Source organism: Klebsiella quasivariicola (genome assembly GCF_002269255.1).
GTDB lineage: Bacteria > Pseudomonadota > Gammaproteobacteria > Enterobacterales > Enterobacteriaceae > Klebsiella > Klebsiella quasivariicola.
Map to the genome: position 1 here is coordinate 4156527 of NZ_CP022823.1, position 55586 is coordinate 4212112.

Genomic DNA, 55586 nt, shown 5'->3' on the forward strand with positions numbered 1-55586 from the left:
ACCGTAATCATGATCCGGCGCGTACCAGAGGATCTCCCCCTCTTTTAGCGCCCTGACCATCCCTTTCAGATTTTTTCGATCCAGCATGGTCTTGTTAGAGCGCAAGCGTCCCCAGGTCTGCAGCCAGTCAATCAGCGGGTTATCGTTGGGCCGGTAAACGCCTATCCCGGGGGTAAACATGCCATACATCCGGGCCCCCATTTCGAGAGTCAAGAAATGGATGCCGATCAGCAAGATGCCCTGCTTTTCCTCCAGAAGCTCCACCACCTCGTTAACGCCGCTGGTCTCGGTCCAGCGCGCCACCCGGTGCGTCGGCCAGAACCAGGCCATGCCGGTCTCCATCAGCCCCATGCCCAGCGATTCAAAGTTTTTCACCAGCAGCGCCTCGCGGTCGGCGGCGCTCATCTCGGGAAAGCAGAGTTCGAGATTACGTCTGGCAATCCGCGCGCGGCTTTTCATCACCCGCATCGCCAGCCGCCCGAGCCGAGTCCCCAGGCGATAGATCACCGGATACGGTAATTGCACCAGCAGCCACAAAAAGCCAATTCCCAGCCACAACAGCCAGTAACGCGGGTGCAACAGCGCGCGGGAAAATTTGGGTAAATTTGACATAATAATCCTGTTAATTCACTCAATAATAGCTGAGCAAAAACCGCGAAATAAAGTAGCGGATCCTGCATGTAGTATTTTTCCAATTCGTGCGGTAATACTCAGTCACAAAGCGCGTTATTATAAGCCGATTCCAGGATAAATTCAGCCCTTACGCTGGGGACTACTCTATTATTAGACGCAACGCGTAAAATTTCCTGTTTAATGCATAAATAAATAAACCGGACCTCTACAACGCGGCCGATTGTCGATAAAATCGCCAGTTCATTTTCCGCCTTCCTTCATTCCTCTCCCTTTTGTTCACGCTTTTTTATGGCGACAGCGAACGCAAACAGGGCGTTCAGCCCGGTCTGACAGGGCCAGCATGCGGTTATTTGTGACTGGGGCAAAGGTTAAGCATCGACATTGCGGATCCTTTTTCCAGATATGCTACGTTTACAGCGCTCATTCGACGCAAGTGCCTTTGCCGACGTCGTCGCTTTCAGAAGCCATAGTGAGAAGGAACTATGACAATGAATTATCAATTAGTGAAGCAAGTCAGAGAAAATAACACATTAAGAAAAAGCTTCATTGACCTTGCCGTTAAGACTTTTGATCTGTCTTTTGAGGAGTGGTATCAGCAAGGTTACTGGACCGACGCCTATATCCCCTACGCCTTTGTCGAACGCAATAAAGTTATCGCTAACGCCTCGGCCAACATTATCGACCTGCGCTGGCAGGGCCAGCCCCGGCGTTATATTCAGATTGGCACGGTGATGACCGAACCGGACCACCGTAATAAGGGATTAGCCGGCCAGCTTATCCACCACATTCTGCAGGACTGGCAACAGGAGGCGGACGCCTTCTTTTTATTCGCCAACCCCACCACAGTGGATTTTTATCCCAAATTTGGCTTCACCCGCAGCGAAGAGCATCAATATATTATGCCGGTCTCCCCGCGCGCCGGTGATTTTCGCAAACTGGATATGGACAGCGCAGACGATGTCGCCCTGCTCCGGCATTACTATGAAAAATCCAACCCGTTCTCACCGCTGCGGGTGGAGCATAACTTTGGCCTGCTGATGTTTTACTGCTCAGCCTTTATGAAGCATTTCGTCTATTACTCAGCGAAAAATGAGGCGGTAGTTATCGCCATGCAAAACGGCCCGGTGCTGATCTGCTTTGACCTGTTCTGCGAGGGAGGCAAAAGTCTGTCGGTGCTGGTCAACGAGCTGGCCGATGACCATGTCCACCAGGCCATACTCGGTTTTACTCCCACTGAAGACCGGCTCGGCGAGTATGAGAAGATTGAGGGAGAAGATATCCTCTTCATCTATGACCAGAAGGAAAACCTGTTTAAAGACAGGAAGTTGATGTTTCCTTTACTGGCTCATGCCTGACGGCGCAGTGCCGTCAGGCAGATCAGTTATAGGTCACCACGAAGGTCGCGCTGGCGTTCGCTTCGCCCGCCTTCACCGTCGGCTGCGTCTGGATATAGCGGGCCTGATAGGCAAAACGGTAGTCCGTCTGGCTGCCCTTACTGCCGGACCAGAGCTGGCTCACCTGGTTTAGCGGCACCAACGCGCCGCCGGCGGTGAGGATCTGCACCCCCAGCCCGCTTGCCCCCTCGGGCTGGTCATCAATCTTAATCACCTCGTTGGCGGCCATGGCGCTATCTGCCGTCGCGTTAAACTGCATAAACACGCTGCCCACATTTTCACAATTCGTCAGGTTGATGTTAAAGGGCACCGGCGCGGTCGTGCTGTTAAGCCCGGTAAACGCGGTTTTGTTATGCCGCCCGAGGAAGACGTTAATATTTTTACTGTCGTCAGTAACCTTACAGGTGGGTGATTTGACCTGAATACAGAGCCCGCTGACGCTGAAACGCATCGCCTGCACTCCCCCAAGGAAAATATCGCCGAGGTAATCATTAAGGCAATACTCACCCGGCGGCGGTAAACCGCCGTTGTCGGCAATCCGCCAGAAATAAATAGTCGGTTTTTTATTTTCCGCCTGAAATGCGCGCTGGCCGGAAAATACCGGTGCCGAAGGCCAGGCAGTGAACAGGGGATCGAAATTAATGCCATCCTGCTCACCCATCTGGAAGCTGTAGCCAATACCCGGCAGGCGGTCGATGCTGTAGATATCCCCAGGCTTGCCGTTTCCCGCCGGGCCGACCCGGGAGCCGCCAATACTCCGAAAGCCGCCGGGCTCACTGCCGCTGCAGGCAATCTCCCAGCGCTCATTATTGGTGATAATCATCCCACCATAGGTATACAGCAGAGAGCCGACGGGGCGATTGCTGACGTCCAGGTTGATACTGGCCTGGCTGACGTTCACTGAATACTCGATAGTTTTGCCGCTGACCATCTGGCATGCCGCTGAAAGCGAGGCGCAGTAGCCGCCGGCCAACAGCAACGACACGCCCGACGCGATGATGATTTTCATGTTACTCCTCCTTTAATCCCGGCCGGCAGACCTGATGCGGCATGCCACTGCTATCCTGCTGCGCCGCATCGCCGTGGATGGCATACTCCATCCGGCAGCGTTGCCAGGCGCGCGCCCCCCAGACCAGCAAGACGCTGCCGCGGGTCTGCGGCACGCGGGCATACAACAGCCCGCCCTGACCGACGGCGCCAACCGCCCGTTCGCTGTCGTCAAATACCTCCGCGCCCAGCGGGGGCGCCTCACCATTCGGTAGCGTGATACGGGCAAACCAGGGATAGCCGGTGCGCGTGGCAAATTTCACTTTCACCGCCGCACCCGAATCGGGCACCACCGTCGTGCTGCTGGAGATTATCTCCACACGATCGTTCAGCCCCTGCGGATCGAGATCCAGCCAGTTAGCGGTAAAGGGATCGAGGTAAGGGATGATCGTAAAACCCTGGCGATTAATCGGCTGTCCGAGGCGGTTCGCCACCCTGGCCCCCACCGCACCGGGCGCTTCCACAATGGCGAAGGTTTCCCCCAGCTCAGGAGTGGCGGTCATTCCGCCCTGATGCGCCACCAGGGCGCCCGATGCCCCCAGCGAGTACTGCTGCTGGTGTCGGCCGGCGCTGGCGCTGGCGTTCAGGTACGCATAATCCGTCCGCAGGCTACCGTTGGCCGCAACGCTGGCTTCATTTGGGTTCTCCCGCGGCATGTCGTAGCTGGCGGTCAAACCGTAGCTGAAGGCGTTTTTCTCGCCAGCGCTGCCGGTATAGCTGGACTGCAGCTGGCTGCCGTAGTTTTTATCGTGGTTAAAGCGGGTGGTCAGGCTGCCCGCCTGCCCGAACGGCAGCGAAAAGGAGACGCCCACCACCTGATTATTGCGGTGATGGATATCCTGGCTCTGCTGGGCATACAGATAATAATTGAGCTGACCATAGCGGTTGGCATAGCCCAGCTGATATGAGCGCCAGCGGTGATGGCGGACGTCCTCACTCCAGATTCCGTTAAAGGACAGACTGCCGCTGCCGGCCTGCTGAGACAACGTCGCGCTGTAGCGGGTCATCTCCCGCCAGTCGTTGGGGTGCCGGTCGTGCTCCCAGGCGGCATCGCGAATGGAGCGATAATTGCCGTCGTTGCTGTGACTCATCGAGAGCAGCATTCGCGTATCGGATGTAAACGATTTTGATGCGGACACCCGCCAGCGATAGCCCTCCTGCCAGCCGCGCTCCCTGCCCTTCGCCGCAGAACGGGAAAGATCGACCGCCAGCGCGCCCCAGTAGGTATTGAAGGCGCTGCCGATCAGCGTCGAGTAATAATCTGTCGTCGCGTTAGCGCCGGTATAGCCGCTGACATAGTCATTGAAGCCGTACTGCAGCGTGGCTTCGCCAAATCCCGGCCGCCCGGCGATCCCGTCCTCATCCAGGTAACCCAGCGACAGGTCATAATAGACCGCGCCTGCCCGCACCAGGCCAGGCAGCGTGGCGTACGGCACGGTAAAGGTGTCCTGACTGCCATCCGCCTCGTGGATCGTCACCTGTAAATCGCCGCCGGCGTTGGTGGGATAGAGATCGTCGAAGGTGAATTTGCCCGGCGGAACCGTTGCCTCGTACAACAGGGCGCCGTTCTGGGTGACCGTTACGCGGGCGTTGGTGCGCGCCACGCCGCTGACCGACGGCGCAAAACCGCGGCGAGAGCCCGGCAGCATGCGTACATCGGTAGCCAGCCTGCCGCCGATAAAACTGACGCTGTCAAAGAAGGTTCCGTCGGTCCATCCCTGACCAAGCCGTAACGTGGACGCCCAGTTCACTACGCTTCTCTCAGCCCAGGTGGCAATGCTATCCCAGTGGGTATTCCCCTCCTGGGCCTGGTAGCTGGACTGGTGATGTAACCGCCAGCCAAAGGCGCGCAGGCTGGCATCCAGCCCGAGGTAATGATGGCTGCTGGTGTCCCCGTCGACGACGCTCTGATAGCTATTGGCCTGGTAGCGCAGCACCGCGGCTGGCACGCCGCTATCCACCTTTTTCAGGTTCACCGCCCCCCGATAATGGGGTTGCAGCAGCGCCTGGGGCATATTTACCCGCAGCACGTTTTCTCCGCTGTCATACTCCCAGCCGATCGCCTTATCGATCTGCGAAAAACGCAGGCAGGTGGCCGCGGTTGGCCATTGGGCGTCCTTCAGCTGCAGGGCGTCGAACAGTGAGGGCGAGATGCAGGGCTCAAGCTGGCCATCGTGTTCCTGGATGACAAACGTTTCTTCCCCCAGGTCCCGGCCATTCACCGAAAGGGTACTGCGATATTGTCCCGGGTGCAGCGGATTGCCGTATTGATATTTCTGGAGATCAACCTGCGCGGCGCCGTGTAAATGGGCGCGGTTAAAACTAAACGCCTCTGCCGCCCATGCCTCCTGCCAGGGAAGGAGCAGCATCAACCCAACCTTGATCTCCCTGAGTTTCATAATAATGTCCTTACTGAGGATAATTATGATTCACTACCGCGCCGTAATCATTGATGGTGGTGAAGCTAAATTTGGCTGGCAGCGTGCGCAGCGCGGCGCCTTTAGGTGCGATCTCCAGCGAGGAAAAAGGAGCGACCATGCCGGCAGCGTGTTTTTGTCCGTTAAGGGTGATGCTGTCGATGGTGATATAGCGCGATGAGGCATTGCTCACGCGCAGCCCGTTACCCGCGGGGGCCAGCGCCCAGCTCAGGGCTTTTTCCGCGGCCATTTTTTCCGCCGCCACGCCTGCCGGACGGTAAAACAGCTTGATGCGCGACCGTATCGCGAGCTGCAGGTAATTGTCTGACTTGTCGTTTTTCGGCTCTGGCGGAATATCGAGTAAATTGAACCAGAACAGCGACTCCCGATCCTGCGGCAGACGGCTGCCGTTGAACATCAGACGCCAGCTCTGCCCCTTTCCAGGTTCGATACGCACAATCGGCGGCAGCACAATAAACGGTGCCGAATCCTTTTCCGGTTGATTTTGCACGCGGCCATCGTCGACCCAGACCTGGGTCAGCGACGGCGCCTCCCCCACATTGGTCGCCCTGACCACGACCTCTTTTTTATCGCCGGGAAAAATAATCCGTGTGCCATCAATAACCATGCTGGCGTCCGCCGAGGGTAAATAGCTGGACAGCAGCAGTGCCAGAACCATACGCCGCATATTCACCTCCTCCTTGTCGGGGGGATAAACGGCCCCTGAGCGGGGCCGTGGACAGGGGTTACGGATAGACCACCGTAAAGTTGACGTAGGCTGCGACTTTTCCAGCCTTGGCGGCATCAGTCGCATAGTAGCGGGCATAGAAAGGCAGCGAGGCGGAACCATCCTTCTCAGCCACCGCCACCGGGATCGCTTCCAGGCGAGCAACTTTGCCGTCTGCAACGACCGCCGGGGTCTCCGCGAGGTTAATCGGCGTAAACCGGGTGTTCAGCAGCTCCACATCCACGTTTTCTGCTTCCGTGCCGTCAGACAGAGTGTTTTTTAGTCGACCCTCCGTGGAAACGTTTTGATCCTTCTCGAAGTACACCGAGACATTGGTCCCCGGGGAACAGCTCGTCAGATCGATAGTGAAGGGAACCACGCCCGCCGTCTCGCCCGAGCTGCTGAGCGCCGAGCGCTGGACCGTCGGCAGGGTTACCGTCGTGTCTTTATTCTTTACCGTACAGGTATTGTCGATGACTTCACCATTAAAGGTGACTTTGCCATCAGCAGCCTGCGCCGCTACCGGAGAAAGCATCATCATCACCACGAAAGATGCCATTCCTTTGCTGTATTTTTTCATTTTCACTCCTCATCACCACGCTTATGGAGAATCGTTCAGGAAATACCCCTGGCGTACTTTATACGTACAATTTATTAATACTCAGTCCATTGCATTAGCCTGTTACCTTTAAACTCACTTCCTGCACTCACATCCTACTTATTTCATTATTCATTATTCAAATTTACTGCCAGGACAGTTTCTTATTTTTTTAGAATCATCTTAAAGAAACAAAACAAGGAAAATAGAAAAACCAAAAACAAAAACACAACAACATGATAAATAAGGATATTTTTTAATATTACTTTTCCAAAAAACATTCATAAAATGCGATCCATATATCTCACCTTTATTATTACCCTCCTCCCCCTGCGCTCTCCACCCTGGATTCAACCAGCAGGGAGTATGTTATTTCAGGCGGGTATTCTCTACAGTAAATTGTCGAATCAGGCAGGACAGCATGCACAACGTATTTATGCCAGGAGGTCATTATGTTGATCTGCATTGCGGATTCAGAATATTTTAATATTGCCCTGAAGGCGTATATTAATGAACCACACAGCCAACCTCTGGATATTAAAGAAATAGTCTGTTACCCGTTTAGCGGGCAGAGTGAGATGTTCTATACTTTTTTTGCCACCGATGCCGGAGCCCGGTTAAGCACCATTCTTATTGATTACAGCAGCGCCAACATCGAAGTCTTGCAGGTCGCGCTCAGTTTAAAATCGTTTAATCCCCTGATCCGGATCTTTATTTTTACCAAATCAGGCTACCCGCTGAACGAGCTCGAAAGCAGCCTCGCCATTGTGCTCGGCGCTGAGTTCATCTCCAGTTTTGCCGGGCTCAGTGCGGCGCTTGTCCGTGGTCCGCGCTGGACGCCGCCTCCCGCCGACAAGCTCTATATCGCCATACCTGACAGCTATAACCTGACCCGTAAGGAAACTTTTTTAATCAGCCTGTTGATGGGGGGAATGCCGTTGTGTCACGTGGCCAGCACCATGCAGCTCACGATCAAACGGGTCTACTACTACCGTTCACGCGTCCTTAGCAAGCTGGCGGTGAAAAATAACGTGGAACTGATGAACAAAGTTCAGGGGATGGTGTTGCGCCACTACCGACAGGAGACAGGCCATGAAATCGTATCTCTACGCTAAAAATCGCCTCATGTTGATTATCCTGAGCTGGCTAAGCGCAGACGAGGCGTTGCCATCTCGTCACGATTTCCAGCAGACTGAAGCCATCCTCAGCACCCTGCATATACCGTATGTGCTGAAGTCTGACCTTGATCAACTGAGAGCTACGCTACAGCCATTACTCGCCACGCCCGGACCGCAAGCCTGTGAGGTAGGCGCTTTTCTCAGCGCCCTGTTGGCGCTGTATACCCGGTTAACCGAATATACCGCCGTCGAACACTATCTGCTCTCCCGGCATCTCTGAGTAGCAACCCGCCTGGGCAGGAAGGCGCCGCGCGCCGCCTGCCCGTAAGGCATTATCGTGGGCCGGCAGGCTGCTCGCCGCGTCGGGAGAAGTAATCCCGATAGCCCTCGCCAACGTAAATCTGCCGTGGCCGGTAGATGGTCAGCGGCGCCTGGTGCATCTCGTTCCAGTGCGCCACCCAACCGACCGTCCGACCGACCGCGGTGACCACCGCAAACATCGACGAAGGCAGATTCATCGCCTTGAGGATCACCGCGGTATAGAAATCCACGCTTGGCGACAGGCCATTGTCCACAAAATAGGGATCGGTCAGCGCCACATCCTCAAGGGCCATCGCCACCTGCAGCAGACGGTCGGACATTCCGACCTCCGCCAGAACCCGATGGCTGGTTTCACGCAGGATCCCGGCACGCGGATCGCGATAACGGTAGCGTGAGTTGCCGAAGCCGAGCCGGCGAAATGCCTGCGGATCGCGCTTCGCCTGACGCAAAAACGCCGGAACCTGATCGACGCTCTCGATCTCCTCCAGCATGCGCATGCTCGACTCATTGGCACCGCCATGCATCGGCCCCCACAGCGACGCCAGCCCGGCGGCGACGCAGGCGAATAAATTCGCCCCGGAGGAGCCCGCCGCGCGCACCGTGGTGGTCGAGGCGCACTGCCCGTGATCGGCATGCAGCACCAGGATCTGGTTCATTGCCTGCTCGATGACCGGATTCAGAACATATTTCTCCGCCGGGATAGCAAACAGCATCTGCAGGAAATTACCGGCATAAGAGAGATCGTTACGCGGATATGCGGCGGGTTGCTCAATCGTATACTTGTAGCTCATGGCGGCGATGGTGGGCATTTTCGACAGCAGCCGGGTGGCGGCCAGCGCGCGGTGTTCCGGATTTTCCACATCCAGCACATCATGATAAAACGCCGCCAGCGCCCCCACCAGGGCGCACATCAGCGCCATCGGGTGCGAGTCGCGACGAAAGCCGCTGCACATGCGCGCAATCTGCTCATGCACCAGAGTATGGCGGGTGATGGTCTCGCGAAAGGTTTGATAACTGGCCTCATCCGGCGCGTCGCCGTTCAGCATGATGTAGGCCACTTCGAGAAAATCACACTGGCGGGCCAGCTGATCAACCGGATAGCCCCGGTGCAATAGCACGCTGTTTTCCGTATCGATCCAGGAGATCGCCGACTGGCATCCGGCGGTGTTGGCGAAGCCGGGGTCATAGCTGCAGAATCCGGACTGATTCAGCTCGCGCATGTCGACCCCTACCGGGCCCCGGGTTCCCGGTACCTGCGGCAGGGTGATGGGCGTTTGTTGCCCGGCAATAGAAAGCGTTAACGGTGTGGTGCTCATCCTGTCAGTTCCCCCAGCAAGCTCATCAGCAACCTGAAGTCATTCTTCAGGCGGAAAGACCAACATAACCAATGTGATGCCGCTTATTCATTGATGTCATCACTATAACCCTGACAAAGAGGATATTTTACTGGCCTTCACGGGGAAACAGGCCGTCTTTCCCCAGCCCACCGCCGGATAGCGGCACAAATCGCCAAGGATAAAGGCGATCATCGCTGTCAAAATTTACGCTGAGTAAAGAAAGGATGAAGAAGAGCTACCATGAATTTTGTGCTGTCGATGACCCTCATCTGCATTACCATCGCCTGGCTGATGATGAGCCTGCTGCCGGTGTAGATGCACCGCTAACCGCCACGCCAGTGGTCTGGATAACCCCTCCTTCAATTGATTTCCGCCGAGGTCTTCGCCTCTGAGGTTTCACAAGAGCCATATAAGAAGTACTGGTTGCATATCAGGCTGTTGCGTTTTCCCGCCGAGGGGTAGGCTAAAAGCCCACTGTTAAGGAGGTGATATGTCTGGACTGATCAATCCACATGCGGCCCCGGAAGAAGCAGCCTATGCGCTGCTGATTGAGCTCGTTCGCGCCCAGCGCGTGCCGCAATATGAAGGCGAAATTTCCGGCCTGCTGGCGATGTACGACGAAGCTGTTAAACACTTTAAAGAGAAAGAGACCGAGCGTTAGGCGTGGACATCGTGGTGTGAGGAAAACGTGACGCCTGCGGGAGACGCGCAGGCGTTGGCTGGATAGCGGCTTGCGTCATCAGCTGCCGCGGTAGGTAGAGTATCCGTACTGACTGAGCAGCAGCGGGATATGCAGTTTTTGATTTTGCTTTGTGACATTGAAAATAACCGGGACCACCGGGAAGAACGTATTCATGTTTTGGCTTTTAAAATAGTCACCGGTTTTAAACGTCACTTTATAAACCCCCGGCTCCATATTCTCCGCCTGCGGATAGAGCGATTTAATCCGCCCATCGGCATCCGTTTTACCGGTGGCGATATGCTGCCAGCTCTCCCCCTGCTGTTTATCCAGCTCAATCTGCACCCCCGGTGAAGGGAGCCCGGTTTGCTGATTAAGAATGTGTACGCTGAGCGTCCCCTCTGGCGCCGCCAGCGCGCTGAAGCTGAGCAGAGAAATTACGGAGGCGATAACTAATTTCATAATCGTGACCTTATTGGGCAAGTGAAAGTGCCCTAACTATAGTCAGCGCGGCGGGGAAAAAAATTAAACTTTTTGTTATCAGATTGAGTTGATGGGTACTGTCTCCACACACAACACGCTGAACCGGTTTTGTCGTGAGAAGAGGGAGTGTCTTATGTGTGAGTAACCCCGTGCTCTTCGTAACAGGATACGTGGCACTTAATCAGTCAGAGAGGGGAAAAAGATTAGCTGGGGTCAAATATCACAAGGTTAAATAATATATGCCGTGGCCTCTGCCGCCTCTAACAGAACAGTGCTTACTGCAAATGGCCTGCCGTATTCGAAATAATCATTTAATATTATTTAACCTACTATTCCAGTGTAAGTAATCACCTGGTTCAGATAATGATTATTATCATTGATTCTCTTGTCGCCATGCCTTTACCATCTCCTTTGTTACCTCTTTCTTGTAGCAAATAGGTGAGTACCCACCAGCTTTGCTCCAGGCACTGCGGCCACCGCACGAGCTGCCGTTCCGGGCGGTATTGAAGGGACAGGCACAGGTACCGGGATAGGATGCGACAGAGTCATCAATAATTCTTTGCCTGACCTGATCATCGCTTAAGGAATTCGATTTGGCGATGGAAATATCTGATGCAAAGACACACACAACAGCGAATACGGAGATGGCGACGAATTTGATGTTCATTTGGATCTTTCCAGGTAGTGGATGAACATCGAGGGTATGCTTTCAAAAAGTGTTCAATATTGATCTTTAACAACTGTACTTTACGCCAGCTTAAAATGCGATACTTAACCCAGTCAGACATAACCTAAAGCTATAATGACTATTCGCCTGTTACCGGCAACATATTTTCACATTCCTGCAGAGCGCTTATTCTGCACTCAGCTATAACCAGCATTAACCATTCTGTTCGATATTACAGAGCCGTAATGCTGTACTCTCACTGGCCATCGTCCGACAGATACTGCAAGACATTAGAATCATCGAAATGGTCCGTCGATATGCTCACCTGGCGCCGAACCACCTGACTGAACACGCACGGAAAATTGACGCCATTTTTGGCACTAGCGACACAAATACGACACAAGGAGGAAATCAGACTGGACTAAAACGTCCGTAAGTGCTTGATTATTAATGGCACGCCCTACAGGATTCGAACCTGTGACCTACGGCTTAGAAGGCCGTTGCTCTATCCAGCTGAGCTAAGGGCGCCCTGAGAAGCGGGAGCTTCGCGGAGTGAAACGCGTGGAATTATACGGTCCACGCCCGTTGAGTCAATCCATTTTGCCAGGAAACTGTGGAGCTTATACGCCGCTGGTGAAATATCCCTCATCAACTGTACAAGAAGCATACCGCCAGGGTTTCCTGGCGAGTCATTCATCTTAGTGGGCAGGCGTCACGCGCCAATAACCATGCAGAACAAAGGGGCAAAACAGGCTAAATTCACCGCAGACAGGATAAAACAGCAAACGAGGACTGACAGCGAGGCCGGCTTCTGACAAAATATCCCTATCCCCCTTTCGTAAAGATACAGATGGAATCCTCTCTCTGATGGCAGCAAAAATTATTGACGGTAAAACGATTGCGCAGCAGGTACGCTCTGAGGTTGCGGAAAAAGTGAAGGCTCGCGTTGCGGCCGGAAAACGCGCCCCTGGGCTGGCCGTCGTGCTGGTCGGCAGCAACCCGGCCTCGCAGATTTATGTCGGCAGCAAGCGCAAGGCATGTGAAGAAGTGGGCTTCGTCTCCCGCTCTTACGATCTCCCGGAAACCACCAGCGAAGCCGAGCTGCTGGAGCTTATCGACACCCTGAATGCCGATAAGACCATCGACGGTATTCTGGTTCAGCTGCCCCTCCCCGCAGGGATCGACAACGTCAAAGTGCTCGAGCGCATCGCGCCGGATAAAGACGTCGACGGCTTCCATCCCTACAACGTTGGCCGCCTGTGCCAGCGCGCGCCGCGCCTGCGTCCGTGCACCCCGCGCGGTATCGTAACCTTGCTGGAACGCTACAATATCGACACCTACGGTCTGAATGCGGTGGTCATTGGCGCGTCCAATATCGTTGGTCGCCCGATGAGCATGGAGCTGCTGCTGGCCGGCTGCACCACCACCGTCACCCACCGTTTTACCAAAAATCTGCGCCATCACGTCGAAAATGCCGATCTGCTGATCGTCGCGGTAGGTAAGCCGGGCTTTATTCCTGGCGAGTGGATTAAAGAAGGGGCGATTGTGGTCGATGTCGGCATTAACCGTCTGGAAAGCGGCAAAGTAGTCGGCGACGTGGTGTATGAAGATGCCGCCGAACGTGCGTCCTACATCACCCCGGTTCCCGGCGGTGTTGGCCCAATGACCGTCGCCACGCTGATTCAGAACACGCTGCAGGCGTGCGAAGAGTATCACGACGTTGAGGAGGCCTGAGATGGCAACATTTTCTTTAGGTAAACACCCGCACGTAGAGCTGTGCGATCTGCTGAAGCTGGAAGGCTGGAGCGAAAGCGGCGCCCAGGCGAAAATCGCTATCGCCGACGGGCTGGTGAAGGTTGACGGCGCGGTGGAAACCCGCAAACGTTGCAAGATCGTCGCCGGTCAGACGGTGAGCTTTGAAGGCCAGAGCGTGACCGTCACGGCCTGACAGCGAAAAGAAAAACGCCCGCTAAAGCGGTAATGCCAGTCAGTTAAGCAACTGACTGGCCCTTTCTCAGGGCGGTGGTGTATTTCTGAGGCCTCTCTTTCACCACCCTTGGGAAGACCCTTTCCCTCCTTATCGGTAACTTGACTAACTGCCCCATACTTTCAAGATCACGCATCAACTCCGGGATACGACCCGGTGAAGCGCCCTGCAACGTCATTAGCATCCGCATCACCATCCCGCAGGACTCTGAGAAGCTCAGCTGATTTGGCCAGTATCCTTTCAGTTGCCCTGCCATTTTAATCATCTGATATCTCACCAGATTATAAGCCAGCAACACGCCCCACAACTCCTGCTCCACAAGCTCCGGCTTTTTACTTCTCAGTGTCAACCTGCTCAGTTGCATCGTCTGCTTTATCTCCCGGTAACCCAGCTCAATTTCCCAGCGATAGCTATACAGATCCGCCATTTCCCCGCCGGGGTAGCGCATGGCGTCCGTCATCGACGTCAGCAGATGGCAGACTTTTCCTTTGCGCGTGATGGTCAGCAGGCGGGCTGTCATCTCATTTCCCAGACCCGGCCACTTTTTTCGTGCCTGCGGGCTGGTTTTCAGCTTCACCAGGTGGTCGCCTTTACCCAGTTTTCTGACCTCTTCGTACTGCGCGCCTTTTTTCAGAGGGATCAGCCAGTGCCGGTGTTCTCCCGCCTGGTTCCATGCGTTCAGCAGACCCAGTGAGTAATAGCCTTTATCCATTAGCGTCAGGGTGTTATCGCCGGTTTGCTCTATAAGTTTCTCCGCGAGCGCATTTTCGCTGTCTTTCATCGTGCCGAAGGCTGCTGCCGTCAGCAGATGGCTGGTCAGCTCCATCTGGCAGACCATTTTAACCTGTGGGTAGAGTGCCGGGTTTCCGCCATGCGTCTGGCGGGGGAAGGCGATATCGTTCTCTGGTGTGTCCGGTGTGCGCCAGAACACACCATCAATGGCCAGCAGGGTCAGGCCGCACCAGTGTGGATGCGGCGTGGCGTTATGCCAGAGCTGTGCTGTCTGCGAGAATACGCGGCGGACGGCTTCGCTTCCCAGACGCTGACGGGCCTGGATCACCGCGCTGGGGGCGACGAAGGGACGACTGCCCGGCAGCATGATGTCCAGACGGTTGACGATCTGATGAAGGGGTTCTTTACGTTCAAGCGCCATGCCGACAATGCACCAGACCATCATTTCCAGCGGCAGGCGACGCTTGCGCAGGGTGACGGTACCGGCTTCGGCCAGACAGCGGGAAATGAGTTCCGGGTCCAGATAGTCGCCCAGAGAAGTCAGTGGGTTACGCAGAGAATCGTAACGGGATACCAGATCAAGAGCCTGTCCAATGTGCATAAAAAAATCCGGAAACGGGTGAGCATTTCCGGATTCTTACACAGCCACTGGATCGATCAACTGATCCTTAACTGATCGGCATTACCGCTAAAGCGGGCGTTTTTTATGGCTTACTTCCGGCGCCAGGTGGTGCCCTGCGGGCCATCCTCCAGCACAATGCCCATCTCGTTAAGACGGTCGCGCGCCGCATCCGCCGCCGCCCAGTCTTTCGCTTTACGCGCGTCCAGGCGCTGCTGGATAAGCGATTCGATCTCCGCCACTTCCGCGTCGTCAACCTGCGCGCCGCTCTGCAGGAAGGCGTCCGGCTCCTGCTCCAGCAGGCCCAGCACCGCAGCAAGCTTACGCAGGTGAGCCGCCATGGCATTTGCCGCCGCAGCGTCCTCGGTTTTCAGGCGGTTTACTTCACGCGCCATATCGAACAGCACCGAGTAGGCTTCCGGGGTGTTGAAGTCGTCGTCCATCGCCTCGATAAAGCGTGCTTCGAAGACTTCGCCCCCCGCCGCGTCGACGGATTTGTCCGTTCCGCGCAGCGCGGTGTACAGACGCTCCAGCGCCGAACGCGCCTGCTTGAGGTTCTCTTCGCTGTAGTTCAGCTGGCTGCGATAGTGGCCGGACATCAGGAAGTAGCGAATCGTCTCCGCATCGTAATACTTCAGCACGTCGCGGACGGTAAAGAAGTTGCCCAGCGATTTCGACATCTTCTCGCGATCGACCATCACCATCCCGGAGTGCATCCAGTAGTTGACGTACTCGCCGTCGTGGGCGCAGGTGGACTGGGCGATTTCGTTTTCATGGTGCGGGAACATCAGATCCGAACCGCCGCCGTGAATATCGAAGTGGTTGCCGAGCTGCTTGCAGTTCATCGCCGAGCACTCGATATGCCAGCCCGGACGGCCCGCGCCCCACGGCGACGGCCAGCTCGGCTCGCCCTCTTTCGACATCTTCCACAGGACGAAGTCCATCGGGTTACGCTTGACGTCAACCACGTCGACGCGCGCCCCCGCCTGCAGCTGGTCGAGATCCTGGCGCGACAGCAGTCCGTAGTTCGGGTCCGTCGGCACGTCGAACATCACGTCGCCGTTATCTGCCACGTAGGCATGACCTTTGGCGATCAGTTGTTCGGTGATCTCGATGATCTCCGCAATATGATGCGTCGCGCGCGGCTCGCTGTCAGGGCGCAGAATATTCAGAGCGTCAAAATCTTTGTGCATTTCGGCAATCATGCGATCGACCAGCTCGACGAAGCTTTCGCCGTTTTCATTAGCGCGCTTAATGATTTTATCGTCAATATCGGTGATATTGCGCACGTACTTCAGCTTATAGCCGAGAAAACGCAGATAGCGCGCCACAACGTCAAAGGAGACGAAGGTCCGGCCATGGCCGATGTGACAGAGATCGTAAACGGTAATACCACACACGTACATGCCGACTTCCCCGGCATGGATAGGTTTAAATTCCTCTTTCTGGCGCGTCAGTGTATTAAAAATTTTTAACATCGAAGATTCCGTGTAGACGTGTGTGGGTAATGAAGTCTCTATAATACCCATAATTCAGACCGGACGCAGCACACATTGCAAGGTGCATCGACCCCCGCGGTTATGCTATAACACCCCCCTATATCTCACCCGACATCGGGTGCTGGCACCACACTCATCGGAACAGGATGCAAAAATGGTTACTTTCCACACCAATCATGGCGATATCGTAATCAAAACGTTTGACGACAAAGCGCCGGAAACAGTTAAAAACTTCCTGGACTACTGCCGCGAAGGTTTCTACGACAACACCATTTTCCACCGTGTTATCAACGGCTTCATGATTCAGGGCGGCGGTTTTGAACCGGGCATGAAACAAAAAGCCACCAAATCTCCGATTCAAAACGAAGCGAACAACGGCCTGAAAAACACCCGCGGTACGCTGGCAATGGCTCGTACTCAGGCGCCGCACTCTGCCACCGCGCAGTTCTTCATCAACGTGGTTGACAACGACTTCCTGAACTTTTCCGGCGAAAGCCTGCAGGGCTGGGGCTACTGCGTGTTCGCGGAAGTGGTTGAAGGCATGGACGTGGTAGACAAAATCAAAGCGGTTGCCACCGGCCGCAGCGGCATGCACCAGGATGTGCCGAAAGACGATGTGATCATCAAAAGCGTCACCGTCAGCGAGTAATTCGTGGCGACACTTTTTATTGCAGATTTGCACCTGCAAACAGAAGAACCGGCGATCACCGCCGGTTTTCTGCGTTTTTTACAGGGCGAAGCCCGCCAGGCGGACGCCCTGTATATCCTTGGCGATCTGTTTGAGGCATGGATCGGCGATGACGATCCCAACCCGCTGCACCAGCAAATTGCCGCGGCAATCAAAGCCGTCGTCGACGCCGGGGTACCCTGCTACTTCATCCACGGCAACCGCGATTTTCTCGTCGGCCAGCGCTTTGCCCGCCAGAGCGGGATGATCCTGCTCGCCGAAGAAGAGCGACTGGACCTCTATGGCCGTGAAGTGTTGATTATGCATGGCGACACGCTGTGCACCGATGACCCAGGCTATCTGGCGTTTCGCGCCAAAGTCCACACCCCGTGGATCCAGCGTCTGTTCCTGGCCCTGCCGCTGTTTATCCGCCGCCGCATCGCCGCCCGCATGCGCGCCGACAGCAAAGCCGCCAACAGCAGTAAATCAATGGACATTATGGATGTAAATCCACAGGCGGTAGTTGACGCGATGGAGCGGCATCACGTGCAGTGGCTGATCCATGGCCATACCCATCGCCCGGCGGTTCATGAACTGCAGGCCAACGGCCAGCCCGCATGGCGCGTGGTACTCGGCGCCTGGCACAGCGAAGGTTCGATGGTCAAGGTAACGCCGGACGACGTCGAACTCATCCACTTTCCGTTTTAGTTCCCCCGCAAGCACAATTCCGAAATCGTCCCTCACCTGGGCGAAGATGCGCACTTCCCCCCGCCCTGCATGCTAGTCTTCCACAACGTCACTCTCAAGGAACGAGCATGAGCAGGAAAAAGTGGAGTCAGCCGCTGATGTGGGGAACGATCATCGCGATCCTCAATCCATTAGGGGTAAGTTATATCGCCTTAGTCGGCGTCGCTATTGGCAACACGCTGACATTTGTCTGGTGTGCGCTGCTGGCGTGGGCTATGTATTTCTATGCCATTTATTTGCTCTGCACCCGCCCCCACGATAGCCGGCTGGTACAAATCTATTTACTGATAATGGGTGCCCTGATGCTCCCCTGGGGGTTAGTGCTGCTCATCACCTGCATCATGACTGAGATAAAGGCTAATAACCAGCGCTCGCCATCACCGCCGGGCGAGACAAAAGACGGCTAACCATGCGCACGCAACCGTTTTCCTTGCTAGCAGTTCATGCTATTCTCTGTGGCCTCTAAAGCAGTGTGAAACACACCCACAGGAGTTTTAAGACGCATGTCTTCCCGCAATAATTCGGCGCGTATCGCCATCGTGATGGGGTCCAAAAGCGACTGGGCTACCATGCAATTTACCGCAGAAATCCTGGATGCCCTGAACGTTCCGTATCATGTCGAAGTGGTCTCTGCCCACCGCACGCCCGATAAGCTCTTCAGCTTTGCTGAAAGCGCCGAAAGCCACGGTTATCAGGTGATTATTGCAGGGGCAGGCGGCGCGGCGCATCTGCCGGGCATGATTGCGGCGAAAACCCTGGTGCCGGTGCTCGGCGTACCGGTACAGAGCGCGGCCTTAAGCGGTGTCGACAGCCTCTACTCCATTGTACAGATGCCGCGCGGCATTCCGGTCGGCACCCTGGCTATCGGCAAAGCCGGCGCCGCAAACGCAGGCCTGCTCGCCGCGCAGATCCTTGCCCAGCACGATGCTGAACTGCACCAGCGCCTGAGCGCCTGGCGTCAGGCGCAAACCGATGAAGTGCTGGATAACCCGGACCCGCGGGGTGCGGCATGAAACAGGTATGCGTGCTCGGTAACGGCCAGTTAGGCCGTATGCTGCGTCAGGCCGGCGAGCCGCTGGGCATCGCCGTCTGGCCGGTGGGGCTGGAAGCCGACCCGGAAGCGGTGCCGTTCCAGCAGAGCGTCATCACGGCAGAAATTGAACGCTGGCCGGAAACCGCCCTCACCCGCGAGCTGGCCCGCCACCCGGCGTTCGTCAACCGCGATGTCTTCCCGATTATCGCCGACCGCCTGACGCAAAAGCAGCTGTTCGACAAACTTGGCCTGGCCACTGCCCCGTGGCAGCTGCTGGCGGATAAAAGCGAGTGGCCGGCGGTGTTTGCCCGTCTCGGCGAACTGGCGATCGTTAAGCGTCGCGTCGGCGGCTATGACGGCCGCGGCCAGTGGCGTCTGCGCGCTGACGAAACCGCGCAACTGCCCGATGACAACTACGGCGAATGCATTGTCGAGCAGGGAATTAACTTCTCCGGCGAGGTATCGCTGGTGGGCGCCCGCGCTCATGACGGTAGCACCGTCTTCTACCCGCTGACCCGCAACCTGCATCAGGACGGTATTCTGCGCGCCAGCGTGGCCTTCCCGCAGGCCAATGCCCGCCAGCAGGCGCAGGCGGAAAGCATGCTGACGGCGATCATGAACGAGCTGAATTACGTCGGCGTGATGGCGATGGAGTGCTTCGTTACCGCCGAGGGGCTGCTGATCAACGAGCTGGCGCCGCGGGTGCACAACAGCGGCCACTGGACGCAGAACGGCGCGTCTATCAGCCAGTTCGAGCTGCATCTGCGGGCGATTACCGGCCTGCCGCTGCCGCCGCCGGTGGTCAACAGCCCGTCGGTGATGATCAACCTGATCGGCACCGATCTCAACTACGACTGGCTGAAACTGCCGCTGGTGCACCTGCACTGGTACGATAAAGAGGTGCGTCCGGGTCGCAAAGTCGGCCACCTGAATCTCACCGACAGCGATACCGATCGCCTGAGCGCCACCCTGGAGGCGATCAAACCGCTGCTGCCGCCGGAGTACACCAGCGGTCTGTTCTGGGCGCAATCGCAGCTCAGCTAAGCTCTTCGTGCCGGGGATTTGATCTATCCCCTTCCCCGGCACACCTTGAGGCGCGTACAATCCCCCCCTTGCTGTAAAGCCCATTTCTGTTTTGACCTCAGAGGATACCCCATGACCAATGGGACGGATTATCGCGCCATTCTCGCCAGCGATACGCCACTGATTGACGTACGCGCCCCGGTGGAATTTAGCCAAAGCGCGATGCCGGCGGCGATCAACCTGCCGCTGATGAATGATGAAGAACGCGCCGCGGTCGGCACCTGCTATAAGCGTCAGGGGCCGGAAGCGGCGCTGGCGCTCGGCCATTCGCTGGTCCAGGGTGACCTGCGCGCCAGCCGTACTCAGGCGTGGCTGGAAGCATGCGCCCGTTACCCGCACGGTTATCTGTGCTGCGCCCGCGGCGGCCAGCGCTCGCATATCGTCCAGCAGTGGCTGAAAGAAGCTGGCGTGGATTACCCCCTGATCGTCGGCGGCTATAAAGCGCTACGCCAGGCAGCGATCCAGGCCACCGACGAACTGGTGCAGCGCCCGATCGTGCTGATTGGCGGCTGTACCGGTAATGGCAAAACTCAGCTGGTCTGCTCGCGCCCGGACGGTATCGATCTGGAAGGTCACGCCCACCACCGCGGCTCTTCGTTTGGCCGCACGCTGCAGCCGCAGCACCCGCAGGCCACCTTTGAAAACCATCTGGCGGTCAGCCTGCTCAAAAAAGCCGAACAGCAGACTCGCTGGGTGCTGGAGGATGAAGGCCATATGATCGGCGCCAATCATCTGCCGGAATGCCTGCGTATCCGCATGGCGCAGTCACCGCTGGCGGTGGTGGAGGATCCGTTTGAGGTTCGCCTCGAACGGTTACGTGAAGAGTATTTCGATCGCATGTATCGCGACTTTATCGCCGCGTATGGCGAAGAGGAAGGCTGGCTGACGTATGCTGAGTATCTGCATCACGGCCTGTTTGCTATTCGCCGCCGCCTGGGGTTGCAGCGTTTTGCCCAGTTGACTGAACGCCTCGATGAGGCGCTGGTGGTGCAGCAGCGTACCGCCAGCACCGAGGCGCACTTCGCCTGGCTGGTGCCGCTGCTGGAAGAATACTACGACCCGATGTATCGCTATCAGCTAGGGAAAAAAGCCGGCAAGATCCTGTTTCGCGGTAGCTGGCAGGAGGTTGCCGCCTGGCTGGCGCAGTAATCGCATGCGCTATTGTCCCGGCTTGCGGCGTAAACGCCTTAGCCGGGCCAACGGTCGGCGCGATTTGTAGCCCCGGTAAGCGCAGCGCGACCGGGGAGTTATGACCGCTTAGAAGTCGTAGCGCAGACGCACCAGGTTCATATCGCCCAGGTTGTCGGTGCTGGAGGTAAACACGTGTTCATAGTCAACGCGGAAGCCGTAATCCAGCTGGAAGCTAATCCCCAGACCGTTATCGATACGCTGGTAGTTGCGGCCATTCACGTATTCCAGGCGGTCGCCCATAAAGTACGGCTGAATAGATTTAACAGCGTATTGGTTGATCGGGAATTTATAGCCCGCAAAATATTCAATCCCCCAGGCATCACCGGCAAAGTAATTATGCACATCGGTTTTCTTGGTGGTGAGGAAGTTCTGATACCAGCCGCCGCCGAAGGAGAAGGTCCAGTTATCCGGCGTCCAGCTCAGCGCGGTACCCACGATATTCTGGTCATAGGTTTTGCTGTCGGCGCTTGACGGGTCGCGCATTTCGGCGCGAGTGTAGTTCCACGCGGTACCCCAGGTCAGATCCTTCATGATGTGGTAATCCGCACCAATCGAGCCGCCGCCTTTACGCTTATAGCGCAGGCCATTACCCGGCAAATATTCGCTGTCTTCGAACAGGTAAGAACCGTAGAGATCAACATCGCCGACGGTTTTCTTATATTTCAGCATCGCGCGCGAACGATAAGAACCATCATAATCGCCGTTAATCCCGTTGCCCGGTGCCTGGGCAATCATATCGTAGTCCCAGATATCGGTTTTCGCGCCGACCACATCGTAATAAATACTGTTCTGCTTACCGTAGGTTAATGTCCCCCAGGTATCGCTCTTCAGGCCGGTATACAGCATACGACGGCTGGTATTATTCGCGCCTTCCGCATAGTGATTATCCCAGTCGAACAGCGCCGGAATATTCACGCCCAGTTCGTAGTAGCTTATCCAGCTAATATCATCAAACAGATAGTAATCTGCTGCGAAGCGGAAACGGGTGCCGCCGTCGAAACCGTTACGTTTGTAGGAACCTTTATCGCCATCGCCGGTCATCATATTGAACTGCGGACGAATACTGCCGCCAACGGTAAAGTTTAGGCGACTTAGCGGGTCCCCTGCCTGCGGGTCTTGTTTCAACAGCGTGATTTCGGCGTGAGAAGCAAATGAAGCGAGTGCCAGTGTTGCGCCGATCGAGACCGCCAGCGCTTTTATTTTATGTGCCATGCTTTTTCCTTGAGTAATAAGCAACCTTATATTTGCAAGGGCATATTACCTGCGAAATTTGATGGCGTGTTGGCGGTTTTTTAATGTTTTGTGCGCTTAAAAATCAATGAATTATCATTTTGTGCGCTTAAAATAAAAGCGCCGCCAAAAATGGCGGCGCATCATCAAAATGCAATAATTTCACTGGCTAAACTGGCGGAATAATGCTCTGCCCTTTAACAGACGCAATCCCAGCCCGCCGCCACACAGCGATAATAATACCGCCCCCGTCAGCGGTAGCATCGTCCATAAACGCCAGTCTGGCGCCCAGGGGAAATCAAACACTTTCGTCTGCAGCATCGCCAGCGCCACTTCAGCCCCTATCGCCGCCACCAGACCGGAGACCAGCCCCAGCAGAGCAAACTCCGCCCACAGCGTGGCGCGCAGCAGCGATTTACCCGCGCCCAGCGTGCGCCAGACCACCAGCTCCTGATAACGCTGGCGCATTCCGACCTGCACCTGCGCCAGCAACAGCAGCACACCGCAGGCCGTCACCAGCCCCACCATCACCTCCAGCGCCCGGCTGACCTGGGAGAGCACCTGGCCGACCTGGCGCAGAATGGCGCCGATATCCAACAGGCTGACAGTAGGAAATTCGCGGTTCAGTTGGGTCAACATCGCGGGACCGTTATCCCAGCGGAAGCTGGTGAGCCAGCTCTGCGGCTGCCCGTCCAGCGCCCCGGCGGGGAAAATAAAGAAGAAGTTTGGCCGCAGACTCTCCCAGTCAACTTTGCGCACGCTGCTGACCTTCGCGCTGAAGTCCTGGGTATCGCCGGTAAAAGTCACCGTATCGCCAATCTTCACCCCCAGCCGCTGCGCCAGCCCCTCTTCAATCGACACCTCGCCCGGCTTCGGCGGCCAGCTCCCGGCCACCAGCGGATTGTGATCAGGACGCTGTTCACTCCAGGTGAGATTAAGCTCGCGATTCAGCGCTTCGTCTTTGTTCCCGTCCGTGGAATGGCCGTTGATCTGCGTCAGACGAGCCCGGACGATCGGATAAAACTCCGCCGCCCGGGTCTGATGTTCGGCAAGGAAGGTCTTCACCGGCATTATCTGCTCAGGGGCGATATTGATCAGAAAGTAGTTCGGGCTTTCCGGGGGAAGCTGTTGTTGCCAGCGGTCAAGCAGATCGCCGCGCAGTACCAGTAACAGCGCCAGCAGCATAAACGACAGGGAAAACGCCGCCAGCTGGCTGAGAGTTGACCACGGCTGGCGCAGCAGGCGGTTTACCGCCAGGCGCAGCGGCAAAGCTTTCAGCGTCAGCCGTTTAAGCAGCCACAATACTCCCCAGCCCACCAGGCCGCACAGCAGCGCCAGCACCACCGCCCCGGCCAGCACCGACCACAGCAGCGGGCTGCCGCCCATCAGCCAGGCCAGCAGGCCCACCACCACAACGCTAACCGTCGGGATCCAGATTTTCAGCGGCCAGACATTAGCCACCACGTCCTGACGCAGTACCCGCAGCGGCAGAGTCGCCAGCAGCAGCCGATATGGCCGCAGGCCCACCAGCAGGGAAATGACGCCTGTCGCCCCGATAGCCCACAGCCACGGCCAGCCGCTGGCGGGGGGGAGCGCAGCGGGCAGCACGGGTTTAAGCACCAGCAGCAGCAGTCCCTCCAGCGCCAGGCCCGCCACCCCGCCGGTTATCACCGACAGCGTCAGCAGCAACAGCCACTGGCCGACGATAAGTTTGCGCAGCTGCGCCCGCCCGGCGCCCAGCGTCTTGAGAATGGCAACCAGATCGTAGCGGCTACGGCAGTAGTGGCTCATCGCTACCGCCACTGCAGCGACGGCCAGCAGCAGCGTCAACAGCGCGGATAACAACAGGAACTGCTGCGAGCGCTCAAGGGATTTACCCAGCGCGCTGTCGTCCTGTTCAAGGCCAATCCAGCGATGCTCCGGGCCGAGCTTCGGCAGCAGCCACTGCTCATAATTCGCCAGCTGTTGCGCGTTACCGGCGAACTTATAGCGCCATGCGACGCGACTGCCGGGCTGCACGGCCCCGGTTTTTGCCACGTCGGCGATATTCATCATCAGTCGCGGCGCCATCTGGAAGGGGTTAAACCCCGCATCCGGCTCCTGAATCACTTCCCCGGCAATGCGCAGCGTGGCATCGCCAACGTCAATCGTATCGCCGGTTTTCAGGTTCAGCAGCGCCATCAATCTTGGCGCCAGCAGCACGCTGCCCGCCTGGGGCTTCAGCCCCGACGGCTGCGTCTCGAGGGTGCCATACAGCGGGTAGCGGTCGTCCACTGCCTTGACGTCCGCCAGCTGCGGCGTATCACCGGCGAACGTCATGGTGGCGAAGCTTAGCTGCTCGCCGACGGTCAGCCCTGACTTTCGCGCCTGTGCGATCCACTCGGCGGGTACTTCGCGCGAACTGCGCAGCGTACGGTCGCCGGCCATAAACTCCCGGCTTTGCTGGCTGAGGCCTTTCTCCATCCGATCGCTTATCGACCCCAGGGCCAGGACGCAGGCCACGGCGAGGCTTAACGCCAGCCAGACGATCAGCAGCGACGGCGAGCGCCATTCGCGCCAGAACCAGCGGGCAATCATGCTTCCTCCCGCAACTGGCCGTCCACCAGGCGCAGACGGCGATCGCAGCGCGCCGCCAGCAGCGGATCGTGAGTCACCAGGATCAACGTCGTGCCGTGTTCGCGATTGAGCGAAAACAGCAGATCGGCAATTTTGTCCCCTGTCTGGCGATCGAGGTTGCCGGTGGGCTCATCGGCGAACAGAATAGCCGGACGCCCGTTAAAGGCCCGGGCCAGCGCCACCCGCTGCTGCTCGCCGCCGGAGAGCTGCGCCGGCAGATGGTGCAGGCGTTTGCCAAGCCCCAGCTGTTCAAGCAGCGCGCGGGCATCCCCTTGACTTTCACTGTCGCTGGCGCCGCGCAGCAGCGCCGGCAGCTCGACGTTCTCCAGGGCGTTGAGCGTTGGGATCAGCATAAACGACTGAAAAACAAAGCCAACGTGCTGCGCCCGCAGTGCCGCCCGCGCCTCTTCATCCATCCGGTGCAGCGGTTTGCCCAGCATCGATACTTCACCGCTGCTGCCATCGTCCAGGCCCGCGAGGATCGCCAGCAGGGTCGATTTCCCCGAACCTGACTCACCGATCAGGGCGATGGTCTGCCGCGGTTTGACAACCAGCTCAACTCCGGTAAGGATGGAGAGCTGATGCTCTCCCTGACCGACGGACTTCTTAAGATGATGAACTTCAAGTATGTTTTCCGCTGGCATGTGCCTTTCCTGTTTTTGTTCCTGTTTACCTGCCGCGCGATGGCGGCGGACACGCTGCTGATCCTCGGCGACAGCCTGAGCGCTGGCTATCGGATGGCGGCCAACGCCGCCTGGCCTGCGCTGCTCAATGAGAAGTGGCAGACGAAAACGCCGGTGGTGAACGCCAGCATCAGCGGCGATACCTCGCAGCAAGGGCTGGCCCGTCTGCCTGCGCTGCTTGAGCAGCATCAGCCCCGCTGGGTACTGGTTGAGCTCGGCGGTAATGACGGGCTGCGCGGTTTTCCGCCGCAGCAGACCGAGCAGACGCTGCGCACCATTATTAAAGATATCAAAGCGGCCAATGCCGAGCCGCTGCTGATGCAAATTCACCTGCCGGCGAACTATGGCCGCCGCTATAATGAAGCCTTCGACGCGATTTACCCGGCCCTGGCCAAAGAGTTTGATATTCCTCTCCTGCCCTTTTTTATGGAGGAGGTGTATCTCAAGCCGCAATGGATGCAGGACGACGGTATTCACCCCAATCGCGACGCACAGCCGTTTATCGCCGACTGGATGGCGAAGCGGCTGGCACCCTTAGTTAATCATGACTCCTGAACGCCAGGGGTCGCTGACAGGTAAAGTTATGCAAAAAACGGTTTTAGTGACAGGCTGTTCCAGCGGAATTGGTCTGGAGAGCGCGCTGGATTTAACCCGCCAGGGCTTTCGGGTGCTGGCGGCCTGCCGCAAGGCGGAAGATATCGCGCGGATGCAGACGCTGGGGCTAACCGGTATTTTGCTCGATCTGGACGATCCGCAGAGCGTGGAACGCGCGGCGGCGGAGGTCATCGCTCTGACCGATAATCGTCTCTACGGCCTGTTCAATAACGCCGGCTACGGCGTCTATGGCCCGCTGAACACCATCAGTCGCCAGCAGATGGAACAGCAGTTTTCCGCCAACTTTTTCGGCGCCCATCAGCTGACCATGCTGCTGCTGTCGGCGATGACGCCGCACGGCGAAGGGCGCATCGTGATGACCTCCTCGGTGATGGGGCTTATCGCCAGTCCCGGTCGCGGGGCCTATGCCGCCAGTAAATACGCCCTCGAGGCGTGGTCCGATGCGCTACGCATGGAATTGCGCCACAGTGGTATTCAGGTCAGCCTGATTGAACCGGGCCCGATCCGCACCCGCTTTACCGATAACGTCAACCAGACGCAAAGCGATAAACCCGTAGAAAATCCGGGCATCGCCGCTCGCTTTACCCTCGGGCCAGAGGCGGTGGTGGAAAAAGTGCGCCACGCTTTTACCAGCGATAAGCCAAAGCTGCGCTACCCGGTCACTCTGGTGACTCACGCGGTGGCGCTGCTCAAACGCCTGCTGCCTGCCCGCGCGATGGACAAAATTATCCACGGTTGAGTTGAAGCGCGGAATGCCGCCCCCATGTAAAACAGAAATCGACTAACGAGAAATGCCCATGTCCGAACAGAATATTGTCAACATTAGCGAAGCGAACCTGCAGCAGACGCTACAGCAGTCCATGAACGTCCCGGTGCTGTTTTATTTCTGGTCAGCCCGCAGCCAGCACTGCGAACAGCTGACCCCGGTACTCGAGCGTCTGGCCGCCCAGTATAACGGCCAGTTCACGCTGGCGAAGGTCGATTGCGACGCCGAGCAAATGCTCGCTTCACAGTTTGGTCTGCGCGCAATCCCTACAGTTTATCTGTTCCAGAACGGCCAGCCGGTGGACGGTTTTGAAGGCCCGCAGCCGGAGGAAGCGATTCGCGCCCTGCTGGATAAAGTCCTGCCGCGTGAAGAGGAGCTGAAAGCCCAGCAGGCGCTGGCCCTGATGCAGGAAGAAAAATACGCCGAGGCATTACCGCTGCTGAAGGAAGCCTGGCAGCTGTCGAATCAGGACAGCCAGATTGGTCTGCTGCTGGCGGAAACGCTGATTGCCCTGCACCGTTCCGATGAAGCGGAAAGCGTGCTGAAAACCATCCCGCTGCAGGATCAGGATACCCATTATCAGGGGCTGGTGGCGCAGATTGAGCTGCTCAAACAGGCCGCCGACACCCCGGAAATCCAGCAGCTGCAGCAGCAGGTGGAACAGAATCCGGACGATGCGCAACTGGCCTCCCAGCTGGCGCTGCAGCTGCATCAGGTCGGGCGTAATGAAGAAGCGCTGGCGCTGCTGTTCAGCCATCTGCAGAAGGATTTAGGCGCCGGCGATGGCCAGGCGCGCAAGATGCTGCAGGAGATCCTCGCCGCCCTCGGTACCGGCGATGCGCTGGCCGCCAAATATCGTCGTCAGCTCTATTCGCTGCTGTACTAATCCGTTGCCTTCCCCGGATAGCGCTACGCTTATCCGGGCTACAGATTACGCCGTGGTAGCCCGGGTAAGGCGTGAACGCCGCAACCCGGGATAGTTCATGGGTGCTTTTTCAGCTGCGTTACCACCAGTTGATGACGGGCATTGAAGAACTTCCGGTAGGTCAGATAGCCGGCGATAATTGTCGACAGGCTGGCGGTCGACAGCAGCATAAAGGTCACCATGATCTGGTACTTGATCGCCTTCACCGGGTCAATGCCGGCAAAAATTAGTCCCGACATCATGCCAGGCAAACTCACCAGACCGACCGTTTTCGCCGAATCGACGGTGGGAATCAATGACGCGCGAATGCTCTCGCGAATCAGCCGCGCCGAGGCCATCTTTGGCGTGGCGCCAAGGCTCAGTTTCTCCTGAATCTGCTGCTGCTCGCTGCTGAAGCGCTGGCCCATATTGTTGTAGCACAGCCCCACCGCCACCATCGCGTTCCCGGCCACCATCCCGGCAATCGGGATCACCTGCATCGGGACGAAGGCGATCGACCCCGAGAAAACCAGTACCGCCAGCGTCAGCCCGGCGCCAGTGGTAATAGCGATAAACGACGAGATAAAAGCGTTGTCGATATATTTACTGCGCTTCTTCGCATTCCACGCCGCGTTAAAGCAGATAAACAGCACCATCAACAGCGTCAGAACCGCATGATTGACGTTAAAGATATATTTCAGCACATAGCCGACGATAATCAGCTGCACGATCGCCCGGCAAATACTCCAGATAATATCTTTTTCCAGTGCCAGTTTTTCCCGATAGCTGACCAGAATAGCGATCAGCACCAGCACCATCGACAGCGCCAGCGATTCGTTCGTAATGTTATGCCCGTTCATGCTGTACCTCCTGCATGTTTCCGCCGGCAGGTTGCAGCGTAATCACTTCATCGGCATGCGAAATTTCGTTGCGATCGTGGGTGACCCACAGAACAGCGACCTGTTTTTCCGTCGCGTAGCCATGAATAATGTCATTCACATTCTGTTTATTACTTTCATCCAGCGCGCTGGTAATTTCGTCCAGCAGCAGCACGCGCGGCAGAAATTGTAAATTGCGGATCAGCGATACGCGCTGCTTTTCCCCGCCGGACAGTTCGTTAATAGACTTTTCCAGCATATTTTCGCCAAGGCCAAAGCGCTGCAGGTCAGCCACCAGCGCCTGCGGATCGGGTTGTTTGTTGCGGATCTGCCACGGAAAAACCAGGTTATCGTAGACTGAATCACCGAACAGCGCCGGCGTCTGCGCGCAGTAAGACACCTGCTGACGATAGGTTTCTGGCGACAGCGTCGCGATATCCACATCGTCAAAAAACAGGCGTCCGGAGGTTGGGCTGAGCAGCGAGGCGATAATCTTCAGCAAGGTGCTTTTCCCGCAGCCGGAAGGCCCGGTAATCAGCTTAAATTCTCCGGGTCTGAGCTGAAGAGTGATATTGTGTAAAATAACTGCGTCGTCGGTCTTAAACCCCACACCCTCGAGACGCAAAAGCGCGTTATTTTCCTTCATGAGTCTTCCTGATTATTTTCTGAAACACCGCTAGTTTACCCCACTTTCCTTTCTCCAGGATGAGGAGAAAGATATACTCAGTTTAAACATGCGCTATTTCCTTGTAGCGCCCCACCAGGCAACAAGACAGGAGGTTTTTGATGCTGATTTTTATTCCTATCCTTATTTTCGTCGCGCTGGTCATTGTGGCCGCGGCGGTGAAAATTGTCCCGCAAGGCTATCAGTGGACGGTAGAACGTTTTGGGCGCTTTACCCAGACGCTGCAGCCGGGATTAAGCTTAGTCGTGCCGTTTATGGACCGAATCGGCCGCAAAGTGAACATGATGGAGCAGGTGCTCGACATCCCCTCGCAGGAGGTTATCTCCCGGGATAACGCCAACGTCACCATCGACGCGGTCTGCTTTATTCAGGTGATTGACGCGCCAAAGGCCGCCTACGAGGTCAGCAATCTTGAGCTGGCGATCGTCAACCTGACGATGACCAACATCCGTACCGTGCTCGGCTCGATGGAGCTGGACGAAATGCTCTCCCAACGCGACAGCATTAACACCCGTCTGCTGCATATCGTTGACGACGCCACTAATCCGTGGGGGGTGAAAATCACCCGCGTCGAAATTCGCGACGTTCGCCCACCGGCGGAGCTTATCGCCTCGATGAACGCCCAGATGAAAGCCGAACGTACCAAACGTGCCTATATTCTTGAGGCCGAAGGGGTGCGACAGGCGGAAATTCTGAAAGCGGAAGGGGAAAAGCAGTCGCAGATCCTCAAGGCCGAGGGCGAACGACAGTCCGCATTCCTGCAAGCGGAAGCTCGTGAACGTTCCGCCGAAGCGGAAGCCCGCGCCACCCAGATGGTCTCCTCGGCGATCGCTTCAGGCGATATTCAGGCGATCAACTACTTTGTAGCGCAGAAATACACCGATGCCCTGCAGCAGATTGGCGTCGCTAACAACAGCAAAGTGGTATTGATGCCGCTGGATGCCAGCAGCCTGATGGGATCGATCGCCGGGATCAGCGAGCTGATCAAAGAGGGCGCTGGCGATCGGAAAAAATCATGATCGACATGATCCTCGCCCACCCCCATCTGTTCTGGCTAAGCCTGGGCGGGCTGCTGCTGGCGGCCGAGATGCTGGGCGGCAGCGGCTATCTGCTGTGGAGCGGCGTCGCTGGCGTGGTGACCGGCGCTCTCACCTGGCTCCTGCCGCTGAGCTGGGAATGGCAAGGGACGCTGTTCGCCGTTCTCACCCTGCTGGCGGCGTGGCTGTGGTCGAAATGGCTGCGCAAGCGGGTCAAAACGCAGCGTCCGGCCGATGCCCAGCTCAACCAGCGCGGGCAGCAGCTGGTGGGTCGCCGCCTGACGCTGGATGCCCCGCTGGTAAACGGCCGCGGCCATGTGCGCGTGGGGGATAGTTCCTGGCCGGTGACGGCTAACGAGGATCTCGCGGCGGGTACTCAGGTCGAAGTGCTCGCCGTGGAAGGGATTACCTTACGAATCAGACCCGCCGTCCGTTAAGCCTGCGCCTTGCGATGGCAGCAGCCGGAAAGATTATCGATAATCGGGCACTCCGCGCTGTCATCGCCGGGGCAGGATTCGGCCAGCGCCAGCAGGTGCGCGCGCATGTTTTGCAGTTCGCGGATATGGTTCTCGATATCCGCCACTTTCTCCAGCGTGCGTTTTTTCACATCGGCGCTGTGCCGCGACGGGTCGTTGAACAGGGCCACCAGCTCGCGGCACTCTTCCAGATTAAACCCCACCTGCCGCGCCTGGCGCAGCAGCGTCAGCTCATCGAGATGCTGCTGACTGTAGGTGCGGTAACCGTTTTCGCTCCGTAACGGCGGCGTCACCAGCCCCTTCTCTTCGTAAAAACGAATCGCTTTGCTGGTTAAACCGGTTTTTTTCGCCACATCGCTGATATTCATTTTTTCTCCTTGACCTTCCCCTTGCTGGAAGGTTTAACCTTCTTAATACTCGATGAAAGAGTGGGTCTGGTCAATCGTTGACCGGAAAATTATTCAGGAGTTTTTGTATGTCTAACACTATCGACCTGACGCTGGATGGCCTCTCCTGTGGCCACTGCGTCAAACGCGTGAAAGAGAGTCTCGAACAGCGTCCTGACGTTGAACAAGCAGAGGTGACCCTCACTGAAGCCCATGTGACGGGCAGCGCCAGCGCGCAAGCGCTGATTGAAACCGTGAAACAAGCCGGATACGGCGCGGAGCTCAGCCACCCAAAGGCTAAACCGCTGGCAGAACCATCAATCCCGTCGGAAGCACTGACAGCGGCTACTCCTGAGCTTCCGGCAGCCCATGACGAGGATGACAGCCAACAACTGCTGATCAACGGCATGAGCTGCGCCAGCTGCGTCTCCCGGGTACAAAACGCGCTTGCCGCGGTGCCGGGCGTCTCACAGGCGCGGGTCAACCTGGCGGAACGCACAGCGCTGGTGATGGGCAGTGCGTCCGCCGCTGAATTAGTCCAGGCGGTGGAAAAAGCCGGCTATGGCGCGGAGGCGATCGAAGACGATCTGGAACGCCGCGAACGTCAGCAGGAAACCGCCATCGCGACGATGAAGCGTTTTCGCTGGCAGGCGATTGCCGCCCTGCTGGTCGGCGTGCCGGTGATGGTCTGGGGGATGATCGGCGATAACATGATGGTCAGCGATGACAACCGTTCGCTGTGGCTGGTTATCGGCCTTGTCACCCTCGCCGTGATGGTCTTTGCCGGCGGCCACTTCTACCGCAGCGCGTGGAAAAGCCTGAAAAACGGTACCGCCACCATGGATACACTGGTGGCGCTCGGCACCGGCGTCGCCTGGCTGTACTCGATGAGCGTCAACCTGTGGCCACAGTGGTTCCCGATGGAGGCCCGGCATCTCTATTACGAAGCCAGCGCGATGATTATCGGTCTGATTAACCTCGGCCATATGCTGGAAGCCCGCGCCCGTCAGCGCTCCTCGAAAGCGCTGGAAAAACTGCTCGACCTGACGCCGCCGTCGGCCCGCGTGGTGACCCCTGAGGGAGAAAAGGATCTGCCGCTCGCTGACGTTCAGGCCGGCATGACGCTGCGCCTGACCACTGGCGACCGCGTTCCGGTCGACGGGGTTATAAGCCAGGGCGAAGCCTGGTTTGATGAAGCGATGCTCACCGGCGAACCGGTGCCACAGCAAAAAGGCGATGGCGATGCCATTCACGCCGGCACCGTGGTGCAGGACGGCAGCGTGCTGTTCACCGCCAGCGCCGTCGGCAGCCAGACCACGCTGGCACGTATTATCCGCATGGTGCGCCAGGCGCAGAGCAGCAAGCCGGAGATCGGCCAGCTGGCGGATAAAATCTCCGCGGTGTTTGTTCCGGCGGTGGTCGCCATTGCGCTGATCAGCGCCGCGATCTGGTACTTCTTCGGCCCGGCGCCGCAGATCGTCTATACCCTGGTGATCGCCACCACGGTACTGATTATCGCCTGTCCATGTGCCTTGGGACTGGCGACGCCGATGTCGATTATCTCCGGCGTTGGCCGGGCGGCGGAGTACGGTGTGCTGGTGCGCGATGCCGATGCGCTGCAGCGCGCCAGCGAACTCGACACCCTGGTATTCGATAAAACCGGCACCCTGACCGAAGGCAAGCCGCAGGTGGTGACTGTAAAAACTTTCTCTGGCATTGATGAAGCGACTGCTGTCCGTCTTGCCGCCGCGCTGGAACAGGGCTCAAGCCATCCGCTGGCGCGAGCGATCCTTGATAAAGCTGCCGACGGCCCACTGCCGGAAGTCAGCGGCTTCCGCACCCTGCGCGGCCTTGGCGTCAGCGGCGAAGCGGAAGGTCATCGCCTGCTGCTCGGCAACCAGGCGCTGCTCAACGAGCAGCATATCAATACCGCCGAAGTGGAAAGCGAGATGACAGCCCAGGCCTCACGCGGCGCCACGCCGGTGCTGCTGGCCATTGATGGCCAGGCTGCCGCGCTGTTCGCCATTCGCGACCCGCTGCGCGAAGACAGCGTCGACGCGCTGGCGCGCCTGCATCGGCAGGGCTACCGGCTGGTGATGCTTACCGGGGATAACCCCACCACCGCGAATGCCATCGCCAAAGAAGCGGGCATTGATGAAGTGATCGCCGGCGTGCTGCCGGACGGTAAAGCCGACGCCATTAAACGGTTGCAGAGCCAGGGGCACAAAGTGGCGATGGTCGGCGACGGCATTAACGACGCTCCGGCGCTGGCCCAGGCCGATGTCGGGATCGCCATGGGCGGCGGCAGCGATGTCGCTATTGAAACCGCGGCGATCACCCTGATGCGCCATAGCCTCAACGGCGTGGCCGATGCGCTGGCGATTTCGAAAGCAACGTTACGCAATATGAAGCAGAACCTGCTGGGCGCGTTTGTCTACAACTCGCTGGGTATCCCGATTGCCGCCGGGATCCTCTGGCCGCTGACCGGTACCCTGCTCAACCCGGTGGTCGCCGGCGCGGCGATGGCGCTGTCATCGATCACCGTGGTAAGTAACGCCAACCGCCTGCTGCGCTTTAAACCGAAAGAGTAAACGCCGTCAGATGAAACGGGCACCGACGTTGTTCGGCGCCCGTTTTTTTTGCTGAGACAAGAAAAGCCCGCCGGAAGGGTGACGTGTATCACCATATGCGCTAGCATGAAGTCCTCACACTTCGGAGCGCGTATGGGCCTGTTAAACCGGATAAAAATGCTGTGGCGAGCCGCCGTCGGCTCGTCTTATTCCTGGCCTGCAATGGATATCGTCCTGCCCGGCGAACGTTATTTGCACCTCGTCGGCAGCATCCATATGGGTACCCGCGACATGGCGCCGCCGCCAGCGAAGCTTCTGAAAAAAATACGCCAGGCCGATGCGTTAATCGTCGAGGCCGATATCAGCGGCAATGAAACCCCCTTTAGCAATCTCCCCACTTACCCACCGCTGGCGGAACGCCTGAGCGATGCGCAGCTGAGCGAGCTCGAGGCGCGCGCCGGCGAGCTGGGCCTGTCGGTCGGGCTGTTCGACAGCCAGCCGCTGTGGCAGGTGGCGATGGTTCTGCAGGCTACCCAGGCGCAGAAGCTGGGACTGCGACCCGATTACGGCATTGATTATCAGTTGCTGATGGCCGCCCGCGAGAGCAACATAACGGTGATGGAACTGGAAGGCGCCGACAGCCAAATCGCGCTGCTGCGCGATCTGCCCGACGGGGGGATGGCTCTGCTGGAAGACACACTGAGCCACTGGCGGACCAATGCCCGCCTGCTACAGGTGATGATCGGCTGGTGGCTGGAACAACCGCCATCGCGCGGTGCGGTATCTCTGCCGACGACGTTCAGCCAGTCTTTATATGATGTGCTGATGCACCAGCGCAATCTCGCCTGGCGCGAGACGCTGCTGGCCTTGCCGCCGGGGCGCTACGTGGTTGCCGTCGGCGCGCTGCATCTGTATGGCGAAGGGAATCTGCCGGATATGCTGACATAAAAAAATGGCCAATATTGCTATTGGCCCGTCAAAGAGGAATTTCATCATTATTATTATCCCGGGATTTGCATCCCGGATCGTCTGATTGTCGCTCAAAGTGACCATCACTGCCAACACTATTGCGCAAGATGGTACTATTTTTTAGACAACCTGCGGGCGTATTCTAACGTCACGCAAAACCGGTTGGTAAGAAGGATAGCTATGACTCCCGCCGTTAAATTACTCGAAAAAAACAAAATTTCCTTTCAGATCCACAGTTACGATCACGATCCCAATGAGACCAACTTCGGTGATGAAGTGGTGCGCAAGCTCGGCCTCAATGCCGACCAGGTTTACAAGACTCTGCTGATCGCCGTTAACGGCGATATGAAGCATCTGGCGGTCGCCGTCACCCCGGTCGCCGGGCAGCTGGATTTAAAGAAAGTGGCGAAAGCGCTGGGCGCCAAGAAAGTCGACATGGCCGACCCGATGGTGGCGCAGCGTATCACCGGCTATCTGGTGGGCGGCATCAGTCCGCTGGGGCAGAAGAAACGCCTGCCGACGGTGATTGACGCCCCGGCGCAGGAATTTGCCACTATCTATATTTCCGGCGGCAAACGCGGGCTGGATATTGAGCTGGCGGCCAGCGATCTGGCGCAGCTTCTGGACGCGAAGTTCGCCGATATCGCCCGCCGCGATTAAGCACACCATCCCGGATAGCGGCGCACGCGCCTTATCCGGGCACCCAACTCGTAGCCCCGGTAAGCGCAGCGCCACCGGGGAAATAGCCAACCTGAAGCCCGGGCTTACTGCCAGCTCACCTCGCCTTTCGGCTCGTAGGCTGCCGCATCCAGCGGCGAGTTCTTCTCGATATACTCTTTCAGCACTTCGGCATCGATAAAGCCGGTATTCACATACCCGGGTTTATCGGCAATGTTCGGGTAGCCATCGCCGCCGGTGGCGTTAAAGCTCAATGTCGCCATTCGGTAGGTCTTCGCCGGATCCACCGGTTCGCCTTTGATTTTCAGATCGTTCAGCTTGCCGTCTTTGGCCACAAAGCTGACGTTGGCAAACTGCGGATAGGCGCCGGAATCCGGCTTCATCTGCGCGACGGCGGTCAGATAATCCACCACCTCCTTGCCGCTCATATCGACATAGGTCAGCACATTGCCGAACGGCTGGACTTTCATCACATCCTTATAGGTGATATCCCCCGCTTCGATGGAGTCGCGGATCCCGCCGCCGCTCATCACCGCGAAATCCGCGTTGCTGCGCGCCATTTGCGCCGCCAGCAGCAGGTGGCCCATATTGGTCTGCACGAAGCGCACTTTACTGCGATCGCCCTCCAGATGACCGTTCACGCTGCCGATCTTGACCTGCAGTTGCGCCTTGCCTTTGTTCTGGAACGGCGTCAGCAGCGACATCATCTGCGGGTTCTCGGCGATCTGCGGCGTATACAGCATCCGCTCACTTTGGCCGTTATCGTAAGTCACTTTTTTCTTCAGGTTCACCGGGATCAGCTGATAGTGCACCAGCTTCATTTCACCGTTGCGGAACTCAAAATCGGCGCGGCCGACGTATTTGCCCCACTCATGCGCCTGGACGATCCAGATGCCGTTCTGACGATCCGGGGCGCACGGCGTCCCTGGCACATAGTCGACCTGCTTTTTATTTTCCGACGCCATGCACACCGGATCCTGCGAGTGACCGCCGACGATCATCGCCAGCGATCCCGCAGGTAAACTGCGCGCCATTTCCACGTCGCCCGGCGCGTTGGAGCCGTGGTTGCCATTGTCGTAATGGCCCATATGGGTGGTGGCCAGGATCACGTCCGGCTTTTCATTCTGCTGCAGCTCCTGGATAACCAGCTTCGCCTCTTCCGCCGGTTTGCGGAATTCGATATCGGTGAAATATTCCGGATTGCCAATCTTGGCCGTATCGTCGGTGGTTAAGCCAATCACCGCGATTTTCAGCCCGCCGCGCTTAAACAGCGCCCAGGGTTTGAACAGCCGTTCGCCGGTGCTTTTCTGATAAATATTGGCCGACAGGAACGGGAACTTGGCCCATTTTTCCTGCTGGCGCAGCACGCTTAGCGGATTATCAAATTCATGGTTACCCACCGCCATCGCGTCGTAGCCGATCAGGTTCATGCCGCGAAAATCAGGCTCTGCATCCTGTAAATCAGACTCCGGCACGCCGGTATTAATATCGCCGCCGGATAACAACAGGACGCTCCCCCCTTCCGCCGCTACCTCTTTGCGGATGCCATCGACCAGCGTTTTCTGCGCCGCCAGACCATATTCGCCGTAGTCATTGCGCCAGAAATGGCCATGGTGATCGTTGGTGTGCAGGATGGTAATTTTATAGGTTTTATCCTGCTCATAGGCCTGCGCGGACAGGCTGCCCAGCGATAAGGCGGCAAATAACGCCAGCGCTACGCGATGTTTAAAATACTGCATGCTTCACTCCCTGACTTAATCCCAAGTGCCGAAAGTATAGCGAGTTAGCCGCGTTGACAAATATGTTTTCAGAATTGCGACTTCCTTCAACCCCTAAGGACAGGTATGTTAGTTGGATAATAATTCCACCTGCATCCTCTATACGCCTTCGCGTTGTATGGCATTGCGTCTGCCCGTTGGTCATATTTCCCATGTAGTAGACGGGAAAATCAGGGCCGTCGCCATGGCGTACAAATGACGAAAGCTATATAAAAAAGTGACGTGAACCTATGGCAATCAATCAGACCGCTCAACCCCTGTCCGGCCCCGCTGCGCCGCCGCAAAAAGCACGCACCTCGTTTGGCATCTTAGGCGCGATCAGCCTGTCCCATTTGCTTAACGATATGATCCAGTCGCTCATTCTGGCTATCTACCCGCTGTTGCAGGCTGAGTTTTCCCTCACCTTCGTACAGATCGGGATGATCACCCTCACTTTCCAGCTTACCTCATCGCTGTTCCAGCCGGTGATTGGCTACATCACCGATAAACGCTCGATGCCGTGGTCGCTGCCGGTGGGTATGTGTTTCACCCTCTGCGGTTTAATTCTCCTGGCGCTGGCCGGGAGTTTCGGCATGGTGCTGCTGGCCGCGGCGCTGGTGGGTACCGGCTCCTCGGTTTTCCATCCGGAATCGTCCCGCGTGGCTCGGATGGCCTCCGGCGGCCGTCACGGCCTGGCCCAGTCGCTGTTCCAGGTCGGCGGCAACTTCGGCAGCTCGCTTGGCCCATTGCTGGCGGCGGTGATTATCGCTCCCTATGGCAAGGGCAACGTTGCCTGGTTCGTGCTGGCCGCGCTGTTGGCTATCGTGGTGCTGTCGCAAATCAGCCGCTGGTATGCCGCGCAGCATCGGATGAATAAGGGCAAACCGAAGCAGGTCATCGTTAATCCGCTGCCGCGTAATAAGGTTATCCTGGCCGTCAGCATCCTGTTAATGCTGATTTTCTCGAAATACTTCTATATGGCGAGCATCAGCAGCTATTACACCTTTTATCTGATGCATAAGTTCGGATTATCGGTGCAAAATGCCCAGCTTCATCTGTTTGCCTTCCTGTTCGCGGTTGCCGCCGGGACGGTAATCGGCGGGCCGGTTGGCGATAAGATCGGGCGAAAATATGTTATTTGGGGCTCTATCCTCGGCGTGGCGCCGTTTACCCTCGTTTTACCCTATGCCAGCCTTGAATGGACGGGGATTTTGACGGTGATTATTGGTTTTATCCTCGCCTCGGCCTTTTCCGCTATCCTGGTCTATGCGCAGGAGCTGCTGCCGGGCCGAATTGGCATGGTTTCTGGCCTGTTCTTCGGCTTCGCCTTTGGCATGGGTGGCCTCGGCGCCGCGGTACTTGGCCTGCTGGCGGACCATACCAGCATCGATCTGGTTTATAAAATCTGCGCCTTCCTGCCACTGCTGGGATTCCTGACGATATTTCTTCCTGATAACCGGCAAAAAGCCTGATTATCCGGCGGCCAAAGTGTAACGCTGGCCGCCGTTATCCCTTGTATCATCAGCCTGATTCAGGCATTCCCCTCGCGATTTTCCCTTCTGTGCCTTTTTATCGGCTAATTGCATTTTTTTGCACAATTCAAGAATTATTCATAAACAAAGTGAACGTTTTTGTCATAAACTATTACCCGGATAGGGTAGCAAAATGGACCGATACACCACTGGAAAGGAGACGGAATGCACCACGCAACACCGCTTATCACCACCATTGTCGGCGGCCTCGTGCTCGCCTTTATTCTCGGCATGATTGCCAATAAGCTACGTATTTCTCCTCTGGTGGGATATCTCTTAGCGGGCGTGCTGGCCGGACCTTTCACCCCTGGCTTTGTTGCTGACACCAAACTGGCACCGGAACTGGCAGAACTCGGCGTTATTCTGCTGATGTTCGGCGTTGGGCTGCATTTTTCCCTGAAAGACCTGATGGCGGTAAAGTCGATCGCCATTCCCGGCGCCATCGCCCAGATAGCCGTGGCGACGCTGCTGGGTATGGCACTCTCCGCCGCCCTCGGCTGGTCGCTGATGACCGGCATCGTCTTTGGCCTGTGTCTCTCCACCGCCAGTACCGTGGTGCTACTGCGCGCGCTGGAGGAACGGCAGCTGATTGACAGTCAGCGCGGGCAGATTGCCATCGGCTGGTTAATTGTAGAGGACCTGGTGATGGTCCTGACGCTGGTCCTGCTGCCGGCGATTGCCGGCATGGCGGAGAAAGGCAACGTCGGCTTCGCCTCTCTGGCTCTCGACCTCGGGATCACCATTGGCAAAGTGGTGGCCTTTATCGCCATCATGATGCTGGTTGGCCGTCGGCTGGTGCCATGGATCATGTCGCGCAGTGCCGCCACTGGCTCTCGCGAGCTGTTCACCCTGTCGGTGCTGGCCCTGGCGCTGGGCATCGCCTTCGGCGCCGTGGAGCTGTTTGATGTCTCCTTCGCCCTTGGCGCCTTCTTCGCCGGTATGGTGCTTAACGAATCCGAGCTGAGCCACCGCGCCGCCCATGACACCCTGCCGCTGCGCGACGCCTTCGCGGTGCTGTTCTTTGTCTCCGTCGGCATGCTGTTTGACCCGATGGTGCTCGTGCAACAGCCGCTGGCGGTGCTGGCGACGCTGGCGATTATTATCTTTGGTAAATCTGCGGCCGCCTTTTTCCTCGTGCGGATGTTTGGCCACTCGCCGCGTACCGCGCTGACCATTGCCGCCAGCCTGGCGCAGATTGGTGAGTTTGCCTTTATTCTCGCTGGCCTGGGAATGGCGCTGAACCTGCTGCCGCAGGCCGGGCAAAACCTGGTGCTGGCCGGGGCAATCATCTCGATTATGCTCAACCCGGTGCTGTTCACCCTGCTGGAAAAATATCTCGATAAAACCGAAACCCTCGACGAGCAGACGCTGGAAGAGGTCCTGGAGGATGAGAAGCAGGTGCCAGTCGATATCTGCAACCACGCGCTGCTGGTCGGCTTCGGCCGCGTCGGCAGCCTGCTGGGCGAGAAGCTGATGGCCCAGGGGATCCCGCTGGTGGTGGTTGAAACCTCGCGTACCCGCGTGGATGAGCTACGCGAGCGTGGGATCAGCGCGGTGCTGGGTAATGCCGCCAATGAAGAGATCATGGAGCTGGCGCATCTCGACTGCGCCCGCTGGCTGCTGCTGACTATCCCCAACGGCTACGAGGCCGGAGAGATTGTCGCTTCCGCACGGGAAAAATGCCCGAATATCGAGATTATCGCGCGCGCCCATTACGATGACGAAGTGGACTACATCATCGACCGCGGGGCTAATCAGGTGGTGATGGGCGAACGGGAGATTGCTCGCGCCATGCTGCAGCTTCTGGAAACACCACCCGCCGGGGAAGTGGTCACCGGCTGATGTGCGTCCCTCTCCCCGTCGGGAGAGGGGCTCGCTTAACGCTCCCAGTATGCCTCTTCCAGGCTGTCCTCACGTTCCGGCAGGCCGCGAGTTAAACGCGGCGAATGCTGGTTCAGCACCTGATAGCTCACCCGGTTGGCATATTTACACACCTGCGCCAGCGAGGAGTAGGTCAGCCATTTGCATTTGTGTTTGCTGGAGTTGGGCACGTTATTGCGATGGTAGTTATTGGCGGTGATATCATGCAGCAGCGCCGCCAGCGCGCCGTCGCCTGCGCCGTTGGTGTTCATGATTTTTTCAGGCCCGCCCATATACGGGGCGATATGCGAATAGATACGCAGCGGATTAACGCAGTCCTGATGGCGCATCGCGCGACTGAATTCAAACTGGTTAAACTCCGGGATCGCCCCCGGCAGCAGCGGATGCTGGGTTTTACGCTTCGCCTCTTCTTCGGTAAAGCCCGCCATATACAGACCCGCCGGGCCGGCGGTGCACAGCACCAGGTCGACCCAGTCCAGCGCTTTATCCGCCGCCGACAGCGGATCGGCAAGGCCAGTCAGGGCTTCCCCTTCTTCTTCATTCATCGCCAGAATAGAGACATGCTCCTGGAGGAACTGCTGCCACCACGCCGGGTTATCGGCAATCACGTATTTGGTTCCGAGGGTTAGCACCACCGGCACATCATGCTTTTTGGCATACTCGATGGCTTTCATCGTCGCGTCCGGCATCGGCTCGCCCGGCTTGCACCGTACCAGGTAGGAGGTCAGCACCAGCGCCGAGGCGCCGGCGATCACCGCTTCCGGAATGCTTTCCGGGCGCAGCTTATTCATATGACCCGGGCTGATGGCGAAGGTACGCTCGCCGCTGTCGCTGATCAGGGTAAAACAGCGGCCAATGGCGCCGTCGACGCCCTGCAGGTAATTCAGATCGGTACGGCTGGAGGTATTGCACAGGTAGCGATAGGCATAGCCGCCGATTTCGATATTGCTGCACATCACGCCAAGCAGCACCGAGCGATCGTCCGCCAGTACCGAGTAGTTGTGCATGGTATTGCCGATCGTGCCGCCGGCAAACTGATGGGTGATGAGATTGTTGCGCACCAGCTCCTGGTACAGCGCCTCCGCGACGTCATCTTCAATCACCAGCGAGTGGCCCGCGCTCAGGCCATAGCGCACGATAAACGCGTCATCCACCTTCGCTTCGATATCCACCAGCGTCTGGTCGATACCGACTACCCAGGAGACGCTGGATTCATTTTCCGGCTGTATTTGCTGGAGTAGCGGGTCGCGGGCGTTAACGGGAAAATAGTGTTTGGATTTGCGTTTACCGGGAAATTTCATAGTGGCGCTTAAATAACAGGGAACAAGCGGGAAATAGTAGCATATTCCCCGCCCTGCGCGCGATCAGCGATAAGGCGCCGTCAGATTGACCATCATTTCAATATGCGCCTCGTCAGCATTAAGCGCCGGAATATATTCATATTGCTTGCCACCCGCTTCGAGGAAAATTTCCCGGTTCTGGACGGCGATCTCTTCCAGCGTTTCGAGACAATCGGCGGCAAAGCCCGGGCACAGCACCTGGATATGCTTCGTCCCCTTTTCACCGAGCATTTTTAGCGTTTCATCGGTGTAGGGCGTCAGCCAGGGTTCGCGGCCAAAGCGCGACTGGAAGGTCATCATCACCCGCTCCGGCGGCAGCCCCAGCGCCGAGACCAGCTCCCGCGTGGTATCGCGACAGCGCTGAGGATAGTCATCCCCCTGGTTGGCATAGCGCTGCGGGATCCCATGATAGGAGAGCAGCAGCAGATCGGGTTCACCATGCACCGCGAAGGAGGCGCGCACGCTGGCCGCCAGCGCATGGATATAGTCCGGGCGATCGGCATAGTCGCGAATAAACGAGATACCCGGAATGGCGCGTTTTTTCGCAAGGATCCGCGCCAGCTCATCCCAGACGGCGGCCACCGTCGAGCAGGAATATTGCGGATACAACGGCAGCACTACGATGTGCTCCACCCCCTGCGCCAGTAAATCATCCACCGCGCTGGCCAGCGACGGCGAACCATAGCTCATGCCCAGCGCCACCGGGGTATCCGGCAGCCTGGCGGCCAGCGCCTGCTGCTGGCGGCGGCTGTATACCATCAGCGGTGAGCCCTCCTCCATCCAGACAGACTGATAGAGCTTCGCCACGCGCGGGGAGCGAATCGGCAGTATGACGCCGCGCAGCAGCGGCCACCATAGCAGACGAGACGTATCCACCACCCGTTTGTCGCTGAGGAATTGTCGCAGATAGCGCTTCACCGCACCGGGGGTGGGCGCATCGGGAGTGCCTAAATTGGCCAGCAAGATACCTGTTTTCGTCTGATGCATTACCGCCTCTTAACCATTTGAATCGCAGCCAATTGTAGCTGAAATGGCGCTAAACGGAACCAATCATAGCAAAAGGTAGAAATGAGAGGAGTTCTCATCCTGCCGCAGCAGGATGAGAAAAGGCTGAATTAGCCGAGGATTTTTTCCAGTTCGGCGCGCACGTCAGCTACCGCTTTGGTGCCGTCGACTTTGGCGTATTTGGTGTTACCCGCCTGCGCTTCTTTGGTGTAGTAGCCGATCAGCGGCGCTGTCATCTGATGGTATTCCACCAGGCGTTTACGCACGGTCTCTTCCTGATCGTCTTTACGGGTGGTCAGCTCTTCGCCGGTCACGTCGTCTTTGCCTTCCACCTTCGGCGGATTAAATTTGATGTGGTATACGCGACCGGATGCCGCATGAACGCGACGGCCAACGATGCGGTCGACGATCAGTTCGTCCGGCACGTCGAATTCCAGCACGTAATCAACGGTAATACCCGCTTCTTTCATGGCGTCAGCCTGCGGAATGGTGCGCGGGAAGCCGTCCAGCAGGAAGCCGTTACGGCAATCTTCCTGGGCGATACGCTCTTTCACCAGCGCGATGACCAGCTCATCGGTCACCAGCTTGCCGGCGTCCATAATGTCTTTCGCTTGCTTACCGAGCTCAGAGCCGGATTTTACCGCCGCGCGCAGCATATCGCCGGTGGAGATTTGCGGAATACCGTATTTCTCCATGATGAACTGAGCCTGAGTTCCTTTACCCGCGCCCGGAGCGCCAAGCAGAATAATACGCATTACGAAAATCCCCTCAAAAGTCGATTCAATTTTTCAAAAACGCTAAACCATACCACCAGAACGGCGATGGCTCAAGGAAGGCGGTGCGGCTGAAACGGTTAATGGTGAGATATTTTACCGACAGGGAGGATTATGCCCCTCACCCCGGCCCTCTCCCCCAGGGAGAGGGAGAAAACCAGCCGCTGCCGGGACATCCCTCTCCCCCAGGGAGAGGGAGAAAACCAGCCCGCTGCCGGGACATCCCCTCTCCCTTCAGGGAGAGGGTTAGGGTGAGGGTCTCCGTTTACAGATGAAACTTACGACGCCAGCAGCTGGTTCATACGACGGATAAACTGGTTCGGATCTTCAAGCGTGCCGCGCTCGGCCAGCAGCGCCTGATCCAGCAGCAGTTCTACCCATTCGCCGAACTGCGCGTCATCCTGGGTATCGGCAGCGCGTTTCACCAGCTGATGCGCCGGGTTCAGTTCGAAGATGTATTTCACTTCCGGGGCCGCCTGGCCCGCTGCAGCGAACAGCTTCGCCATCTGCGTGCTCATCTCATCGGCATCGGTGGTAACAATCGCCGGGGTGTCGGTCAGACGATGGGTCAGACGCACCTCTTTCACCCGGTCGCCAAGCAGGTTTTTCACCCGCTCAACGAACGGCTCCAGCGCTTTTTCGGCTTCTTTGGTGGACTCGTCCACTTCATCCGCCAGCTTATCCAGCGACTCGTCGGCTTTAGCGACAGACTGGAACGCTTTGCCGTCGAACTCGGTCAGGTAGCTCATCATCCATTCGTCGATGCGATCGGAGAGCAGCAGCACTTCGATCCCTTTCTTACGCAGCAGCTCCAGATGCGGGCTGCTCTTCGCCGCCGCATAGCTGTCGGCCGTGATGTAGTAGATCTTCTCCTGGCCTTCTTTCATGCGCGAGACGTACTCTTCCAGCGACACGGTCTGCGCGGAGGAGTCAGTATGGGTAGTGGCGAAGCGCAGCAGTTTGGCGATCGCCTCCTGGTTGCTCGGATCTTCCGCCGGGCCCTCTTTCAGCACCAGGCCGAACTGTTTCCAGAAGGTCTGATATTTTTCAGCGTCGTCTTTCGCCAGCTTATCCAGCATCTGCAGCGCGCGTTTGGTCAGCGCGGTGCGCAGGTTGCGGGTCACGCTGCTGTCCTGCAGGATTTCACGCGAGACGTTCAGCGGCAGATCGTTGGAATCGATCAGACCGCGCACGAAGCGCAGGTAGTTCGGCATAAACTGCTCGGCGTCGTCCATGATGAACACACGCTGCACGTACAGCTTCAGGCCGTGTTTATGATCGCGGTTCCACATATCCCAAGGCGCCTGCGACGGGATATACAGCAGGCTGGTGTACTCCTGCTTACCTTCCACGCGGTTGTGGCTCCAGGTCAGCGGGTCGCTGTAGTCATGGGCAATGTGCTTGTAGAACTCTTTGTATTCGTCGTCGTTAACTTCAGATTTGCTGCGGGTCCACAGGGCCTGCGCCTTGTTGATTTTTTCCCAGCTGATAACGGTTTCGCCGTCTTTCTCTTCCCGTTTTTCAATCTCAACCGGCAGCGCGATATGGTCGGAATACTTGCTGATGATCGAGCGCACGCGCCAGTCGTTGAGGAAATCGTCTTCGCCTTCGCGCAGATGCAGGGTGATTTCGGTGCCGCGATCGGCTTTGGTGATATCAGCTACAGTATATTCGCCTTCGCCGGCGGATTCCCAGAACACGCCGTTTTCCGGCTTGTCGCCCGCCGCACGGGTACGCACGGTCACTTTGTCGGCAACAATGAAGGCCGAGTAGAAGCCGACGCCAAACTGGCCGATCAGCTGGCTGTCTTTCGCCTGGTCGGAACCCATCGATTCCAGAAACGCTTTGGTACCGGATTTAGCGATGGTGCCGAGATGGTCGATAACCTCTTCCCGGTTCATGCCGATACCGTTATCGGCAATGGTCAGGGTGCGGTTGTCTTTATCAAACGAAACCCGTACGCGCAGCTCGCCATCGCCCTCATACAAATCCGGCTGCGACAGCGCGCGGAAACGCAGCTTATCGGCCGCATCAGAGGCGTTGGAAATCAGCTCACGCAGAAAGATTTCTTTGTTGGAATAGAGGGAATGGATCATCAAGTGCAGAAGTTGCTTTACCTCTGACTGAAAACCACGAGTTTCTTGTCCTTTCATCTGATTCAACCTCAACAATGCCATTTTAAATGGGGTAAAAAACCGTTGAGTGGGAGATGGGGACTGCGGGGAAATTTTTCAAGCGGAGGCGGCGCTGGCCGCCTCCATTTGTTCAGAAAGTAATCTTGTGGCGACCAGCCAGCGAGTGCGACAGCGTGGTGCCGTCGACCATCTCCAGCTCGCCGCCCACCGGCACGCCGTGGGCGATTCGGCTGGCGTCAACGCCATACTGCGCGCACAGCTCCGCGATGTAGTTGGCCGTCGCCTCACCCTCAACGGTCGGGTTAGTGGCGAGGATCACCTCGGTGATCGACTCCGCCTCAAGCCGTTGCTCAAGGCGATCGAGCCCGATGTCATCAGGCCCGATGCCGTCGAGCGGCGACAGGTGCCCCATCAGCACGAAATAGCGGCCGGAATACTGCCCGGTCTGCTCAATGGCGTGGATGTCCGCCGGACTCTCCACCACGCAGATCTGGCCGTTTTCCTGGCGACGCGGGTTGCTGCAAATATTGCACACCTCCTGCTCGGTGAAGGTGCGGCAATCGGCGCAGTGGCCGATCTCCGACATCGCGCGCGTCAGCGCCTGCGCCAGGCGCATCCCGCCGCTGCGATCGCGCTGTAGCAGGGTAAACGCCATACGCTGCGCCGACTTCGGGCCAACGCCCGGCAGACAGCGCAGCGCTTCCATAAGCTGAGTTAACAGCGGACTGGTTTGCATCAGAACGGCATCTTGAAGCCTGGCGGCAGCTGCATACCGGCAGAAACAGAGGCCATCTTCTCTTTCTGGGTCTCTTCGATACGGCGCGCGGCGTCGTTAAACGCGGCAGCCACCAGATCTTCCAGCATCTCTTTATCATCTTCCAGCAGGCTTGGGTCGATTTCCACGCGGCGGCAGTTGTGTGCGCCGTTAATGGTCACTTTTACCAGACCCGCGCCGGACTCGCCGGTCACTTCCAGCTGAGCGATCTCTTCCTGCATTTTCTGCATTTTGTCTTGCATCTGCTGGGCCTGTTTCATCAGGTTACCCAGGCCGCCTTTTCCACCAAACATAGGCTTCTCTCTCAGTCAGTCATCATTAAGGGTACTGACTGCAAGTCCAACTTGCAGTCAAATGGGGCGGATACTCTCTTCATCCAGGTCCGCATCGAAGAAACGACGCAGAGTCTGAATGTTATTATCCGCAATAATCGCTTCGCGCGCCTGCGCGAGCTTCTCTTCATAAATAGCCTGCCGCCACTCCAGCGGCGTGCGCATCGCGGGATTATCGTCTTCCACGATGGTCAATTCAACCGGCGTACCGTACAACACCCCCAGCGCTTCAGCCAGCTTTTGCTGGGCGCCGGCAGAATTGAGGTGGCGCTGGCTGGGGCGCAGATGCAGGCAGACACGGCTGCCCTCCTGCTCTTTCCACGCGTTGAGCGCCACCTGCTCGACCAGCTTTGGCACCGCCAGCCGGCTCACTTCCGCCGCCCAGCTGTCGCGCTCGACCGCTTCTTCGGCGAGCTTGGCCGCCAGCTCCGGCGTTTTTTCATGCTCCAGCGCTTTTTTCAGCGCTTTTGGCGTGGCGACTTCGACTTTGGACTCTTCCACCACCGTCGTCGCCTTCCAGCGATAGGCTTCTTTCTTCGCCGGGACCTGCTCAAGCGCCGCAGCGGCCGGACGAGCCTGCACGCGCTCGGTAATCGAACTCAGTCGTTCCAGCGCAGCGTTATTCACCGGCCGCGCGCGGGAAGCGGCTGCCGGTTCACTCTTTTTTGGGGTGGTTGCTCCCTGACTGCGCTGCAGGTGGCTGCGGGCCGCCAGCACCTGGCTGGTGGTCGGCGGCAAACTCTGCGCCGACGGTGGCGGTGCTGCGGGGGCAACTGGCTGGCGCGGCACGGGCGCAGCGGCCTGTACCGGCTGCACTTCCGGCTCTGGCAGCGGCTTACGCGGATGAAACGCCAGGGCACGCAGCAGCGTCATTTCGACGCCCATCCTCCGATCCGGCGCATAAGGCAGCTCTTTGCGGCCTATCAACAGCGTCTGGTAGTACAACTGAACGTCGCCCGGCGGTACGGTCCGCGCCAGTTCGCGCATCCGCACTTCGACAGCGGCCATGTCCGCGCCCAGCGCCGAAGGTGACAGCTGAACCATGGCTATGCGGTGCAGCAGGCTCTGCATCTCCACCAGCAGCGCCTCCCATTCGACGCCGCGCGCGGCGGCGTCATTGACACCCGCCATCACCCGCTCGCCGTCGGCGGCGACCAGCGCTTCAATCAGCGACAATGCCTGATCGTCATCGAGCGTACCGAGCATGGCACTCACCGATGCCGCTGTCAGTTGCCCTTCTCCACTGGCAATCGCCTGATCGGTCAGGCTTAAGGCATCGCGCAGGCTACCGTCAGCCGCCCGCGACAACAGCTGTAGCGCGCGGGGCTCAAAGGCAATCTGCTCCTGGCCAAGAATATGCTCCAGCTGATGGCGGATCTGTTCAACGTCCAGCGCCTTCAGGTGGAACTGCAGGCAGCGGGATAAGATCGTCACCGGCAGCTTCTGCGGATCCGTCGTCGCCAGCAGGAATTTGACGTGCGCTGGCGGCTCCTCCAGCGTTTTTAATAACGCATTGAAGCTGTGGCGCGACAGCATATGGACTTCGTCGATGAGATAGACCTTAAAGCGGCCCCGGGCCGGCGCGTACTGGACGTTATCCAGCAGATCGCGGGTATCTTCGACTTTGGTTCGCGAGGCGGCGTCAATCTCAATCAGATCGACAAAACGCCCTTGTTCAATTTCCCGGCAGTTATCGCACACGCCGCAAGGGGTGGCGGTGATGCCGGATTCACAGTTTAACCCTTTCGCCAGCAGGCGGGCGATGGAGGTCTTACCGACCCCGCGGGTACCGGAAAAAAGATAAGCGTGGTGAATGCGCCCTAACGACAAGCCGTTCGCCAGTGCGGTCAGCACATGTTCCTGGCCGACGACGTCAGCAAAGGTTTGTGGGCGCCATTTACGGGCTAAGACCTGATAACTCATGGGCTGGCTCTGAAACGCTGGAAGGTGAAATCACGAAGGGGTCATGCTATCACAGCCCCGCCCGATCGGCGAGGCTATGTGGAGGGATTTGCTTAGTGGCCCGGGAACGGCACCAGGCTGTAGCAGTGGATCCCCAGCTTTTCCAGGCGCTGTTCGCCGCCCAGATCGAAGAGGTTGATAATGAAAGCGGCATCGTGTACTTCGCCGCCAAGACGGCGGATCAGTTTGACCGTCGCGTCGATGGTGCCGCCGGTCGCCAGCAGATCGTCCACCACCAGCACTTTGTCGCCCGGTTTAATGGCGTCAACGTGGATCTCCAGCTGATCGGTGCCGTACTCCAGTTCATAGCTCTCGGCAATGGTTTCACGCGGCAACTTACGCGGCTTGCGTACCGGAACAAAGCCTACGCCCAGCGCCAGCGCAACCGGTGCGCCGAACAGGAAGCCACGCGCTTCGGTCCCCACCACTTTGGTGATGCCGGCGTTTTTATAACGCTCGGTCAGCAGTTCAATGCTAAGCGCGTAGGCTTTTGGGTCTTCCAGTAAGCTGGTGACATCGCGGAAAAGGATGCCCGGTTTCGGATAATCCTGGACGCTTTGGATGCTGTTCTTCAGATATTCAAGCTGCTGTGCAGTTGCGGTCATAAGTGTATGCCTGATTGAAACGGTGTTACCCACGGGCGTGCAAAATGGGCCAAAGAAACATTTGCTTAACCTTTGACCAGGCTTACCCGCGCTCGAAAACGCCAGAATTTACTGGCTGTTGGCAACAATTGCAACAGGCATTATTGCGCATCAGTGCTTTTGTTGCTTTGCGTCAACCACCGGAATGCGCCACATAAAGATCAGCAGACAGGCCAGAATGACCAACAGCATGATGCGCACCCACGTAAGCTTAACCAGCCATAGCGAAATAGCAAAAGTCACCACGATCATCGCAATAGCGCGCGGTTTGGCGCCGCGAGGCATGGCACGATACTGTTGCCAGTGGCGAAGATAGCCGCCAAACCAGGAGCGATACAGCAGCCACTGGTGAAAGCGCGGCGATGAGCGGGCAAAGCACCAGGCGGCAAGCAGGATAAACGGCGTCGTCGGCAGCAGGGGTAAGAAGATCCCCAGCGTACCCAGCGCTACCGCCATCCAGCCGATAATGGTTAAAATAACAGGTGGCATAATGCGAATCGTTATCAAACAGATGAGGCTACTGTAGCACAGTTGGCTGGAAGGGAATGGAGAGGTGTGGTGAAAACAGCTCAACTTTTACAAACGCTGAACGATCAGCTCAGCGAGCTGGCCGCGCTGGTGGCGCCGCTGTCGGAGCACGCGACCCTGAGCCCGCGCTTTGACCGTCAGCTCTTTCATACCCGCAGCACGCTGATGCAGGACTATCTGGCGGAAGCCCGGCAAAATTTTTCCCAACTGAGACAGGCCGTTGAGCGCCAGCAGCTGCCGCAGGTGGTCTGGATTGCCGAGCGTCTGGCGGCGCAAATCGCCGCGTTGAGACGGGAAACCGCGACCTGGTCCTTGCGTAGTTGGGATGATGCTTCGCCAACGCTGAGCCGCTGGCAACGCCGCCGTCTGCAGCATCAGGAGTATGAGCGCCGCCTGCTGGCGATGCGCGACCAACGTCAGAAGCTGTTGACGCAGACAACCAGCCTTGAGGAGCAGCTGCTGCTGGCCAGAGAAGTCGACGTCTACAACGGCCGGCTGGCGCGCTGCCGACAGGCGCTGGACAAGATTGAAAACGTACTGGCGCGGCTGACGCGCTGACAGGAGAGGCTATGTCACTGGAAAATGCATCCGATGAGGTCAAACTGGCCGTCGATTTAATCATGTTGCTGGAATCGCATCAGATCCCGGCGCCAACCGTGCTGGCCGCGCTGGAAATTGTCCGGCGGGATTATGCAAATAAGTTAAAGAACGTGGAAAGCGGGTCGCAATCTCCTGAGAAGTAGGATGTTGCCTCCGGCGGAGTGCTGGCAGAGTGGTCCTCTGAGCATGACGCTAATGGAGGCAGTATTTATGGAAAAAGTCAGTCAAACCCCACACGACGCGGTTTTTCGCCAGATGTTAATGCATCAGGCGATCGCGAAAGATTTTTTGCAGCTGTATCTGCCCGCGCCGTTTCTGGCGATCTGCGAACTGGATTCGCTGCAGCTGGTTTCCGGTAGCTTTGTTGAAGAGGACCTGCGCGCCAGCTATTCCGATATCCTTTACTCACTGCGCACACATCACGGAGCGGGCTATGTTTACGCTCTGATTGAGCACCAGAGCACGCCGGACAAGTTGATGGCGTTTCGCCTGCTGCGCTATGCGCTGGCCGCCATGCAGCGTCATCTTGACGCCGGCCACGACACGCTGCCGCTGGTAGTGCCGATTTTGTTTTATCACGGCAAAGTTAGCCCCTGGCCATGGGCCCGAAACTGGCAACAGCTATTCGCCGATCCGACGCTGGCGAAGGCGCTCTATAGCGATGATTTTCCGCTGGTGGACCTCACCGTAATGCCAGATAATCAGATCGTCCGTCATCGGCGGATGGCCATGCTGGAGCTACTGCAAAAGCATATCCGCCATCGCGATTTGGCCGAGCTGCAGGTGCCGTTGATTGCGCTGATGACCCAAGGCTATCTGACAGAAGCGCAGCTGAATACGCTGCTGCGCTATATGTTGCAGGCGGGAACCACGGAACATCCGGGGGCGCTGATCCGCACGCTGGCGGCGCAGTCGCCCAGGCATAAGGAGCTAATGATGACCATTGCCGAATGGCTGGAAGAGAAAGGCCGTAAACAGGGGCAGCAGGAGGGTGAGCAGGAAGCCACTCGCAGCATCGCCGCCAGAATGCTGGCGCGCGGCCTCGAACGTCAAACCGTGCAGGAACTCACCGGACTCAGCGACGAGGAACTCGCCGCGCTGGCGCCCTGAGGCAGCGGGGGCGGCTTTGCACCGCCCCACTTTCGTTAAGATGCAACGGAGGGCGCCAGATCGTCGCCTTTCCCGTCCCGCTTCACTTCCGTGACTTCATCACCTTTTTCATTGCGCAGATGAACTTCCAGCTGGTTAAAGGCAATGTTGATGTCATTCTCCCGGCACAGGCGGTCAATGGCACGGTTGAGTTCATCCACGGTGTAGCTGCGATCGCGCAGTTCACGAACATACAAACGCAGTTCATGATCCAGCGTACTGGCCCCGAAGGTGGTGAAGAAAACCGCAGGCGCCGGCTCCTGCATCACTTTCGGATGATCGTGCGCGGCCTTCAGCAGCACCTCTTTCACTTTATCCAGATCGGAGCCATAGGCGACGCCAAGGCGGATCACCACGCGAGTCACAGTGTCGGAGAGCGACCAGTTGATCAAGCGCTCGGTAACAAACGCTTTGTTCGGGATGATCACCTCTTTGCGATCAAAATCGGTGATGGTAGTGGCGCGAATACGGATTTTGCTTACCGTCCCCGAGAAGGTCCCGATAGTCACCGTATCCCCAATGCGCACCGGACGTTCGAACAGAATAATCAGGCCGGAGACGAAGTTACCGAAGATCTCCTGCAAACCAAAACCTAAACCAACCGACAGGGCAGCCGCCAGCCATTGCAGTTTATCCCAGGAGACGCCCAGCGCCCCGAATACCGTCATCGCGCCGATAGCGATAATCGCATAGTTGAGAATAGTGGTGATGGCGTAGGAGGTTCCCTGACGCATGTTGAGCCGCGACAGAACCAGCACCTCCAGCAAACCCGGCAGGTTGCGGATTAGCGCCCAGGCGACCATTGACGCCACAATAGCGAACAACAGGCTGCCCATCGTGACGCTGCGCACCACGCTGGCCCCCGCTTCGGTGCCGTTGTAGTGCCAGAGGGTAATGCTGTCGAGGTAGGCGAAAACGGTGATCAAATCAGACCAAATCGCCCAGAACATCACCGCGAACAGCGCGACCATCACCAGCATGGTGATGCGCAGCGTCTGCTGGTTGACCTGCTCGAGAGCGATGGTCGGCTCCTCCTGCGGCTCGGCGCCTTCCGCGCCTTCCTTCACCAGGTGCTGACGGCGCGCCAGCGCCCGGCGCCAGGCGATACGCCGCGCCGCCACGCTCAGGCCGCGCAGCACGGTCTGGTACAGCAGGTTCCAGATCATCACCAGATAGACGGTCTCGATCCAGCGTCCCGCCAGACGCAGCGTGGTGTAGAAGTAGCCGGTCGCCGTCAGCACCATCAGGGCTACCGGGACGATAGACAACACCGTGATCGTCAGCAGGCGCAGGCTGTGTGATTCTTTATCACGCCAGCTTTCCCGGCACATCGGCCAGACCAGCACGGCAATCAGCAGCAGATTGAAGAAAATCACAAACTGCCCCAGCACGTCGTCCATCAGGTTCAGTGGCGACAGCTCGGAAATCACCGACCAGAAATTCAGCGGCAGCAACGCGAGGCTGACGCGAACAATTTGTCGCCGCCAGTGGCTGGTCAACTGCGCAGGCATATTGAAGTGGCTGACCGCCACGCCGTTCTTTTCCAGCACTTTCCAGCACAGGCCAAAGACCAGCCAGAACATGGCCAGCTTTTTACTGTACGCCCACAGCAAACCGCTGATATTAAGCTGCATGGTGAGTAAGATCAGGCCAATCGCCAAAATCACCAGCACCACCGGTAAGGCCCGAATCAGGTCGATCAGGATCGCCTTTGGCGTATGCAGCTGGGTATCATTGCGCAGTTGCCCCACCTGGGAAGCCAGCTTAGCCTGATAATCCTTCAGCCACTGCAGACGCCAGCGGATCAGTCCGGCAATCAGCAGCAGTGGTAAACCGGCCAGGAAAGCGATAAACACCGCGGGCCACGCTTTTTCCCAGTTCACGGTGATTTTCATCGCCTTAAACTGACCTTTCAGCGCTTCCGGGAAGGCCTTAATCCACTCCCAGTCCATCGGTTTATTACTGTTTACCCAGAAAATTTGCTGGGTCAGAATTTCCTTCAGGCTGCTCGAGACGCTCATCAGCTGTTGCTGGTTGATCTGCAGATTGATGGCCATCATCAGCTGGTTCCCCAGCTGTTTGTTGAACTGGTCGAGCAGTTCACGACGCATATCGATCACTTCCAGCAGCGCGTCGTGCACTTCATCGTTTACTTCGCTGCTGTGCCCCTCTTCCAGTTTGGCGACAAAGGCATCGCTCTGGAACAGCGCGTCGCGCTGCTGGTTCACCTCAAACTGTTCGAGCCGCAGGTCGGCGATACGGTTCGTCATATCCTGCAGTTCGTCCGCCGACGGTAATGTTTGTTGCTGCTGGTAAAGAATGCGCGACAGTAGCAGGCTCCCCCGCAGAACAGAAATTTGCTCTTTGATATCTCGCTCAGACTGCAGCGCACGGTCGAGCCAGTTCTTCACCTGAATATTGCGCTGCACCAGCTGGTTACCGTTCTCTGTTGCCTGGATCAGCTTCTCGCTGAGCTGATGGTTAATATCCAGCTCTTGTTTGACCAGCGGATTGGCCTGAATGCGCGCCGTTTCATCCGGGGTCACCGCCTCCTGGGCCGTTTTTTCGGTCAGCGTCAGCCGCTTGCTGTTTACCGCCTCCTGCAGCAGCTGCAGCTGATGCTCCAGCCGGTTGCTCCAGGCGGTGACGTAGTCACGCTGTTTCTGCAGGGTATCCTGCAGGACGGTGTTGCCTTCAAGGCTCTTACGCTGCTGTTCGATCTGCGCGTTGAGCAATGCCTGCTGGGCCAGGAGCAGCGATTGCTGGGAGGGACGCAAGGTCTCCTCCCCCACCGAGGTGCCATTCAGTCGATTGCGGATCTGCTGCAGCTGCTGAGAGGCGCTGTACATGGCGTTCTGCACCCGTTCTGGTTGCGTTTGCAGAGAGACCAGTTGACTGTTGTAGGTCGCCAAATCGTTTTGCGCATTCTGCAGATCGTCCAGCGTCTGGGTGACGCGCGACTCCAGTTGCCGCAAAGAGAGCGTACTCAGCGTTTTGCGCGTGGCGTCATCGTTAGGAACGTCGCTCAAATTGTTAAGGTTATCTACCGCCTGGCGCAGCTTCGCTGGCGCCTGCTCGACCTGCTGGCGCAGCTGCGTCGTCTCGCTTTTGACTCGCTCGATTTTATCCAGCGTTTCCAGCGTTTGGGTCAAATCCTGCTGGACCAGTTTGTCCTGCGGCGTCAGTTCTTTTTGTTTATTTAACGTGTTGAGCTGGCTCTGCACGTCCGCCCGATCAGGAATGTCCGCGGCGCGGGCCTGGCCTGAGCTGAAAAAGCCCATGAAACAGAACAGAGTGATGATAAAGATGAACGTGGCGCGTTGCCTGGAGATCGTGTGCAGCATAGTAATATGAATGAATGCAAATGCCGGAGTATACCGGGGGTCGTCGCAAGCGCGCAGAATAGCACTTCTCTTCCCTGACGAATAGCGGCGGACGGCGCTAAAAATTCACGTCCATCCGCACACGCTACTACGCGGACAGACTCTCCGGGCCACGTAGCGTAGGACAGTATTGATACATTTCCAGCAGAATCGCGACATAGTCACGCGCCTCCGCATGCAGGTCGAACGAGTCGGGGGCAAACAACCAGTTTTCCATCAGTCCAGAGAGATAGCTGCGCATTAACACGGCCGCCCGCCGGGTGAGCAAATTAGCGGGCAACAGCTTCGCGGCGATGCACTCTTTTAAGGTCTGCTCGA

Annotated in this window: 54 protein-coding genes, 1 tRNA gene, 2 pseudogenes and 1 other annotated feature (2 of these 58 cut by a window edge); of the genes and pseudogenes, 27 read left to right on the top strand and 30 right to left on the bottom strand. The window is 57.6% G+C overall.

Annotation, left to right across the window (positions count from 1 at the left end):
* Positions 1 to 612: the 5' portion of a Kdo(2)-lipid IV(A) acyltransferase gene (locus B8P98_RS21050; protein WP_095033393.1), read on the bottom strand. 309 nt of this gene lie to the left of the window's left edge; 612 of the gene's 921 nt are visible here — the first part of the coding sequence; its start codon is at positions 610 to 612; its stop codon lies beyond the left edge, outside the window.
* Positions 613 to 1121: 509 nt separating this feature from the next.
* Here B8P98_RS21050 and B8P98_RS21055 point away from each other — a divergent pair.
* Positions 1122 to 1988 carry a GNAT family N-acetyltransferase gene (locus B8P98_RS21055; protein ID WP_025714236.1) on the top strand — a complete coding sequence of 289 codons (867 nt, stop codon included), beginning with the start codon at positions 1122 to 1124 and terminating at the stop codon, positions 1986 to 1988.
* Positions 1989 to 2010: 22 nt separating this feature from the next.
* Here the strand turns inward: B8P98_RS21055 and B8P98_RS21060 are convergent, their stop codons facing one another.
* From B8P98_RS21060 to B8P98_RS21075, 4 genes are read right to left on the bottom strand one after another with little or no spacing between them, the layout of a single operon-like run.
* Complete coding sequence (locus B8P98_RS21060) at positions 2011 to 3036, bottom strand: fimbrial protein (RefSeq protein ID WP_025714235.1); 1026 nt, start codon at positions 3034 to 3036, stop codon at positions 2011 to 2013.
* 1 nt (position 3037) lies between these two features.
* Complete coding sequence (locus B8P98_RS21065; protein WP_080896975.1) at positions 3038 to 5473, bottom strand: fimbria/pilus outer membrane usher protein; 2436 nt, start codon at positions 5471 to 5473, stop codon at positions 3038 to 3040.
* A 10-nt stretch (positions 5474 to 5483) separates the two neighbouring features.
* A complete protein-coding gene (locus B8P98_RS21070; protein ID WP_080896976.1) occupies positions 5484 to 6179 on the bottom strand; it encodes a fimbrial biogenesis chaperone in 696 nt (231 codons plus the stop codon).
* A 58-nt stretch (positions 6180 to 6237) separates the two neighbouring features.
* Entirely contained in the window at positions 6238 to 6798 is a 561-nt protein-coding gene (locus B8P98_RS21075) for a fimbrial protein (RefSeq protein ID WP_095033394.1), read from the bottom strand.
* Positions 6799 to 7268: 470 nt separating this feature from the next.
* Here B8P98_RS21075 and B8P98_RS21080 point away from each other — a divergent pair, with 470 nt between their 5' ends.
* Positions 7269 to 7931, top strand: coding sequence for a LuxR C-terminal-related transcriptional regulator (locus tag B8P98_RS21080; RefSeq protein WP_025714230.1), 663 nt, complete (start codon positions 7269 to 7271; stop codon positions 7929 to 7931).
* The gene (locus tag B8P98_RS21085) at positions 7909 to 8214 is read left to right on the top strand and encodes a hypothetical protein (protein ID WP_022064705.1); all 306 of its coding nucleotides are present in this window, start codon (positions 7909 to 7911) and stop codon (positions 8212 to 8214) included. Before B8P98_RS21080 ends, B8P98_RS21085 begins: the two co-directional genes overlap by 23 nt.
* Before the next feature lie 52 nt (positions 8215 to 8266).
* Here the strand turns inward: B8P98_RS21085 and B8P98_RS21090 are convergent, their stop codons facing one another.
* Together B8P98_RS21090 and B8P98_RS31130 are read right to left on the bottom strand one after the other, a co-directional pair.
* Positions 8267 to 9571: a citrate synthase gene (locus B8P98_RS21090; protein WP_025714229.1), complete on the bottom strand. Its 1305-nt coding sequence runs from the start codon at positions 9569 to 9571 to the stop codon at positions 8267 to 8269.
* Positions 9572 to 9617: 46 nt separating this feature from the next.
* Positions 9618 to 9758: pseudogene (locus tag B8P98_RS31130) on the bottom strand (hypothetical protein).
* 324 nt (positions 9759 to 10082) lie between these two features.
* Here B8P98_RS31130 and B8P98_RS21095 point away from each other — a divergent pair.
* Positions 10083 to 10253: a hypothetical protein gene (locus tag B8P98_RS21095; protein WP_002892370.1), complete on the top strand. Its 171-nt coding sequence runs from the start codon at positions 10083 to 10085 to the stop codon at positions 10251 to 10253.
* A gap of 78 nt (positions 10254 to 10331) precedes the next feature.
* On the opposite strand, the gene uraH is transcribed toward B8P98_RS21095, so the two are convergent.
* Together uraH and B8P98_RS21105 are read right to left on the bottom strand one after the other, a co-directional pair.
* A complete protein-coding gene (uraH, locus tag B8P98_RS21100; RefSeq protein ID WP_008805473.1) occupies positions 10332 to 10733 on the bottom strand; it encodes a hydroxyisourate hydrolase in 402 nt (133 codons plus the stop codon).
* A gap of 394 nt (positions 10734 to 11127) precedes the next feature.
* On the bottom strand, positions 11128 to 11421 hold the full coding sequence (locus B8P98_RS21105) for a hypothetical protein (RefSeq protein WP_004202381.1): 294 nt from the start codon (positions 11419 to 11421) through the stop codon (positions 11128 to 11130).
* 298 nt (positions 11422 to 11719) lie between these two features.
* Here B8P98_RS21105 and B8P98_RS21110 point away from each other — a divergent pair.
* Positions 11720 to 11857 (top strand): annotated as a pseudogene (locus B8P98_RS21110) (integrase); the annotation flags it as partial.
* A 15-nt stretch (positions 11858 to 11872) separates the two neighbouring features.
* On the opposite strand, the gene B8P98_RS21115 reads toward B8P98_RS21110, so the two are convergent.
* A tRNA-Arg gene (locus B8P98_RS21115) sits at positions 11873 to 11949 on the bottom strand.
* 339 nt (positions 11950 to 12288) lie between these two features.
* On the opposite strand from B8P98_RS21115, the gene folD reads away from it, so the two are divergent.
* Together folD and ybcJ are read left to right on the top strand one after the other, a co-directional pair.
* Positions 12289 to 13155 carry a bifunctional methylenetetrahydrofolate dehydrogenase/methenyltetrahydrofolate cyclohydrolase FolD gene (folD, locus tag B8P98_RS21125; protein WP_004143017.1) on the top strand — a complete coding sequence of 289 codons (867 nt, stop codon included), beginning with the start codon at positions 12289 to 12291 and terminating at the stop codon, positions 13153 to 13155.
* Position 13156: 1 nt separating this feature from the next.
* A complete protein-coding gene (ybcJ, locus tag B8P98_RS21130) occupies positions 13157 to 13369 on the top strand; it encodes a ribosome-associated protein YbcJ (RefSeq protein WP_004143016.1) in 213 nt (70 codons plus the stop codon).
* A gap of 43 nt (positions 13370 to 13412) precedes the next feature.
* Here the strand turns inward: ybcJ and B8P98_RS21135 are convergent, their stop codons facing one another.
* Both B8P98_RS21135 and cysS read right to left on the bottom strand, forming a co-directional pair.
* A complete protein-coding gene (locus tag B8P98_RS21135) occupies positions 13413 to 14741 on the bottom strand; it encodes an IS4 family transposase (RefSeq protein WP_080896980.1) in 1329 nt (442 codons plus the stop codon).
* A 110-nt stretch (positions 14742 to 14851) separates the two neighbouring features.
* A complete protein-coding gene (cysS, locus tag B8P98_RS21140) occupies positions 14852 to 16237 on the bottom strand; it encodes a cysteine--tRNA ligase (protein ID WP_025714227.1) in 1386 nt (461 codons plus the stop codon).
* 175 nt (positions 16238 to 16412) lie between these two features.
* Between cysS and ppiB the strand changes: the two genes are divergently transcribed.
* The 6 genes from ppiB (at position 16413) to mnmH (ending at position 20937) form a co-directional block, all read left to right on the top strand.
* Positions 16413 to 16907, top strand: coding sequence for a peptidylprolyl isomerase B (gene ppiB / locus B8P98_RS21145; protein WP_004151319.1), 495 nt, complete (start codon positions 16413 to 16415; stop codon positions 16905 to 16907).
* A gap of 3 nt (positions 16908 to 16910) precedes the next feature.
* Positions 16911 to 17633 carry a UDP-2,3-diacylglucosamine diphosphatase gene (gene lpxH, locus B8P98_RS21150; RefSeq protein ID WP_025714226.1) on the top strand — a complete coding sequence of 241 codons (723 nt, stop codon included), beginning with the start codon at positions 16911 to 16913 and terminating at the stop codon, positions 17631 to 17633.
* Positions 17634 to 17740: 107 nt separating this feature from the next.
* Complete coding sequence (locus tag B8P98_RS21155) at positions 17741 to 18079, top strand: hypothetical protein (protein WP_025714225.1); 339 nt, start codon at positions 17741 to 17743, stop codon at positions 18077 to 18079.
* Between the two features lie 96 nt (positions 18080 to 18175).
* Positions 18176 to 18685 (top strand): 5-(carboxyamino)imidazole ribonucleotide mutase, encoded by a 510-nt coding sequence (purE, locus tag B8P98_RS21165; RefSeq protein WP_004151322.1) that lies wholly within the window; start codon positions 18176 to 18178, stop codon positions 18683 to 18685.
* The gene (gene purK / locus B8P98_RS21170) at positions 18682 to 19749 is read left to right on the top strand and encodes a 5-(carboxyamino)imidazole ribonucleotide synthase (RefSeq protein ID WP_095033395.1); all 1068 of its coding nucleotides are present in this window, start codon (positions 18682 to 18684) and stop codon (positions 19747 to 19749) included. The genes purE and purK overlap by 4 nt, the downstream gene beginning before the upstream one ends.
* Positions 19750 to 19860: 111 nt before the next feature.
* Positions 19861 to 20937 (top strand): tRNA 2-selenouridine(34) synthase MnmH, encoded by a 1077-nt coding sequence (gene mnmH / locus B8P98_RS21175; RefSeq protein WP_095033396.1) that lies wholly within the window; start codon positions 19861 to 19863, stop codon positions 20935 to 20937.
* 108 nt (positions 20938 to 21045) lie between these two features.
* On the opposite strand, the gene B8P98_RS21180 is transcribed toward mnmH, so the two are convergent.
* Positions 21046 to 22191: a porin gene (locus B8P98_RS21180; RefSeq protein ID WP_025714049.1), complete on the bottom strand. Its 1146-nt coding sequence runs from the start codon at positions 22189 to 22191 to the stop codon at positions 21046 to 21048.
* A gap of 90 nt (positions 22192 to 22281) precedes the next feature.
* Between B8P98_RS21180 and B8P98_RS31135 the strand changes: the two genes are divergently transcribed.
* Positions 22282 to 22395, top strand: a complete 114-nt coding sequence (locus tag B8P98_RS31135) for a hypothetical protein (protein WP_042929758.1) — start codon at positions 22282 to 22284, stop codon at positions 22393 to 22395.
* Here the strand turns inward: B8P98_RS31135 and ybbP are convergent.
* Both ybbP and ybbA read right to left on the bottom strand, forming a co-directional pair.
* Complete coding sequence (gene ybbP / locus B8P98_RS21185; protein WP_080896987.1) at positions 22372 to 24786, bottom strand: putative ABC transporter permease subunit YbbP; 2415 nt, start codon at positions 24784 to 24786, stop codon at positions 22372 to 22374. The genes B8P98_RS31135 and ybbP overlap by 24 nt on opposite strands.
* Complete coding sequence (gene ybbA / locus B8P98_RS21190; RefSeq protein WP_023286106.1) at positions 24783 to 25469, bottom strand: putative ABC transporter ATP-binding protein YbbA; 687 nt, start codon at positions 25467 to 25469, stop codon at positions 24783 to 24785. The genes ybbP and ybbA overlap by 4 nt, the downstream gene beginning before the upstream one ends.
* Here ybbA and tesA point away from each other — a divergent pair.
* From tesA to B8P98_RS21205, 3 genes are read left to right on the top strand one after another with little or no spacing between them, the layout of a single operon-like run.
* Positions 25440 to 26063 (top strand): multifunctional acyl-CoA thioesterase I/protease I/lysophospholipase L1, encoded by a 624-nt coding sequence (tesA, locus tag B8P98_RS21195; protein WP_165931883.1) that lies wholly within the window; start codon positions 25440 to 25442, stop codon positions 26061 to 26063. The genes ybbA and tesA overlap by 30 nt on opposite strands.
* Entirely contained in the window at positions 26053 to 26862 is an 810-nt protein-coding gene (locus tag B8P98_RS21200; RefSeq protein ID WP_165931834.1) for an SDR family oxidoreductase, read from the top strand. The genes tesA and B8P98_RS21200 overlap by 11 nt, the downstream gene beginning before the upstream one ends.
* A gap of 58 nt (positions 26863 to 26920) precedes the next feature.
* Positions 26921 to 27775, top strand: coding sequence for a co-chaperone YbbN (locus B8P98_RS21205; protein ID WP_008805461.1), 855 nt, complete (start codon positions 26921 to 26923; stop codon positions 27773 to 27775).
* 95 nt (positions 27776 to 27870) lie between these two features.
* On the opposite strand, the gene fetB is transcribed toward B8P98_RS21205, so the two are convergent.
* Positions 27871 to 28653 carry an iron efflux ABC transporter permease subunit FetB gene (gene fetB, locus B8P98_RS21210; RefSeq protein ID WP_095033397.1) on the bottom strand — a complete coding sequence of 261 codons (783 nt, stop codon included), beginning with the start codon at positions 28651 to 28653 and terminating at the stop codon, positions 27871 to 27873.
* Positions 28640 to 29317 carry an iron efflux ABC transporter ATP-binding subunit FetA gene (fetA, locus tag B8P98_RS21215; RefSeq protein ID WP_022065246.1) on the bottom strand — a complete coding sequence of 226 codons (678 nt, stop codon included), beginning with the start codon at positions 29315 to 29317 and terminating at the stop codon, positions 28640 to 28642. The genes fetB and fetA overlap by 14 nt, the downstream gene beginning before the upstream one ends.
* Positions 29318 to 29457: 140 nt before the next feature.
* Here fetA and B8P98_RS21220 point away from each other — a divergent pair, with 140 nt between their 5' ends.
* Both B8P98_RS21220 and B8P98_RS21225 read left to right on the top strand, forming a co-directional pair.
* Positions 29458 to 30375 (top strand): SPFH domain-containing protein, encoded by a 918-nt coding sequence (locus B8P98_RS21220; RefSeq protein ID WP_080896989.1) that lies wholly within the window; start codon positions 29458 to 29460, stop codon positions 30373 to 30375.
* Positions 30372 to 30830 (top strand): NfeD family protein, encoded by a 459-nt coding sequence (locus B8P98_RS21225; protein WP_080896990.1) that lies wholly within the window; start codon positions 30372 to 30374, stop codon positions 30828 to 30830. Before B8P98_RS21220 ends, B8P98_RS21225 begins: the two co-directional genes overlap by 4 nt.
* Here the strand turns inward: B8P98_RS21225 and cueR are convergent.
* Entirely contained in the window at positions 30827 to 31237 is a 411-nt protein-coding gene (gene cueR, locus B8P98_RS21230; RefSeq protein ID WP_002892208.1) for a Cu(I)-responsive transcriptional regulator, read from the bottom strand. The genes B8P98_RS21225 and cueR overlap by 4 nt on opposite strands.
* A 107-nt stretch (positions 31238 to 31344) precedes the next feature.
* Here cueR and copA point away from each other — a divergent pair, with 107 nt between their 5' ends.
* The 3 genes from copA (at position 31345) to ybaK (ending at position 35454) form a co-directional block, all read left to right on the top strand.
* Positions 31345 to 33846: a copper-exporting P-type ATPase CopA gene (copA, locus tag B8P98_RS21235; protein ID WP_080924896.1), complete on the top strand. Its 2502-nt coding sequence runs from the start codon at positions 31345 to 31347 to the stop codon at positions 33844 to 33846.
* 132 nt (positions 33847 to 33978) lie between these two features.
* Positions 33979 to 34773 carry a TraB/GumN family protein gene (locus tag B8P98_RS21240; protein WP_080896992.1) on the top strand — a complete coding sequence of 265 codons (795 nt, stop codon included), beginning with the start codon at positions 33979 to 33981 and terminating at the stop codon, positions 34771 to 34773.
* A gap of 201 nt (positions 34774 to 34974) precedes the next feature.
* Positions 34975 to 35454 carry a Cys-tRNA(Pro)/Cys-tRNA(Cys) deacylase YbaK gene (gene ybaK, locus B8P98_RS21245; RefSeq protein WP_080924889.1) on the top strand — a complete coding sequence of 160 codons (480 nt, stop codon included), beginning with the start codon at positions 34975 to 34977 and terminating at the stop codon, positions 35452 to 35454.
* 104 nt (positions 35455 to 35558) lie between these two features.
* Here the strand turns inward: ybaK and ushA are convergent, their stop codons facing one another.
* Positions 35559 to 37211 carry a bifunctional UDP-sugar hydrolase/5'-nucleotidase UshA gene (gene ushA / locus B8P98_RS21250; protein WP_095033398.1) on the bottom strand — a complete coding sequence of 551 codons (1653 nt, stop codon included), beginning with the start codon at positions 37209 to 37211 and terminating at the stop codon, positions 35559 to 35561.
* A gap of 269 nt (positions 37212 to 37480) precedes the next feature.
* Between ushA and B8P98_RS21255 the strand changes: the two genes are divergently transcribed.
* Together B8P98_RS21255 and ybaL are read left to right on the top strand one after the other, a co-directional pair.
* Positions 37481 to 38701, top strand: a complete 1221-nt coding sequence (locus tag B8P98_RS21255; RefSeq protein ID WP_095033399.1) for an MFS transporter — start codon at positions 37481 to 37483, stop codon at positions 38699 to 38701.
* Positions 38702 to 38926: 225 nt separating this feature from the next.
* On the top strand, positions 38927 to 40603 hold the full coding sequence (ybaL, locus tag B8P98_RS21260) for a YbaL family putative K(+) efflux transporter (RefSeq protein WP_025710704.1): 1677 nt from the start codon (positions 38927 to 38929) through the stop codon (positions 40601 to 40603).
* A 35-nt stretch (positions 40604 to 40638) separates the two neighbouring features.
* Here ybaL and B8P98_RS21265 read toward each other — a convergent pair whose 3' ends face one another.
* From B8P98_RS21265 to B8P98_RS21310, 9 genes are all read right to left on the bottom strand, one after another.
* A complete protein-coding gene (locus B8P98_RS21265) occupies positions 40639 to 41943 on the bottom strand; it encodes an inosine/guanosine kinase (protein ID WP_025710703.1) in 1305 nt (434 codons plus the stop codon).
* A 63-nt stretch (positions 41944 to 42006) separates the two neighbouring features.
* On the bottom strand, positions 42007 to 42969 hold the full coding sequence (gene hemH, locus B8P98_RS21270; RefSeq protein WP_080896993.1) for a ferrochelatase: 963 nt from the start codon (positions 42967 to 42969) through the stop codon (positions 42007 to 42009).
* A gap of 128 nt (positions 42970 to 43097) precedes the next feature.
* Positions 43098 to 43742 carry an adenylate kinase gene (gene adk, locus B8P98_RS21275; RefSeq protein ID WP_002892184.1) on the bottom strand — a complete coding sequence of 215 codons (645 nt, stop codon included), beginning with the start codon at positions 43740 to 43742 and terminating at the stop codon, positions 43098 to 43100.
* A 296-nt stretch (positions 43743 to 44038) separates the two neighbouring features.
* Entirely contained in the window at positions 44039 to 45913 is a 1875-nt protein-coding gene (gene htpG, locus B8P98_RS21285; protein WP_004177228.1) for a molecular chaperone HtpG, read from the bottom strand.
* Between the two features lie 112 nt (positions 45914 to 46025).
* Positions 46026 to 46631, bottom strand: a complete 606-nt coding sequence (gene recR / locus B8P98_RS21290; RefSeq protein WP_008805449.1) for a recombination mediator RecR — start codon at positions 46629 to 46631, stop codon at positions 46026 to 46028.
* Positions 46631 to 46963: a YbaB/EbfC family nucleoid-associated protein gene (locus B8P98_RS21295; protein ID WP_008805448.1), complete on the bottom strand. Its 333-nt coding sequence runs from the start codon at positions 46961 to 46963 to the stop codon at positions 46631 to 46633. Before B8P98_RS21295 ends, recR begins: the two co-directional genes overlap by 1 nt.
* A 57-nt stretch (positions 46964 to 47020) precedes the next feature.
* On the bottom strand, positions 47021 to 48925 hold the full coding sequence (gene dnaX, locus B8P98_RS21300) for a DNA polymerase III subunit gamma/tau (protein ID WP_025710701.1): 1905 nt from the start codon (positions 48923 to 48925) through the stop codon (positions 47021 to 47023).
* Positions 47624 to 47688: a sequence feature (DnaX frameshifting element), on the bottom strand. Its footprint overlaps the gene before it by 65 nt.
* A gap of 92 nt (positions 48926 to 49017) precedes the next feature.
* Entirely contained in the window at positions 49018 to 49569 is a 552-nt protein-coding gene (apt, locus tag B8P98_RS21305; protein ID WP_025710700.1) for an adenine phosphoribosyltransferase, read from the bottom strand.
* Between the two features lie 150 nt (positions 49570 to 49719).
* The gene (locus tag B8P98_RS21310) at positions 49720 to 50097 is read right to left on the bottom strand and encodes a DUF454 family protein (protein ID WP_025710699.1); all 378 of its coding nucleotides are present in this window, start codon (positions 50095 to 50097) and stop codon (positions 49720 to 49722) included.
* Positions 50098 to 50166: 69 nt separating this feature from the next.
* Between B8P98_RS21310 and priC the strand changes: the two genes are divergently transcribed.
* The 3 genes from priC (at position 50167) to B8P98_RS21325 (ending at position 51846) form a co-directional block, all read left to right on the top strand.
* Positions 50167 to 50694 (top strand): primosomal replication protein N'', encoded by a 528-nt coding sequence (priC, locus tag B8P98_RS21315; protein WP_080896994.1) that lies wholly within the window; start codon positions 50167 to 50169, stop codon positions 50692 to 50694.
* Between the two features lie 11 nt (positions 50695 to 50705).
* Positions 50706 to 50879: a pleiotropic regulatory protein RsmS gene (gene rsmS / locus B8P98_RS21320; RefSeq protein WP_080896995.1), complete on the top strand. Its 174-nt coding sequence runs from the start codon at positions 50706 to 50708 to the stop codon at positions 50877 to 50879.
* Positions 50880 to 50946: 67 nt separating this feature from the next.
* Positions 50947 to 51846: an Rpn family recombination-promoting nuclease/putative transposase gene (locus tag B8P98_RS21325; RefSeq protein WP_095033400.1), complete on the top strand. Its 900-nt coding sequence runs from the start codon at positions 50947 to 50949 to the stop codon at positions 51844 to 51846.
* A 35-nt stretch (positions 51847 to 51881) separates the two neighbouring features.
* On the opposite strand, the gene mscK is transcribed toward B8P98_RS21325, so the two are convergent.
* Positions 51882 to 55229 (bottom strand): mechanosensitive channel MscK, encoded by a 3348-nt coding sequence (gene mscK, locus B8P98_RS21330; RefSeq protein WP_095033401.1) that lies wholly within the window; start codon positions 55227 to 55229, stop codon positions 51882 to 51884.
* A gap of 127 nt (positions 55230 to 55356) precedes the next feature.
* Positions 55357 to 55586: the 3' end of a multidrug efflux transporter transcriptional repressor AcrR gene (gene acrR, locus B8P98_RS21335; RefSeq protein WP_080896997.1), read on the bottom strand. Its footprint extends 421 nt past the window's final position; only the last 230 of its 651 coding nucleotides appear in the window; its start codon lies beyond the right edge, outside the window; it ends in the stop codon at positions 55357 to 55359.

What these genes read in the sequence shown, in the direction of transcription:
- B8P98_RS21055 (WP_025714236.1), top strand. Translation starts at nt 1,122, where the DNA reads ATGAATTATCAATTAGTGAAGCAAGTCAGAGAAAATAACACATTAAGA.
- B8P98_RS21060 (WP_025714235.1), bottom strand. Translation starts at nt 3,036, where the DNA reads ATGAAAATCATCATCGCGTCGGGCGTGTCGTTGCTGTTGGCCGGCGGC.
- B8P98_RS21065 (WP_080896975.1), bottom strand. Translation starts at nt 5,473, where the DNA reads ATGAAACTCAGGGAGATCAAGGTTGGGTTGATGCTGCTCCTTCCCTGG.
- B8P98_RS21070 (WP_080896976.1), bottom strand. Translation starts at nt 6,179, where the DNA reads ATGCGGCGTATGGTTCTGGCACTGCTGCTGTCCAGCTATTTACCCTCG.
- B8P98_RS21075 (WP_095033394.1), bottom strand. Translation starts at nt 6,798, where the DNA reads ATGAAAAAATACAGCAAAGGAATGGCATCTTTCGTGGTGATGATGATG.
- B8P98_RS21080 (WP_025714230.1), top strand. Translation starts at nt 7,269, where the DNA reads ATGTTGATCTGCATTGCGGATTCAGAATATTTTAATATTGCCCTGAAG.
- B8P98_RS21085 (WP_022064705.1), top strand. Translation starts at nt 7,909, where the DNA reads ATGAAATCGTATCTCTACGCTAAAAATCGCCTCATGTTGATTATCCTG.
- B8P98_RS21090 (WP_025714229.1), bottom strand. Translation starts at nt 9,571, where the DNA reads ATGAGCACCACACCGTTAACGCTTTCTATTGCCGGGCAACAAACGCCC.
- B8P98_RS21095 (WP_002892370.1), top strand. Translation starts at nt 10,083, where the DNA reads ATGTCTGGACTGATCAATCCACATGCGGCCCCGGAAGAAGCAGCCTAT.
- uraH (WP_008805473.1), bottom strand. Translation starts at nt 10,733, where the DNA reads ATGAAATTAGTTATCGCCTCCGTAATTTCTCTGCTCAGCTTCAGCGCG.
- B8P98_RS21105 (WP_004202381.1), bottom strand. Translation starts at nt 11,421, where the DNA reads ATGAACATCAAATTCGTCGCCATCTCCGTATTCGCTGTTGTGTGTGTC.
- folD (WP_004143017.1), top strand. Translation starts at nt 12,289, where the DNA reads ATGGCAGCAAAAATTATTGACGGTAAAACGATTGCGCAGCAGGTACGC.
- ybcJ (WP_004143016.1), top strand. Translation starts at nt 13,157, where the DNA reads ATGGCAACATTTTCTTTAGGTAAACACCCGCACGTAGAGCTGTGCGAT.
- B8P98_RS21135 (WP_080896980.1), bottom strand. Translation starts at nt 14,741, where the DNA reads ATGCACATTGGACAGGCTCTTGATCTGGTATCCCGTTACGATTCTCTG.
- cysS (WP_025714227.1), bottom strand. Translation starts at nt 16,237, where the DNA reads ATGTTAAAAATTTTTAATACACTGACGCGCCAGAAAGAGGAATTTAAA.
- ppiB (WP_004151319.1), top strand. Translation starts at nt 16,413, where the DNA reads ATGGTTACTTTCCACACCAATCATGGCGATATCGTAATCAAAACGTTT.
- B8P98_RS21155 (WP_025714225.1), top strand. Translation starts at nt 17,741, where the DNA reads ATGAGCAGGAAAAAGTGGAGTCAGCCGCTGATGTGGGGAACGATCATC.
- purE (WP_004151322.1), top strand. Translation starts at nt 18,176, where the DNA reads ATGTCTTCCCGCAATAATTCGGCGCGTATCGCCATCGTGATGGGGTCC.
- purK (WP_095033395.1), top strand. Translation starts at nt 18,682, where the DNA reads ATGAAACAGGTATGCGTGCTCGGTAACGGCCAGTTAGGCCGTATGCTG.
- mnmH (WP_095033396.1), top strand. Translation starts at nt 19,861, where the DNA reads ATGACCAATGGGACGGATTATCGCGCCATTCTCGCCAGCGATACGCCA.
- B8P98_RS21180 (WP_025714049.1), bottom strand. Translation starts at nt 22,191, where the DNA reads ATGGCACATAAAATAAAAGCGCTGGCGGTCTCGATCGGCGCAACACTG.
- ybbP (WP_080896987.1), bottom strand. Translation starts at nt 24,786, where the DNA reads ATGATTGCCCGCTGGTTCTGGCGCGAATGGCGCTCGCCGTCGCTGCTG.
- tesA (WP_165931883.1), top strand. Translation starts at nt 25,440, where the DNA reads ATGAACTTCAAGTATGTTTTCCGCTGGCATGTGCCTTTCCTGTTTTTG.
- ybbA (WP_023286106.1), bottom strand. Translation starts at nt 25,469, where the DNA reads ATGCCAGCGGAAAACATACTTGAAGTTCATCATCTTAAGAAGTCCGTC.
- B8P98_RS21200 (WP_165931834.1), top strand. Translation starts at nt 26,053, where the DNA reads ATGACTCCTGAACGCCAGGGGTCGCTGACAGGTAAAGTTATGCAAAAA.
- B8P98_RS21205 (WP_008805461.1), top strand. Translation starts at nt 26,921, where the DNA reads ATGTCCGAACAGAATATTGTCAACATTAGCGAAGCGAACCTGCAGCAG.
- fetB (WP_095033397.1), bottom strand. Translation starts at nt 28,653, where the DNA reads ATGAACGGGCATAACATTACGAACGAATCGCTGGCGCTGTCGATGGTG.
- fetA (WP_022065246.1), bottom strand. Translation starts at nt 29,317, where the DNA reads ATGAAGGAAAATAACGCGCTTTTGCGTCTCGAGGGTGTGGGGTTTAAG.
- B8P98_RS21220 (WP_080896989.1), top strand. Translation starts at nt 29,458, where the DNA reads ATGCTGATTTTTATTCCTATCCTTATTTTCGTCGCGCTGGTCATTGTG.
- B8P98_RS21225 (WP_080896990.1), top strand. Translation starts at nt 30,372, where the DNA reads ATGATCGACATGATCCTCGCCCACCCCCATCTGTTCTGGCTAAGCCTG.
- cueR (WP_002892208.1), bottom strand. Translation starts at nt 31,237, where the DNA reads ATGAATATCAGCGATGTGGCGAAAAAAACCGGTTTAACCAGCAAAGCG.
- copA (WP_080924896.1), top strand. Translation starts at nt 31,345, where the DNA reads ATGTCTAACACTATCGACCTGACGCTGGATGGCCTCTCCTGTGGCCAC.
- B8P98_RS21240 (WP_080896992.1), top strand. Translation starts at nt 33,979, where the DNA reads ATGGGCCTGTTAAACCGGATAAAAATGCTGTGGCGAGCCGCCGTCGGC.
- ybaK (WP_080924889.1), top strand. Translation starts at nt 34,975, where the DNA reads ATGACTCCCGCCGTTAAATTACTCGAAAAAAACAAAATTTCCTTTCAG.
- ushA (WP_095033398.1), bottom strand. Translation starts at nt 37,211, where the DNA reads ATGCAGTATTTTAAACATCGCGTAGCGCTGGCGTTATTTGCCGCCTTA.
- B8P98_RS21255 (WP_095033399.1), top strand. Translation starts at nt 37,481, where the DNA reads ATGGCAATCAATCAGACCGCTCAACCCCTGTCCGGCCCCGCTGCGCCG.
- ybaL (WP_025710704.1), top strand. Translation starts at nt 38,927, where the DNA reads ATGCACCACGCAACACCGCTTATCACCACCATTGTCGGCGGCCTCGTG.
- B8P98_RS21265 (WP_025710703.1), bottom strand. Translation starts at nt 41,943, where the DNA reads ATGAAATTTCCCGGTAAACGCAAATCCAAACACTATTTTCCCGTTAAC.
- hemH (WP_080896993.1), bottom strand. Translation starts at nt 42,969, where the DNA reads ATGCATCAGACGAAAACAGGTATCTTGCTGGCCAATTTAGGCACTCCC.
- adk (WP_002892184.1), bottom strand. Translation starts at nt 43,742, where the DNA reads ATGCGTATTATTCTGCTTGGCGCTCCGGGCGCGGGTAAAGGAACTCAG.
- htpG (WP_004177228.1), bottom strand. Translation starts at nt 45,913, where the DNA reads ATGAAAGGACAAGAAACTCGTGGTTTTCAGTCAGAGGTAAAGCAACTT.
- recR (WP_008805449.1), bottom strand. Translation starts at nt 46,631, where the DNA reads ATGCAAACCAGTCCGCTGTTAACTCAGCTTATGGAAGCGCTGCGCTGT.
- B8P98_RS21295 (WP_008805448.1), bottom strand. Translation starts at nt 46,963, where the DNA reads ATGTTTGGTGGAAAAGGCGGCCTGGGTAACCTGATGAAACAGGCCCAG.
- dnaX (WP_025710701.1), bottom strand. Translation starts at nt 48,925, where the DNA reads ATGAGTTATCAGGTCTTAGCCCGTAAATGGCGCCCACAAACCTTTGCT.
- apt (WP_025710700.1), bottom strand. Translation starts at nt 49,569, where the DNA reads ATGACCGCAACTGCACAGCAGCTTGAATATCTGAAGAACAGCATCCAA.
- B8P98_RS21310 (WP_025710699.1), bottom strand. Translation starts at nt 50,097, where the DNA reads ATGCCACCTGTTATTTTAACCATTATCGGCTGGATGGCGGTAGCGCTG.
- rsmS (WP_080896995.1), top strand. Translation starts at nt 50,706, where the DNA reads ATGTCACTGGAAAATGCATCCGATGAGGTCAAACTGGCCGTCGATTTA.
- B8P98_RS21325 (WP_095033400.1), top strand. Translation starts at nt 50,947, where the DNA reads ATGGAAAAAGTCAGTCAAACCCCACACGACGCGGTTTTTCGCCAGATG.
- mscK (WP_095033401.1), bottom strand. Translation starts at nt 55,229, where the DNA reads ATGCTGCACACGATCTCCAGGCAACGCGCCACGTTCATCTTTATCATC.